The sequence below is a fragment of the Nonlabens antarcticus genome, assembly GCF_015356755.1.
GTDB classification, from domain to species: Bacteria; Bacteroidota; Bacteroidia; order Flavobacteriales; family Flavobacteriaceae; genus Nonlabens; species Nonlabens antarcticus.
Genome location: NZ_JADFCO010000066.1, coordinates 519,042 through 576,712 on the forward strand (window position 1 = coordinate 519,042; position 57,671 = coordinate 576,712).

Here is a 57,671-nt window from a genome sequence, read left to right on the forward strand (position 1 = left end):
ATATCCTCCTGGAGATCGCACTAGTCCATTAGAACGGTAATAATGATAGTATGAAGTGTTAGGAGCGATAGGAATAATTACTTCTAACCCTTCTACACCAGTGGTTGCTGCTGCCAGAGGTATGGTACCATTATAGGAAGTCCCTGTCATTCCTACCTTTCCAGTCGTCCAGTAGGCTTTCACGGTTTCATTTCCATCAGGCGATGTGTAACCGGTAGCACGACCATTTAACCAATCGATAACTGCTTTAGGCGCTAATGATTCATTCTGACCTCCAACAGTAGGGGAACCTTGAGATAATCCAGTTCCTGGAGAAGCGGAGTGTACGACTATAAAACCTCTGGGAACCCAGGTAGCATTTTGTGAGTTAGAAAGGATAGGTCTAGTTCCCGTTCTGACAACATCTGCATGCACTCTGTCTTTTGCAGCCTCTCCCAACTCGTGGTCCACATCCCAAAATCCACCTTCCACATCTGGAGCAACACCAGAATAGTAAGGACTGGACTCATAAATTACGGGTAGCTTTAAACCTTCCGTTTCCGTTTGTAAAGGTCTGGTAACATCTACATACATGCGATCTGGTTTCCCGTCACCGTCAGTGTCGAATTTGGTTTCAACCCAAAGATCTTCTCTAATCCATTTTTCAGGATCTTTAAATTCTTCTACAACTTGAGCTTCTCCATTTTCAAAAACGGGAACAATTTTAGATACCGTTTGTGCATTTGCTGAAAGCAGCGGAGCGATAAACAGAATTACTAGGAAACTGCAGCGGATTATTTTTTTCATATTTTTTTGCCATTTTAGAATTGACGTATGTTATCAAAAAGCTTGAAGCTCATGAATTTAGCCTGTTAAGCGTACTCTATAAATTAAGATGATGAAGATATTAAATTATTTGAGGATAGAACGATTCCAATTGAGAACACTTCTCCATACTGTGGACTTAGCAAGATGCCTTAATAGTTATAAAGAATAAGGAACTGAAATTTGCACCGTATCTAGAATCTTTACTAGGAAAGGTGGCATTCAAATTATTGAGCTATTGAATTAAAGAGTAACGATAGTGGAAAACTTAAGATTTTAATGCTATTATGAGTGTTTAAAAAACACTCTGAAGGTTGTGCCTTTTCCAACCTCGCTTTCTACTTCAATTTTACCGCCTATAGCCTCTACTTGATTCTTTGTCAGAAAAAGACCAATTCCTTTTGCATCCTCATTGCCATGAAAAGTTTTATACATTCCAAAAAGCTCATCGCCATACTTTTTAAGGTCAATTCCTTGACCATTATCGCTAACATTAAGTATGATGTACTTCTCAGTTTTTTCGCTGGAAATGTTTATGATACTATCTTGACCCATTGAGCCATACTTGATTCCGTTTGTTATGAGATTGAGCACTATACTATCGATATAGGCATCTAATCCCTGTATCGTGAAATCCTCATCAACATTATTAAAAATTTTTGTTTCAGCAGTTTTAGCAAAGTAAATATTATTGGCGATGCATTTTTCAACCGCATTTCTCAAATTTATAGGTTGAAGATCTTTATCAAAAACTGTAGCAGTGCTAACTATCTCATTGAGTTGTGAAATAGTTTCCTTTAAGTTATCAGAAGCCGTGTTCAAGTGTAAAAACAACTCGTTCTTCTCAAGTTCTGGATGTTCATCTGTTATTATGCTCAATAGCATTTCAATATTACCGGAATGGGATCTTAAATTATGGGATACAATGTGAGCGAAATTTGTAAGTCGCTCGTTTTGTTCTTTAGTTATTTTAATAACTTTAGTCAGCTCTATTTCTTTCTCCTTAAGAGACGTTATGTCCGTATGAGCGCCTAACATTCTTAAAGGCTTACCGTTATCATCTCTTATGGCCATTCCACGAGACTGTAACCATACCGTATGACCTTCTTTATGAGTATATCTAACGATTTGATCGTATCTGAATGCAGGATTTTCAAAATGTAGCTGGCACATTTCCATCGCAAGAATTAAATCATCTTGATTTATAATATCTTTCCAGGCCGCTGCTTTATGTGGCATTTGATCAGAATCGTATCCTAAAATCGTCCAGAATTTAGAATTCATCCACTCTTCTTCAATATTCTCAATATCCCAATACCACAATCCATCAAGTGCAAATTCTTGAATGAAATCAAATATTACGGAATCCTTTTTAATTAATTCGTAAAGCTCCTTTTTCAGGTAATTCATATCTATCTAACGGTCCTTTCTTGGGAAATTATATCAAAAATGGCCATAAATCGGTTTACCCGTACATTTTTTTAAAGTCGTAAAATTGAATTGTTAGTTATCAACAGGTTACGTATTGCTAGAGTAACCTTAATCGGATTTCTGAAAAGAGGGATTCTATTTATTCTGAAAATTAAGAACCCCTTATTGTTATACTTATAGCAGTTTCTAAAAGAACCTCACAAAACCATTAACGACCTAATGGCTGTAATAAAGGGACTAATTCAAAATCTGCAACACACCTTATCTAAAAGATGAATATTTAAGTGACAGCTATTATCTCAAGAATTAATCTTCCTTTTTATCTTTTGTAGGTTCACAAACTTTTTATTGATCTCAAACTAGCGCCTAAAATCCTGCAGTTTATTGCAGAAGGCTATTCTATTTAAAGTAAACGTATCATAATCAGAAGCTTTCTTCAATTACACCCCTAGGACTCAACGAGCTGTCAACCACGATTTGAAAATCAACAACTCCTATAATTAATTCTTCTTCAGTAATTACTTCAACCTTCCATAATCCTGGTTTTACATTTTTTTTGAACGTAAAGCCGCGATAACCAGCATCCCTGCCTCCAGTAATTTGGTACCCTATATCATCTACAACTTCCCATTCACTGGTTTGCGTATTATACCATTTCCAACGGTGAAATATAGATTTTTTAATATTCGTTGGCGCAAATATGGAAGTGAAGACAAATACTTTTTCACCGGGAACAGATATAAAATCGAATCGGTGTTTTCTCCAGAACACATACCATTGATTAGTTTCATAGGTAACAACGTAATGGCTATTTTCCTTATTAATATCATGCGCAACAATGCCACTATCCAGAGCCAGAGGTACGGGCGGTATGAGGTTGAAAAAATAAAATAAATTAATAGTTGTGTAAATTGTAAATATCAACCCAATCATCTTTCCTAGATGAATCTCTGCACGCGTACTGGGACTGATTCTATAAATAAAACGGATCAACGCTAGGGTAAGAGCCAGACTCACCAAACCCGAGAAAATAAATACATATGTATTTATTAATTTAATCAAAACGGGTGTGATAAACGTGAAGAACGTAAAGCTCACAAAAAAATATACGCTGAATTGGAAGTACTTATTAGATATTCTCTTTTTAAGAAACTCATTGGCAATGAGTAAAGCCACTAGAATTATAAAAAATGTTGCCGTTTTAGACAGTGAAACGCTTCTAAAGAAGTAAAGAACAAAGGCACTAGAAAGTCCGCCAAAGAAAAACTGAATGGCTAGAGGAAAATATTTCTCAATCCGTTCTAGAATTGTGTTTTTCCACTTGCCATCATCAGCGAGATTGTAGAGAAAAATGGTTATCGTTAATAGCGACATGTAAACGCATAATGCAATTATGTCATATAATCGATCAATGCGTCCTAGGGTTAGTGAATCAAGAATAAAACCACCTATAAAAAAAAGTAATGGAGCGTACTTTTGATTTTCCCGGTAAGTTCTCAGAATCTTATTGTTTCTAAACTTAACTAAGATTTTTTTCATAGGATTTTAGGAAGGCAGGAAAGTTAAAGTAAAAAACGATTATAGTGGGCAGAGCTTAGCTTAGATTTTAGGTCCAAATAATGCTTCGTATTTAGGTTTTTAATGCTATCGTTATTCAGCCCTTTTTAAATTCCATCAGTTCTAATTCCATGAAGTCCGAATTTGATAACTATCACGCTTTCGCGAAAGCGAACACATAAGAGAAGCAAAATTTATGAAATAGAAATTAAGTAACATTTGGTTGACCTGCAGCTTTAATCCATGCAAATAAAACTAGCCTATTGAGAACGCTACGGATGGATCGTGGCCAAGGGAAAAAGCAAAAAACGGTTTCCTGTTACGGTGTGCGATAAGCTCCTAGCGTAAGCAATTGCGGTTGCAAAAAGCTGGACTCATTTATGAGGAATCGTGTAGAAGTACATTGATCAGAAATTAAATAGACTTCCTTGTTTTTTCCCACGGTACTTTGTTGCCCATTCTAAATTCCTTTCCCCAATTTTCAGCGCTTACGTGACTTCATTAGATCTTTAGTTCCGCAATATTTTTTTTAATTCTGCAACTTGCTAAATTCTTGATATAGTTTTATTTAAATTTTTCTCTCCCGATTTCCATTCAGTAAACTTGCCAAAAAATCCGCAATAATTTTATTGGTTGTGAAAATGAGAGTTCGTAGACATTTTGAAAATGGCCCAAATTATTAGAACTCCAAAAAATGCAATATTCGCAATTCCGATAATAGTTCCTAATATAGTGTCAGTTGCATTCAGTATGTAAAATCCCAATAGAATGAATAAGACAGAAAGTCCAAATCCTATTATAATACTTTTCATTTTTTTCATATTTCCTATTTTGAGCACGTTTCTCAATGAATGTCAACGGACTTGTCTATGAAACGTAGTGCAGAAAATTCGCAATTCCGATTCAGCAATGACTCACACTATTTTATCTAAATTGTTTGCTTTTGTTTTATGAATGTTCTTATTCTCAATTTAAGTTAGCTCTAATTCAGATTTTCAATTAATATTTTAATTTTTCCCGTAAGAATATCAATATCTTCTGTTTTTCCAGTTAATTCAAATCTCAAATCATCCTGACGGTCAGATCCATTTAAAAGAATGGCAGCAATAGAAATATTTTGTTCAGGATCATTTTCCTTGAACATCTCTTCAATAGCTTTCCAGTCAAAGTTTTTTAACTCTTCTTTACTGTCTCCTTTAATTTCGAAACTTGTTATAGCAGTTTTATTATTTTTCTTAGTGGCACTAATTTGTGTAAATGCAATAAACGCTAACACTAATAAAGTTAACGTTCCGATTAGAATTTTTTTAGTTTTCATATAAAATGTTTTTTACAATTAAATCTAACAGCAAAGAAATAATGCGCGTGAGACGTTCCTTTACGTTTGGCTGTTACCTTGTCTTTATTAGTTTTGAATGATGAAGATATGCAATTGGATTGAATAATAACCTCGCGAGTAGCATATTGCCTCCAACGAACTTTTGCGAGAGGAAGGCACCATATGATGCGCTTTGCACGTTGTTCATTCCAGTTGGTGGAGCAAGCCAAAACCACTGCGGGTACAAACCAGTTCTTCGAACAGGGGTTTCACATATTTCCCGTTTCTGTCTGTGACGAGCTTTTGCGAGAGGAAGACACTAGAGTAGTTTGGGAGTCTTGGTATTTTGATGAGCTGACCGGATGATTGATAATTTATGAACCACCGTGACTTATTTTAGAAATGCACTAGTTTGAAGAGCCGATCAAAATAGCATAGCGGAGAACTATGGCAGCAGGCAATTGGCCAGAACGGATTTGTATATAGCTCGTAGCGACCTCGCAAAAGTGCTTAAAACATTGGGTTAAGCATCAATTGCCCTTTTGTTTTTATACGTTGTTATCAACTGGCTATTACTCCAATCTAAATCTGTTATACATATTCTCATATATCAAAAATGTCAAAGTTAATCTTTCAGTTTTACTCTGAAAATTAATCTCATTACCTAATTCTTTCAAGATTACCGTACTCGCATATGAATTAAGAAAGACTTTATCATAAATATTTAAATGTCTTTGATAATATATTTTATCCTTAAAAGAAGTAAGAAAACAAGATTGTAACAAATCCAACCTAAAATTCGTAGTCATCAAATTATTTTCTATAAATGAATTTTTTGAATTGAAATCCTTGAAATCTTGTTTAAAAAAATCTGTAATTTTCATTTTTGAAATTAGGGATAAATATTCCGTTCTATTCAACTCGGATAGAAGATTTTTGTCTTTTAAGTAAATTTCAAAGCTTTGTATTTTATCAAATACATCTGATTTTGATTCAATATCTGATTCTAAAGTGTTTAAAGAATAAGATAATCCTCTATCAGTTATATTTTGATTTAGGCAATTCTGATATGACTTTTCCGACTCAGTTTTTGAGCTTTTACAAGACACAAATAGGAGCGTTATTAATATTGCTATAATATATTTCAAATTTATCTCGATGTTTTTTAGCTTGTTGCTAACGGTTTTCTTTACTTTATCCTTTATTAATTAAGTAGTTATAACTTTACTAAGAAACAAGAGGAGAACTAAAACGGTTTTTGGAATAGCAGTTCCTTTATACGTATCAGTCCTCTTGCCTTTCTTAGGTTGCTTTAGGACCATTTGGAATACCAGGAATCACTTCCTATTGAAGGTAATAGTCATCGCAACATTTATTAATCTTTCCTAAATAATTAGGATCATTATTTAAAAATATGAAAAAATATGATGATGTTGTCGGTATTGATGTATCGAAATTAACAATAGATGCCCATATCCATAAAGGATCGATCCACCGGGTGTTTTCGAACACATCCAAAGGATATGCAGCACTGGTGAAATGGTTGGATAAGAATCTGGGGGAGCAGTGCTATTTCCTGTGTTTTGAGAATACCGGTCATTACTCTACAAATTTAAGTGTCTACCTATCACAAAACGATATGGATTATGTGGAGGAAAGCCCATTGGCCATTAAGAGATCAGCAGGGATTGTGAGAGGTAAAACGGATAGGTTGGACTCCGGAATGATCGCCAGATATGGGTGGTTACATCAGGAGGAACTGGTCTTGAGTACTCCCAAGGAAAAGGATATCCAAGAGATAGGTAGATTGTTATCATTGAGGGATCAATTGGTTAGAGATCGCACCGGAAAGATGAGCACTCTGAAGGAAGCACAATCACTGCTCAGCAGTCCTTCTACGGATAGTTGCTGCAAGATTGTAACAAAGACCATTGCGTACCTTACCAAGCAGATCGAGGCTCTTGAGGACCGGATTAAAACATTGATGAGAAGCGAGGAAGAGCTAAATGATAACTTCAATCTTCTAAATACGATAAAAGGTGTGGGGCTGATATTATCCAGCCAGCTTATCTATCATACGAACAACTTCCAACGCTTTGATAGTTGGCGGCAGTTCTCAAGTTATTGTGGGGTTGCACCATTTGCGCATAGCTCGGGAACCAGTATAAGACGCAGGAATAAGATACACCACATAGGGGACAGGAAAATGAAAACACTACTTACCATGGCCAGTGTCAGTGCGATACAATGCGACAGCGAACTCAAACATTACTATCAAAGAAGGTTGGCAGAAGGCAAGCCAAAACTAGTGGCGTTGAACAACGTAAGGAACAAGATCCTGGCCAGGGCTTTTTCCGTAATTAAAAGAGGTACACCATATGTTGAGCTACAGCGGTTTGCGGCTTAAAAATAATAGTATTTCTATTAGGATTTAACCTTGGAATACGTATATGAAAAGTTGCGTATTAATATGCACAAATTTTCGGTTTAAAATTTACTCTAGAAATATAAAAAAACCATTGAATTGAGCACTTACCAGCAATTTTTTATATACGTTGTTGCCATTAGTACTATTCCGCTGATAGCTCAATCGATAATCCTAAGGCGTTTGCAATTAAAGCGAAGTTAGATAATTGAATATCCTCTCCGTTTTCAATTCGAGAAATATATGGTCTTTTCTTTCCAACCTTTTCGGCAAGATTTTCTTGAGTCATATGTAATTCCTTTCTGCGGTTTTTAATGATTTCTCCAAAATAATAGGAAAAAGCATCTTCTCTAAATTCTTCACGTTCTTTAGAACCTTCTTTTCCGTAACGTTTGGCAATCAGTTCTTTTGCGTTTATTGACTTTCCCATAATTATTTTTCTTTTAGATAATACTCTAATATTTTTTCGGCTTGTTTAATTGCCTTTTTGTAATCTTTAGTTCCTTTTTTCTGAAATCCGCACAAACAAACAGCTTTAGTACATTCGGCAAAATTCAGATGGTCAATAGCAAAGATTACGATTCGATATTCATTTCCGGCTTTAATCCGCAATTCGTAAAATTGAGTGGATTGCAGTTTTTTCAGAAAGTTTGAGTTTACAACTTTAATTTCGCCAATAACTTCTACGAGTTGGAAGAATTTCAGCGAAACTCTGTCGTTTTGTTTGTCGATAAATTCCAAACATTCTTCTGTAATATCGATTTCCCTCATATTACAAATGTAACGAATTAGTTACAGTATTTTTTCATTCAGAATGATATTTTTTCGAAAGACGGATTTTTTTGTATTAATGGCAACTCGTTATATACACTCAAAACTACTCTTTATCCGGAAAATAAACTAGGATAAGGATAGGTTAGGTGCTTTTTTACCGTTAACAATTTGCTCTACAGCAACATCTAGTGGGTTGGTGATTTGTAACAAATCTTTACGTGCGATATGAGTGTAAAGCATGGTGGTCTCTGGCTTGCTATGGCCTAATAGTTCCTGAATATGGCGCAAACCCACACCGTTTTCTAACATATGTGTCGCATAACTGTGTCTTAGGGTGTGGGGCGTTACTTTCTTTATAATACCTGCATTTTTACAGGATTTCTTAAGAAAAGATCGGACGCTGCTGGAGCTATAAGTGGTCGCCTGCATACTTTCAATTACATAGTTCTTGGGTTGGTAGGTTTGCATGTTGTTGATACATAAAGGCTCCATACTTGATGCTATACTCACATACCTGTCCTTACGTCCCTTTCCATTTTTAACTAAAACCTGGCGTCTGTTTAAGTCTATAGCGTCCACTTTCATTTGCAGTAGCTCCTCTATTCTCAAACCACAGCTGTACAACATGGCGATAATAAAGCGATGCTTTAAATTTTTAGTCACTTGTAAAAGGGCGATAATGTCCTGCATGCTTAAAACCACCGGTTGGAACCTATCCTTTTTAGGACGTTTCAATAAGATGGCGCTTAACTCTAATTGTGGGTACAAGTCCATCAAATGCTTGAAGGCACTAATCATTTGACGGTGAGTGCTCACGCTGTAATCTAATTGTTTGACAGTATGCTCAATAAAACTTCGGTATGGAATGGATGTCGATTCATTAAGTGGTACCTTTTTTAAATAAAGCCCATAGGCCTTTATAAAACCACCATAAGTTGCTATTGTGCTTTTACTTTTACGTAATATGAGTAGGTGATTCTTATAAGCTGCTAAACACTTCTGATTTTCAGCGCTTAAGATCTGCTTTTTTTGTATTTAGTTAAATCTATGGAGTAGTCTAAGTTTTTAAAAGTGTGGTGCCATTTACGCAAGGTGGTAGATTCATCATCGACACACCAGCATTTTAAAGTAGAAGACCAGAAAGGCTCAGGCCCTTCCTTGAGCCGTGCACATATCTTTCTACTATAATCAAATATTATTTTTACGACAGGTTTTCGATCCACTGTAGTTGATACAAAATGAATGATCGTTGGTTTCATGTGCGACACGTTTAAAAGTGTCATGAAAATAATATAAATATTATATAACAGACCACTTCTTGTAAATAGTAAGAGGTCAGACTCTGGTAGGTAATTCCGCTTTCGCGAAAGCGAACTCCTTACAAACCAAATTCTATTCCCACTACAAAGGCTCCATAATTCCTCTCACTGGTAATGCTGTGTACATAATCAACTCTAAAAGGTCTAAAGCTTCCAAAACCGATGTTATCGATCCCAGCACTGACTTCATAATAGGGCTTGCGCTCTGTCATCAATGCTTTGGTACTAAAAATCAAGTCATAATTGAGCTGATTGATTCCTGGGATTTTACCTAGAATAAAACCTTTAAAATTGTGCTGTAGATGTACTTGCGCATAGGATTTATTAGTGCTGTAATCATAGTAATTCAACAAACCAAAACCATAAGGATTCAGTGCCTGAGTCTTGAAGCGCAACTGGTTCCCATTAAAATGCTGGCGGTCGATGAAGGAAATGCCGTTTGCACCGTCAAAGGTTCCCGCGTTAACCCAATAACTAGAGCGACCTATATTGCCCTGATCAAAATTCTGGTACACACTTGCACGGAATTGATGGTAGTTGTAATTATCACTGCTTGCGGCAAAACCGCCTTCATAAATCAGACTTATGGTGGGGTATTTCTCGTTAGTGATATTTTCCTTGCGATCAGGAAAACTGCGGTATTTCTGTCCAGGACGTATGGTGAGTGCAACACTGGTTTTTAACAATTCATGCTCGTTGATAAATGCCAGCCGCTGTTGATCCAGCAACAATGGGTTGTTGGGTGTGTATGATACGTCAGACTGTGTAAACCAGACTTGATCTGTTGTATTTTGTAAAGGCTGGCGCTTTTCATAACCTAGGGATCCTGATAGAAAAAACCCATTTGCTACTTCCTCAGAATATCCTATACGGCCATAATCGAGTTCATAGAACTTGGCAAAATTGCGCTCAAAGAACAAACTGGAAATAGTGTTTTCCAGGCTTGAAATAGGCTTGGTAGCGTTGATCTGATTGACTTGGGTCCCGCCAGAAATACTTATCGTCCTGCGGTTGATGCGATTAAATCGATAATTTGCATACGCGGTATAACGCAGGCGTTTATCATCAAATCCATAATTAAAGTTAATTCCCGTTCCCAGGGAACTGTTATAATCTTTATCAAAACCTTTACTATATCCTAAACCGGTACTGACGACAAACCCCTGAACGGTATTGAATCCCTCAAAATTTTCTAATCCTATAACTCCATTATACCTGATTACGGATTGTTCATTAGAATCCCTATAGGAATAACCCGTCAAAATCTTAAGCGGGTTGAACTTATTGTTTACCGCATCAACGCTGTCTTTATATTTAGGATCGTTGCGAACTGTAGAAATGCTGTCTTTTTTTACATACTCCTTAGTTTCTTCAACAGTTAATGGAACTGGTCGTATGGCTTTCCAGAACAGACTATCTTTCTTGTTTGCCTCCCTGTTGAATGCTAAAGTCTCTGCGCCAAAAGTCTTTTTGTTAAATTGAGGAGTGAAATTATAATTGGTATAATTTGCTATAAATCGACCGTTTCCCTTAAAGCCAAATAAGCCAAAAGAGAAAACAATATTTTGGGTGCGCTTGACCCATTCCTCACTAGCCGGCTCATAGGAAAAATCTTGCGTAAACGTCAATTCCTTAATTATCGGTACATTGATATTTTCTCCAGAGGTGGTCAGTTCTAATCCATAGATGGTCCATTGATCCTCCACGATGTAAATTATCCCATTGAAAGTGTTGTCTTTGGGACGTCGTGAAATGACTTCAATTTTATTGATCAAGAAATTATTGCTATCATAAAAGGTTCCTACGAGTTTGTATTTATAATAGCTAAAAGCATAATCTGCAATAGGGGAGATGATTCTATTATTAAGATCAATGTTATTATTGTAGAAATTGAAATTGGCTCCCTCCGCACTATTAACGCTAAACCCTTGATCATCGCCACTTACTTTACTGGCCGTGATAAATTCCTTGAAATTATCTGGCGCTTCATAGGAAATCTCACTGACGGTTTCAGATAGATAAACGATACCGCTGCGGGTGAGGGAATCCAGCGATCCTTCAATATCACCTATTTCTTGTCCTAAGAACTTTTCAGGTACATCTTCCATGCGCCACAAGCCGCGGGAATAGAAATCAGCCGTATAGCTAGCGGTTTTAAGTCGGTTTGCTTCCCTGTTTTTTATGGCTTCCCGTATGACGCGGTTTGCGGGATTCTCATTGCTTTTTATTACAATTTCAGCTAGAGAAGTAGTTTCTTCTTGAAGAACTGCATCTATTTTAAAAGGAAATGCAGTGATTTCCACTGCTTTTTCTATTGTTTTGTAACCCAAGCTTTGGAAGACAATGGTTTGAGGGCCAGTTTTTTTAAAATCAAGCGTGTACAAACCATCCACATTTGTCGATGTGCCGGTGTAGGTATTTTTAATAAAAATGGAAGCAAAAGGAATGGGTTCACCAGCGGCGTCTTTTACAGAACCAGTTATCTGGCCGAAAAGGAATAATGGAAAACAAACAAGAATTAGAAAGTAAATTGACTTCATAAAGAATATTGAGGTGGTTGATATTCAACTAGCAACGAAAGATAGGAAAGCACGGGCTTTTTCTCTTCAGTTATCTCAATAGACTCTATGGAGTTTAAAAAGTTTAGGCGTTGTAGGTTTTTTTAATCTGATCCAGACGCTTTTTGTTATCTCTATTTTTCATGGTTTCTCGTTTGTCAAATAGCTTTTTACCCTTGGCAAGTGAGATTTGTAATTTTGCAAAACCACGATCGTTAATGAACATAACCAGCGGTATTATCGTATTTCCAGAATTTGTGACACCCTTATACAAACTTTTCAATTCGCGCTTTTGCAGCAGCAACTTTCGAGCTGCTTTAGGGGCATGATTGAAATGAGTTGCGTGAGAATACTCTTGAACGGTCATATTAATGATCCACAATTCTCCATCTTTAAACTCACAAAATGCCTCTGCAATACTGGCTTTGCCCATCCTAATCGCCTTGATCTCAGTTCCTGAAAGCACTATACCGGCCGTATATTTATCCAGCAATTCATATTCAAACCTCGCCTTGCGGTTCTTAATTCTTATGTTATTCTTCAAATCCATGTAATAGCAAATATAATTTAACAGTCTCAGCCCATCGTTATATATTTGTGAAATGAAAAAGAAAGCAATTTATACCATCGTTTTAGTGAGTCTATTCATTGTTTCTTGCGGTGATCAAGGTCCGTCTGCTTCAGAGGTGATGGATAAAGCTATTGTGGCTCACGGTGCTGATCTAGCTGCAAATGCCCGTCTGGATTTCATGTTTCGCAAACTCAATTACAGTGTGGATAGAAATGCCGGTAGCTTTTCTTATGAGCGCAATTTCCCCCAGGCTGGAGCACAAGTTACAGATCGCTGGAATAACGATGGATTCACGCGCCACATTAATGATTCATTGATCGTTTTAAATGACTCTATCGCCAGTCGTTACAAGGCTTCTCTCAACTCTGTCGTTTATTTTGCCCAGCTCCCTTACAGTCTTGATGGGGAAGCCGTGAACCTTAAAATGATTGGAACGGATAGTATTAAGGGCAGTAATTATTATGAGATTGAGGTCACTTTTAAGGAAAATGGCGGCGGTGAGGATCATGAAGATGTGTTTTTATACTGGATCGACACGCAGGATTTCCTAATTGATTACATGGCTTATTCTTTTTGTGAGTTGGAATGTGGGTTCCGCTTTCGCGAAAGCATAAACCGCAGAAATCTAGAAGGAATTGTTGTACAGGACTACAATAATTATAAATCCAGCAAACAGGATCCTGAACTTAGCGATCTGGACGATGCGTTTGAAGCGGGAAAATTGCAATTGCTGAGTGAAATCAACACAGAATTCCCAGAAGTCACCTTGAATAAGTAGGTTTTACCGTGTTTTTTACAATTCAGTATCCTGATTCAACAGTTGGGTAGGATGGTTTCTTAAATTAATGGATGTTGCTGCATCTTTGGGTTGTTCTTTATTAAGAATTACATTTAAGAACCGAACCAGGCAACCCATGAAAATTAAACACGTTACAAAACTCATAGGAATCAGCGCCATAATAGCCGTTGTTATTTCTCTGATCAACTACTGGCTGGGAAATCATCTCAACTCTATTTATGATGTAGCTCAGGATTATGCAATCAATTTTATGTTTGCCTTTTGTTTGACACTGGTCAACGGGAGTTTCTTTTCTTTATTAACGACTTATATTTCCTGGTCTAAAAGACCATTAACTCGGTTGATTACAGGTGTTTTGGGATCTGTTATTATTACAATCATAACGCTTACTTTACTTATAGCTTTCACGCGCATCGTTCTGTTTGGGGTGTCGTGGGAAGCTTTTTTAAATTCCCAGAGACTATCCTGGTATCTATTTGGCGTTGGATTTACGTTAATTATTGCCCTAATCTTCCATACATTTTATTTTTACAAAGAGCTGCAGCAATCCAGACTTAAGGAACAAAAGGTCATTGCAACTTCTGCCACCGCTCAGTTTGATGCGCTTAAAAACCAACTGGATCCTCACTTCCTTTTTAACAGTCTCAATGTCCTGGTTTCATTAATTGAAGAAAATCCAGCAGCCGCCGTCAATTTTACAACATCATTATCTAAGGTATATAGATATATACTGGAACAACGAGGAAAACAATTAGTTGGGATTGAAGAAGAAATAGAGTTTGCACGTACATATATAGGACTGCTCAAAATGAGGTTTGAGGACAGTCTAACTATTGAAATACCACAACATGTTTCAAATACCACGCTACAGATCGTGCCTTTATCCCTACAGCTGCTTATCGAGAATGCGGTAAAGCATAATGTCATAAGTTCCAGCCAGCCCTTAAAACTATCTATTTATGAACGTGGCAGAATGCTGGTGGTAGAGAATAACCTGCAGGAAAAGCAAGTTTTAGGAACCAGTACCGGCGTTGGTCTCAATAACATTGCCTCCAGATATTCCTTGTTGACCTTCAACAAAATGACGATCGAGAAATCACGAGATAGCTTTAAGGTCAATTTACCGTTGTTGAATCTGGAGCAAAACCACCCGCTACCCACCAATGCCATTGCTACGGAAACCCAGATAGAGGATTTCAGGATTATGGAGGCCAGAGAGCGCGTCAAAAATATCAAACAATTCTATGATGAATTACTCCGCTTCATTATCATTCTTTTATTTCTTGGAATATTGAACTGGTTGACCACCAGTTTTCCCTGGGTGATATTCCCAGCTGTTGGGATGGGAATAGGTTTGTTTTTCCAATACATGAGAAATTTTGACAAAGAGTTTTTCTTGGGGAAGAAGTGGAACAAGAATAAACTAGATAAATTAATGAACGACCAAAACTTCTAATCATGAAAGCAACAGAAACCTATCAAGAAAAATATGCCAGAGCTAGAGCACGAGTGGATGAATTAAAGGGTTTTTACAATCACCTTATTATATACATCATTATCAATGCAGGAATTGCTGGACTTAATTACTATTCAAATCAATGGCAGTTCACATGGTTTTTATTTCCATTGCTGGGCTGGGGGATAGGTCTTGCCAGTCATGCGGTGCGCACATTTAGGTGGAATCCATTTACTAGTAAGGACTGGGAAGAACGCAAACTGCGCGAGATCATGGAACAAGAAGAGGCAATCGATCTTAATTAAAATATTATGAAGGTATTAATTGTTGAAGATGAAAAGCCCGCTGCCAGAAGATTGCATCGCATGCTGGAGCAACTGGAATTGCCGGTAGAACACACCGTTCATTCGGTTAAAGAAGCTGTCGAGCACCTTTCTAACAATACTCCTCCAGATCTTATTTTTCTCGACATCCAGCTAAGTGATGGTCTATCTTTTGAGATTTTTGATCATGTTAAAGTAGATAGCGCGATCATATTTACCACGGCCTATGATGAATATGCCCTCAAGGCATTTAAACTGAACAGCATTGATTATCTATTGAAGCCTATAGATGTTAAGGAGCTGGAAGTTGCCGTGAATCAATTTAAAGCTAGCTTTCGCGAAAGCGGAAACCCCATCCACAATAAGGCACAATTTCAGCCCATTGATCTACAACAAATCGCAAAACTGCTTAACGAGCCACAGAACGCTTACAAAAATAGGTTTACTGTAAAGGTGGGAGAGCATATCAAGCTGTTTGCCACTGATGAAATACAGCTATTCTATTCAGAAAATAAAGGAACCTATATTAATCTTCCCAACGGGAGAAACTATCTATTAGACTTAAATCTAGAAGCGGTAGAAGCAAGGTTAAATCCCAAAACATTTTTTAGGGTTTCACGTCAGGCGATAGTTCATATCAATGCAATCACGGACATTATATCCTATACCAATTCTAGATTGAAAGTGAAGATAAACTCATTTACAACCTTTGATCTTGTGGTAAGTAGAGAGCGTGTGAAAGATTTTAGACGATGGATTGAAGGTTAAATTCTTAAATTCAGTTAATTCTGGGGGTATTTAAATCTCTTTTAACATTCTATTTAAAACCGCGTTCTATATCTCTGCGTAAGTTGTGGTATAATCAATAAAAAAATACAAATGAAAAAAATTGCCCTATGGTCCAGTATCGCAGTATGTGCCGCAGCCGGTATCTTTATTGCAGCTGACCACCTTGATGCTCCAGCAGTAGGAATGACTACTTCAGACATCGCCGACTTTTATGCTTTTGAAGGTGCTAATGCAGCTTCCACAACTTTTGTTGTAACCCTTCCAGCTGGAACTTCCAGCGCTCAATTTGACGAGAACGTTTTAATTGAGATTAATATTGACAATACTGGCGCAGCAGATGGCGTCGTTGAGGATCTTGTTCTCCAGGCATTACGTCAAGGTGACGACATGTTTTTCTTTGGACCTTATAAGCCAGGTCAGACAGGATTGAACAGTACGATTGATACTGATGAATTTGCTGCCTCTGTAAAAATAGGTGAGTCAAAAACTATAGGTGGTGTGAGCTACTTTGCAGGACAACGTCAAGACGCTTTCTTCTTTGATTTTGAACAATTCAATACGGTAGTAGGAACTGCTCCAGCAGAGGGATTTGGTTCTACTGGAAATAATTTCTTCACACCATTAAATGTGAATGCAATTGTTATTGAGATTCCTAATACATTATTAGGAACTGCACCACCACACATCGTTGATCAACTGTTACAGACTACAACAGGTCTTCCAGCTGCTTACAACGTATGGGTAGAAACTAAGAAAAGAGGATAATTACTATCAATTCAAAAAATTAAACAGATGAAAATATTCAATATAAAATACGCAATAGCTTTAATAGCAGTTGCAGCATTTACAATCAGTTGTGATGATGATGATGTCACAGAAATTCCAGAAGCAAGTACTAACTTTACAGGAACTTTTGTTCAACAAGATCAAATGGGACGTCCAGGTATCAATACTGTATTTCCAACAACTGAAGCAGACGAGAACGAGTTTAACGTTACCATTCCATCAGACGGGATTGCGAGATGGCAGCCAACTTTTCAGGCTAAAGTCGAAGCCCTATACGATGCTTATGGAGCAACATACGAAAACAACATTATAGGTCTTGATTTACCTACATTGACAACAGCTTTGTCTTTAGATGTTCTTCAAGTAGCTCCTAATGGAAGTGGACCAACTACCTATTTTGGTGGTACAAGTAACTTCTTGACAGGTAGAGCTTTAAATGACGATGTGATTGATGTATCCTTAATCCTTCTTTTTGGAGGTCAGAGTGGAGCACGTTTTAACGGTGATGGTGGAACGCCCAACCTAGTTTCTGATAATGTAGGACTAGAGGCAGGAACAACTAGTGATAGTTTCCCTTACTTGACGGCACCTAAATTTTAGATAATATATATTTAACTTACAAGCCGATTCTAGAGATAGAATCGGCTTTGTTGTATTTAAAAATGAATGAACTATGAAAAAAATTCTGATAGTAATATGTGCTGCTGTAGTTCTTGTTTCTTGTAAACAGGAGTCGAAAGTTGAAGATCAAAACATCACACAGGTAGCAGATTATAAGAAGTATCTAGATTATGATGAAGCCGAAATTGTCGCTCAGCTCAAAAAAGAAGTGGAAGACATAAAGGCAGAAATAGAGGACGATACCACCAGAATAGGAATGAATGGGCGTATTTCCAGTAAACTGAATCAGCTTTTTGACCTCACCGGAGATGTTGATTTCTTGAATGAATCTGTTCGCTTGCGCGAAAGCATCACTAGAAACACATACATTAACACGGAAAACTCAAAAAGAGCCTTAGCTCAAGCTTATATCAAACAACACCGCTTTAAAACAGCAGACAGTTTGATGCGTAGTTTCACAGAGGAATATAGCAGTCCTGACAGTCAGTTGATTCAATTTGATATTGCTATGGAACTGGGAGATTATAAGAACGCAGAAACATTATTAGATAGCTTGCGTGATCCTAATGAGTACAGCTACTTGATTAGGGCGGCAAAGTGGAATGATCATATTGGGCAATTAGGTACTACGATTACCCTTATGGAACGTGCAAAAGAACTTGCAGAACAGAGCGGCAGTCAGGGAAAACAGCTTTGGAGTTATTCAAACATAGCCGATTACTATGGCCATAACGGTGATTTAGAAAAGTCCTATAAATTTTATTTAAAGACACTGGAACTTGACCCTAATAATACATATGCGCTCAAGGGTATTGCTTGGATTGCATATTCAAATGATAGAGATGTAGAAGAGGCTCGAACTATTTTAAAACGCATAAGTGAGCGTCATCCTACTCCAGATTATAATCTGGAACTGGCAGAATTAAACGAATATGAAGGTAAAGATTCAGACGCCAAAGCATTAAAAGCAGATTTCATGCAAAGAGTGGACAATCCAGCTTATGGCAATATGTATAATGCTTATAAAATTATTGAGCTCATAGATGCTGGAAACTCACAAGCAGCAGTAGATTTAGCTAGAATGGAAATAGAGAATCGTGCCACTCCAGAAACATATGATTTATTGGGATACGCACTTCTTTCTAACAATCAAGCTAAAGAAGCTTTGATGAATCACCAACAACACGTGATAGGTAAAACTTTTGAGCCGAAAGCCCAGTTCCATACCGCTTTGATATACAAAGCAAACGGAATGGATCCAGAGGCTGAAGCGTTAAAGAAAGAATTATTAGAAACCGAATATGAAATGGGACCAGTGGTGTTTAAAAATATACAAGATATTTAAAACCGCAACCTCAATGTATACGTAAGTATACTGATAGTTAGTTACTCTAGAATTGAGAAAGCTAGAGTAATTTTTTTGGTTGGTTAGTTTAGGAATGCCCGGTTCGAAAGAATCGGGCATTTTTTTATGATCATTTTTGAGAGGATTACATAGAGATATTGTGGGCAGGCGTAAGCCTTACTGAATTTTACAAAGTATAGAATACGTAAAAAGTAAGATAACAAAACAGCGCTCTGTTTTGGTTATATCCCGTGTCTAAAATGAGTCTATTTGACACGCTTAATCACATTAATGAGTCTACCTGACGCACCTAATTACTTTAAAGCTCACAGAGCTATTTGTCTATTGCAAACTTCACCATACATCCTTAAGAAGCTTTTCTGTTCAGGAAGAGAGTGAAGCTAATTGCAGTTCACTCAGTCACTGATAAATGGAAACCAGTAAGACTTTTATGAGGAGAATGGCGCAAAATTTATAAACTCGGATAGAACCTAATTAACGTCATCAAATAGGGTATTAGATACACCTTATTGTAAAAGAATGATTTGTATAGAAGTGTTTAGAAACCTCTGGGATTTAACTTAAAAAAAGCAAGATGAATAAAATGTAAAACATTCGATTCATCTTGCTTAGATTTTAATAAATAACAGAGGTTAATCACTCAATAGCACCTAATGTATATAAGCGTTCTAAAGTAGGAGTAGGGCTTCCACCAGCTTCCTCTAAAGTAATCCCAAATGCTTCTGTGTCGTTAGGGTTGGTAAACTCAATTAGATTTTTATTATCCACCGCAACAATCCCTAAATTTGTAGGAGTTAATGGATTGAGTGTCAATGACCACAATTGATAGGTCATATTTGCGGGAGCATCTGGCAGTCCAGTAATGTCTAAGTAGGTAATGTTTTGTTCCTTATTATGAAAAACAACAGCATTTGCAGTCCCGTGATCTCCTTGACCTGCAAGGTTTATTTTTAAAGTGTTCGGTTTTTTAATGAAAGCCAAAGCTTCTTTGTAATCTAGGTTTAGAGAATCAAGACTCTCTACTTCTACATTTAAAATTTGATTTTTTTGAACAATTGAAATCATTTCATCATTAAGTTCTGTATTCTGATAGAACATATAACTTGTTCCAAATAAAAGAACAATTGCTGCTGCCCAACCTAAATACTGGCTCCAGTGGTTATCTTCAGATTTAGCCTTTCCTTCTCTTATATAGCCTTTGATTGATTCATATATAGCTATTTCATCTGCAGCGGGTGCTATACCAGCTGCTAGTTTAAAATACGCACGTTCGATCGCTTCTACCTCTTCCTCCAATTCTGGATTTTCCCTCACCAGTTTGGCTATCGCCATATTTTCCTGACGTGTCAATGCGCCACAAACGTATGCTTCTAAATCTCCGCTATTTTTAGTGTCTTGTATATCCATTAGTTTACCATCATTTCACGCAAGCTATTTAAACATTTTCGATGTCTCGTTTTTAAGGTTCCAGAAGGCATGTCTAACTCTTCTGCGCCATCCTTGAATGTAAAACCTTTAAAAAATATGACATCAATAATCTTGATACACATAGGTTCTAACTTTTCCACCCATTGTTTAACAAACATCGTATTCGTTTGCTCATCAAGATCGCTCTTACTTACAATGATATCTACGAAATTATCAGAGCTTAAGTTTTTTAAACTGTTTTTATGTCGTTTACTGCGCAAATAATCGACAGATGCATTTCTTGCGATATTAAGAATCCAGGTAAAAAATCTACCAGAATTTGAATCGTAGGTATCCGCGTTCTTCCAAATTTTAATGAAGACATCCTGCAATATTTCCTGTGCAACATCCTCCTTTTTTACAATGGCAAAAATTACACCGTGAAGGGCTTTTTGATACCTCTCGTAAATACGAGTAAAAGCTACCTCGCTTCCTTCCTGCATGCGAGCGATTAATAAATCTGGTTGAGCGTTCATAGAGTTAGTTAAGAATTTTTAAAGATGCAAAAAAAAATCTACAAGTACGACTTGTAGATTTTATTCAATTCAGAAATTGGAAGTCTATTGTATAACTCCGCAAGCTTCTCTTTGTCCAGCAGCACCGCTAGGTTGAGAAGTAAAGTCATCTGCTTTTGCGTGTACAATCACTCCTTTTCCTACAATATTTTTAGCATCATCATCACAATCAATACACCATTTGTCTGTACTGAAAGTTATAGTAGCATTTCCATAGCTATCCGCTTCTAGGTTTCCTATGTCACCCATGTGGTTCATACCATCTTCCCAGTCACCATGTTCTTTGGAATTTGGGTTCCAGTGTCCACCAGCGCTTGTTGCATCATCTGCACTACAATCACCATTTTCATGTAAGTGAATTGCATGCGTACCTTCCTCAAGTCCTTTAAGATTTGCGACCATCTCAACGCTGCCTTCTTTTTGTGTAAATGAAATGGATCCAGTTACACTACTACCGCTTTTAGAAGCCATAGGAACTGTAATTTCTTTCATTTCCATATCATCATTCATGGTTTGAGAATCGTCCATGTCAGTCATGGTTTCATCCATGTTTTCACCATCCTTAGCGGTGTCTTTACAAGAAATACTTAGCGTTAAAGCTAGTGCCATCAAGGCGATATTTAATTTTTTCATCAGTTTTAGTTTTAGTTAATGAATTGTGAAGGTAAACAAGTGAATTCCGCTGACCAATTATTTCACAATTCTTTAGAACTAGAAGTTGCGTTCAATTTAAATATAGCTTCTGAAACTTGTTAGGATTTAAGTTGCCTATTTTTAAATTTTCCATAGCATTGATGGCAATATCTACCCTTTTTTGAGAATCTTTTACGAGGTAAATCATAAAAATAATATTTCGCTGCTTTCCTGGTAAGAGTTTTTCAAAGATGGTATAGGCATCGTAATCACTCATTAAAACAGCTTCTAACTCGTCAGTCATAGGAGCTTGGTATTTGCTTACATCTTCTGACATCTCAATATGTACTGAGTCACCTTCTTCTATACCGAGTAGTTTCTTATTTGCTTTGGAACACATTAAATACCTCAGCCCCTTTTTTTTAATCACACCAGCATAAAGAGTGATGTCTGAATCGTTAGCAGATACTTCCGCAACAACCCTTTTTACTTTTAACAGCTCTAATTGTTCCCCTATATCCTCTGGAATTAATAAAGCACCCATCCAGCCATCGTTATTCAACTCTGTTTCAAATGTGAATGTCATTTAAGAAGATGGGTGAGGATTTGCGTTTGAGAATGTAATGTGCGATGTACGGGACACTTATTAGCTATTTCCAGTAATTTAGTAATCTGTGCTGGTTCAAGATCAGCATTGAATTTTATATGTCTGGTAAACGTATCGATTTTTGATGTGTCATCATCACAATCCTCACAATCTGCGACATGTTGCTTATCGTAAGTTACATGACACTCCACATTTTCTACGCTCCATTTTTTACGTCTCGCATACATTTGTATTGTCATCACAGTACAAGAGGCAAGTCCACTGGAAACTAAATCATAGGGAGTAGGGCCGTAATCATTACCGCCATAACCAGTAGGCTCGTCTGCTGTAAAGTAGTGACGACCGGCTCTCATTTGAGTAGTGAAAACCTGATTTTCATCCAGGCTTGCTACCACAGGTTGATCTGAATTTAAACTTTTTTCTTCTGGTAAATTCAAATATTTAGAAGCCCATGTGGCAATTACAATACCTACATAATGACTATCCTTTTTATCGGAGAGCAAGTGATCTGCACCATCCAGACTTAAAAAACTTTTAGGATGGCGCGCTGCCATGTATAACTTTTCTGCATTATCAATGCTCACGATCTCATCTTGAGGTGAGTGGCAGATCATAATGGGCAGCCGTAAGTCCTTCAATGTAGTTGTGACCATTTGCTCATTCAAATCTGTGAGCAGCTGTTCTTTGATTTTGAAACTGCGCCCACTTAACTCTACCATAGCCTCGCCGTTTTTTATGATAGCTTCAACATGAGCACCGAAAAGGTTTTTCACATGCTTCGTATCACTAGGGGTTCCTATTGTTGCAATAGCCTTGATCGATTTCGCTTTCGCGGAAGCGTAAATAACAGCATCACCGCCTAAAGAATGGCCTACCGCAAGGGTAGGAGCTTTATAATTTTCTGTGAGATAGTCTATTGCTGCCAACAGGTCTTCCACATTGCCGGAGAAATTTGTGTCGCCAAAATCGCCTTCTGAATCACCCAAACCAGTAAAATCAAAACGTAAAACGCCATAACCGGCCGTTGTCAATGCTCTGGAAATGTTACGTGTGGCACTAAAATTCTTACTGCAAGTAAAACAATGAGCAAAAATAGCAAAGTTGTGCGGCTGCCGGTCTGCAGGTAGTTCTAGACGACCGCTGAGTTGATAGCCTTGCGAATTTTCAAACTCTATCTTTTCGTACTTCATATAATGTTAATCTTCCCAGATATCAATATCTGTCTTTTTCATTTGATTTTTATAGGACTCCCATTCGGTGCTCAACCATTGCATTGTATCTGCCATAGTTTGTTCTGCCATGGTTTCTGCCTGATTATAAAGTTGGGTTTCTGTAGCCGTTTGTGCTCCTTGACGGCTTGATATGTAACTTCTTGCCATTCCCAATCGCTGTGAAACAGTGGTCTCTTTATTACGCGTAATTCCTTGCCGGTCATCAATCGCTCCAAAGTAAAGTGCCTGTTGAGTTTCTATTTGTTTTACAATGGAATCGGTAGCTTTAATTTGCTCTTTAAATGCTTTCTTATCTTTCTCGGTAAGCATCTTTTTGAAGCTTTCTGCAGTCTTCTTATTTTTAGCTAGATCTTGAGTAACCTCATAAATGCGGTCTGCAAGATCTTCTATTTTTTTCATTGCATCGTATTTTGCCTTGCGATTTGCAGCAGTAACTTCTGAGATTCTAGGATCGTCAGAAACCACAATTTGATTTTGACTAGAGTATCCGGCATATTCTAAAACAGCTCTATAAGTTCCTGGAAGAACTTCAACACCAGCGTTCTCACGGTCTGATTCATCATAACGTCTGGATGGGTAATTCTTACCACTTTCTCTCATTCTCCAGCTCCATTCCTGAACCCCTTTTTTCTCAGGAGCTTTTGATTTTAGAGTTCTGATCAATCTATCCTTATCATAGATTTTAAGAAATACAGAATCTGTTGCTGTGGTATCTGCTTTTTTCAAAAGATCTTTATCAAAATAGTAACGGAACTGTGCATTACTGCTGCGGTTTTCTCCTTGATACATAGCATCAGCGCCAAAACGACTGCCAGTAGGTTGCTGGTTTCTTGTTTGATAAGCATTAGGTGATTCAAACAGTTTGATAGGCTGTTCAAACTTGGCTTTATTTCTAGCCATTTCCTGTAATGGTCTTATGTCATCCAAGACCCAAGCGGCACGACCAAAAGTACCAATAACAAGATCCTGTTCCCGCGGATGAATGACTAGATCTTTTACAGAAACTGTAGGAAATCCATTCGTGTATTTTGTCCAGTTATCTCCAGCATCAATGGACACATAAAGTCCATCGTCCGTTCCTAAAAACATCAAATTGTTTTCTTTAGGATCTTCTATAATACTCAAAGTATAACTCTGCACATCATCCTTATCTACAATCCTGTTCCAACTTTTACCATAGTTAGTGGTGCGGTATGCATAAGGCTCGTAATTGAACCTGCGGTAATCATTTGCAATAAGAAGGGCATGACCTTTTTTTGTCGTGCTGGCTTTGATTTGTGCAATCCAGCTGCCTTCAGGAAGTCCTTTCAGTCCCTTTGAAACCTCGTCCCAACTGTCACCGCCGTTTTTAGTAACATAAACTAAACCATCGTCAGAACCTGTGTAGATAACACCACGCTCTGCAGCACTAGGTTCAATTACTAATATAGTGGTATGGTTTTCAGCACCCGTGGCATCCAGGGTAAGCCCTCCAGATTCACCTTGTTTTTGCTTATCAGGGTCGTCAGTGGTCAAATCTGGGCTTATTACAGTCCAGGTTAAACCTTTGTCGGTAGATTTATGTACAAATTGACTTCCAAAGAATAATGTGCTGCTGTCAAAAGGATCCATTTGAATGGCAGAGTTCCAATTGAATCTCAAGTCAACACTTGGATCTGGGTGAGTAGGCTGGACGCTATAGTTATTTCCAGTTTCCCAGTCATACCGTTGAACCGATCCCTGCTGACTCATGGTGTATCCAAATCGATTGTTGTCAGGATCGGGAATTACATCAAATCCATCTCCAAAACTGATTTCTTGCCAGTAGCTGTTTCTAATTCCTTGATCGCGCCAGACGTAAGCAGGTCCGCGCCAGCTTCCATTATCTTGCATACCACCATAAACATTGTATGGAGTTTCCATATCTACATTGATGTGATAGAATTGAGCCACGGGAATGTTTCCTATGAACCTCCATGTTTTCCCACGATCTTGAGAAATATTGAGTCCTCCATCGTTTCCATCGATGATAAAATTACCATCTTGTGGATGAATATAAAAAGCATGATGATCTGGATGTATGCCATTATTAGCACCGTAAGCATTCATTAACTGGTCAAAATTGCGACCGCCATCATCAGAGACGTTTACATAAGTAAAGACAGAATAAACTCGGTTTTCATTTCCTGGATCAACGTAAATCTCAGAGTAATAAAAAGGTCGATTTCCTATGTCACTTTTATCATTGATCATTTTCCAGTTAAATCCGCCATCCGTGGATTTGTAGAGTGCATTTTTTTTGGCTTCCACCAAAGCGTAAACGGTATTAGGATTGCTGGGAGCAATGGCAACACCTATACGGCCTAGTTCGCCTTTAGGCAATCCTTCTTCTTCACCTATTTTTTTCCAATTGTCGCCTCCATCGTGCGTGATGTAGAGTCCAGAACCTTCACCGCCAGATTTAAAAAACCACGGGTCGCGCTTGTGTTCCCACATCGCGGCGATTAGTTTATTAGGGTTGCTAGCATCCATTATAAGATCTGCAGCTCCTGATTTATCATTGGTATAAAGAATCTTATTCCATGTCTTACCACCGTCAATAGTTTTAAAAACACCACGTTCTGGATGCTCACCCCATGGGGAACCTATAGCCGCAGCATAAACTACATCAGGATTTGTAGGATCGATTATTACTCGATGAATATGGCGGGTTTTTTCCAACCCCATAGACTTCCAGGATTTCCCACCATCTAGAGATTTGAAAATTCCATAACCACCATTTAATGAATTACGTGGGTTTCCTTCTCCTGTACCTACCCAGACAACACTAGGATTGGACTGTTGAACAGCTACTGCGCCTATGGAAGCGGTAAACTGATCATCAAAAATAGGTTCCCATACAGTTCCACCACTCACTGATTTCCATAAACCACCACTGGCGGTTCCTGCGTACATAATGTTAGGATCAGATTCAACTACATCTATACCAGTTACACGACCTGACATTCCGCCGGGCCCTATATTTCTAGGTTTCATCTCTTTAACCAGATCTAAATCTAGTTTTTGTGACAAAGCTGCTAACGGGAGAAATAATAATAGGAGTAAGGTAATTTTCTTCATGGACATTTATTAAGTTCCTAAAGATATGAATTGATTTTACTATTGAACCGCTCCCGGATGCCGAAGTTTGTGGAGGCTCTTTTTAAACGTTTAAAATCTCAAATTATGAAGAGGTGCAAGATTCACGTATCTCTTAAATGCAGTTCTTTAACATTTCAAATGCCTTTAAAGCAGAATTAACGGCGCCTTCCATATAACCCGGTAGAACAGCACTAGTCTCAGAGCCAGCCATTATTAAAGTATTGTTGTTTAAGCTCTTTCTCAAAATGAGATTCCCATTATTTTGATGCGGTACCAGTCGGTTCTCAGGAATTGAATTGACATAAATATCTTGATTCCATGCGTAATCCTCATAGGTAACGTAATCCAACACATCTTCACCAAAAATACTTTCCAACTGTTTGATGACTCTAGCTTCTCGATCTTCTGGATTTATATCATTCATGTGTGGGTGTAAAAAACCCATGAGCGCAAATCGATCTTTTGCTAGATTAGAATAATCATACATCTCTGCAATAGGACCCGCATTACTGAAAGTGGTAGCGGGTAAGCCTTTCTCCTCCCAAAACGCCGACTTAAACCCTATTCCAAACTTGATACTGTCTTCCATCCAGGTTTGGGTTTCTCGAGCCACATTCAAATAATCAACTGGTAGTTGTGGATCAAAGCTTATAGAGTTAGCAACAACAGCTGGTGGAATACAGCTAACCACGTAATCTGAAGTAAAAATACCCTGATCTGTCTTTATAGTATAAGTATGATTTACATACTCGATCGATTCTACAACTGTATTCAAATGAATCTGTTTTTTATCTAAGGTTGCTGCAATAGACAAAGCTAGGTTTGTGCTGCCGCCATTGATGCGATAGCTAACTTGTTGTTGAGGCGGCATTTGCATAATTTGAAAATCTGCAGAAGCGTGGGGTTGATACCATACTTTGTCACCCATTTCTTGAGGATAAATGGTGAGGTTTAATTGGTTTAGGAGTTGTTTTAAATTAGGATTGTAATCCCATAACCATGCTGCACCTAGGTCTATGGGAATATGATTTCCGGACAGTTTTGTATTCAACCGACCGCCTACACATTTTTTGGCTTCTAAGATTTGAAAATCAAAACCCTGCTGTTGTAACAAATAAGCCAGTGTCAATCCGGTAAGGCCAGCGCCTAAAATTGTAATTTTTGAATGCATAAAAAAGCCTTTGGTATATTCCAAAGGCTTCAAAGATAAGTTCCAGTAATTTTATTGTTGTGGAAGTTCAACATCATCTTTCCACATTTCATTACCTAAAGTCTTCATTGTATTGCTTCCCATAAACTCTCGGGAAGGTTTATTAGGTGGAGCTTGCTTTTTGATACTGCCGTTTACAGCGATCTCGTTCAAACATAAGCTAAGTAGTGGTTCTGATGGATCTCCCAGAACACCTAAATTTCCAAAGTCTTCGCGCTGTTCAATATCTGGAACTAAACCATCAAAATAATCTGTTTTTCCCACACTATTTAGACTTTTAAATACCAAAGGTTGCATAGCATAGCGGTGTGACGTATTTGCTCCAGATTTTTGAAAATCCTCACTGTCGTATAAAGTGATGCTCGCTTGAAACTTACCTGCAGTTTCACCACCTACTTGAACCACATCTATATAAGGATCTAGAGAATTTATTACAAGCTCACTAGCACTAGCACTATTTTGAGTTGTAATAATGTGAACCTTGGAAAGGTTCAAACGGTTCAAGGCGCTGCCACTCGAGGTGGTGTTTTGAAAGTAATTGATCAGTTGATCTGGATTGTTTTCCAGAAAGCTTTGCTGAATCTCAGGATTCCATTGCTCTGTAGAAAAAACGTCTGTTGTTGGATTTCCCGCAATTAAACTGCCCAACATGATTGCCGTATTCACAGAGCCACCACCATTATACCGCAGGTCTAGAACCAGTCTAGTAACCCCTTGGGCTTTAAAGTCTGCAAAAACGGCATTGAGATCTTCGTCAAACTGCCTGAGAAAACTGTTGTAGACTAGATAACCCACCTTTGTACTTCCTAGATCTATTACTTTACTTAGTAGAATGGGATTTTCTTGAGTCTGTGCTTTCGATAACGATATAGATGAACCATTATTTATAGGATCTCCACCATTAAAATCTGCTAAGCCTATAGTATAGGAATTTTGTGCCAACAGAGTTCTTACGTTAGATCGCGTCATTTGAATGCCATCAATTTGATTAAAGATTTGGCCACGCGAGACACCTTGACCTGATGCACTGGTGTTGGGAAGTACATATCTCACATACCCGAAAACCTTGCTAGCATCATTTGCATAACCCACCAAGCCGAATTCCAAACCGTTATTCAAACTCTGACCAGATAAAGCTTGTTCCAGTGCTACATAATCTGTGAAAATCACGCTAAAACGATCCGTTCTAGAGCGGTCAAAAATGAGCGATTCAAAGAAATCTTCTGGTCTATCAAACTGCGCATGGTAATTTACTAGGTCATTAACCGTAGAAAACCGTCCATCTGCTAGAACAGGAACGTCTGGTTTATATAGATAAAAAGCATTCATGCCTCGATAAATAAAATTTTTAATGGTGGCATCGCTGGCGATCTTATCATCATTATCTTCTGCACAACTTTGTAAAATAGGCGTTGTCGCGAGTAGTAGGAGTAAAATTTTCAAAATTCTCATAAGGAGTCTAAAGGATTTTAAGTTTTAAAAATAGGCAAAGCTGAGAGGAGTTGGTGATTTGTTTAGAAAATACATTTAAATTCTATTCATGTAAAATACAACAGTCTTAAAACAGTACATAAATCGTGCTAATCAACTATAAAATCGTTTTTTTTCGTCCATTTGTAACATTATGAGAATGATCTCGTCATTATTATAGAACAACGTTCATGAACCAACCCAATTTCATAGCGACATTCAAGGAAGTGCAAAAGAAAATGTACCTGTTGTCTCGCAGATTGTTGACTTCCCACGAGGAGGCAGCAGATGCAGTACAGGAAACGATGCTGAAGTTGTGGGAACGTAGGAATGGGCTGGATAATATCTCAAACAAAGAGGCTTATGCCATGCAAATGGTAAAAAATTATTCACTGGATCGTTTAAAGAGTAAACAAGCCAGTCATTTAAAAATTGTGCATAATAATTATGAATCCACAGAGCGCAATGCTCTGGATGAAATGGAGCGTAGGGGAGAAGTCAATTTAGTACAAAAGGCAATACAAGAATTACCTGAAAATTATAAGATGGTAATTGATTTAAGAGATATTCAAGGTTTTGATTTTGAAGCTATTGAACAGATTATGGAAATGAAATCGACTGCCGTACGAGTTGTTTTAAGTCGGGCACGCAAGATGCTCAAAAAAATTATAGAAGAACAGTTTAAAGCAGATTTGGCATGAACAAGCTACTTGAAAAATATTGGAAAGGCGACACCAGCCTTCAGGAAGAGCAACAGTTACAGAGCTATTTCAAAGGTGATAAAGTGAGTGCAGAGCATGAGGTGTACCGCAAGTTGTTTCACGGTTTTGAAATTGAAAGTAGCATAGAAATTGATAGCTATGACGCTTTCGCGAAAGTGAAATCGCAAGAATCATCCAATCATATCTTCAAAAAACGAACATGGACCAGCGTTGCCGTAGCCGCTAGTGTTGCAGTAATGGTAGCAGTAGGATCTGGCTATTACCAGCAAGATGCACAAGCAGATCTGGGAACTTATGAGACACCAGAAGAAGCATATAGCGCTACCGTTGAAGCACTGCAAATGGTGTCTTCAAAATTTAACAAAGGAAAAGAAAATTTAAAACCAGTCAATCAAATCGAAAAGCAAACCTTACAGGTTTTTAATATTAACCAACTTTAATTAAAAATAAAAAACATGAAAAATATAATGTATACTGTAATGTTCCTTGCAACGGCGATAGTGGCTAATGCACAGAACCTTGATGAGGTGGGAAATCTTTCCCATGTTTCTGAAACGCGTGTAACCGGAGCAATGTTCAAAATGATTTCTGGTATTGATATAGATGATCCAGATTTTGCAGAATTGATGAAAACAGTGGATAACTTGAAAGATCTGAGGGTTTATACAACAGATGATAAAGGTTCTGCTTTGAAAATGAAGACATTTGCTGATAGTTTTATTTCAAAAAATAAAATGGAACTATTAATGAGCGTTAAAGAAGATGGTCAGAAATTTACTTTTCACGTCAAAAAAGGAAATTCAGAAACTAAAATTAAAGAACTAGTGATGTTCATAGAAAATGCTGACATCAAAGAAACCGATGCTGTATTTTTAGTGATGTCAGGAGATCTTGATCTCAATCAAATCGCTAAAATCACACAGCAAATGAATATTCCTGGGCAAAAGCAAATCAAAGAAGCGACGCAGAAGTAATAATTTTACAACCAACTCAACATTTAAAACAACCATTATGAACAAGCTCATTTTAAAAGTTATAGCCCTTTCAATTACCGCCATGGCATTGCTTACCTCTTGCGATAATCAGGAAAGCTTACAGCAATATTTTGTAGGTCATCAAGAAACAGAAGGCTTCATAAGCACCTCAATACCAAAAACCATTACTGGAATTGATGAAAATCAGCTGAGTCCAGAGTCAGCAAAAGCTTACAGGTCTGTAGACAAGATCAACGTTCTTGCATTGCCTATGAATGATGAAAACCGAAGTGTATATGCCACTGAAGTTGCAAAACTTGATGAAATTCTCAATGATGAGAAGTACGAGCTATTGATGTCTCACAATGATGACAACATGAAAATCAAAATGATCTATGATGGAACCCAGGATGCCATTGATGAAATTATAGTTTATGGCAGATCAGAGAAATTGGGTTTTGGTATTGCGAGAGTTCTGGGAAAAGATATGAATGTAGGTTCTATAATGAGCATGATGCAGGAACTGGATACTAAAAATGTGGATGCTGCAGGTATAAAAGATATGCTTCAGGGATTCGGTATTCCAGTAGATACTAACAAGTCAACATCAGAATAAGTTATACTGTTCCCACTAAAAAAGGCCTCTAGATGTTAAAGACTAGAGGCCTTTTTTGTTTGGAAATAAACTCAATTTTTAAAGTCCAGGATACTTATATTTGCAGCCGCTAAAACACAAGTTATGAAAGCTGGAATTGTAGGTTTACCGAATGTTGGAAAATCCACTTTATTCAATTGTTTATCCAATGCTAAGGCACAGAGTGCGAACTTTCCGTTCTGTACTATTGAGCCTAATGTAGGTGTAGTGAATGTACCGGATCCTCGTTTGAAAAAATTAGAAGAACTGGTTAATCCAGAACGAGTAATTCCTGCTACCGTAGAGATTGTTGACATTGCAGGTCTTGTAAAAGGGGCTAGTAAAGGAGAAGGTCTAGGGAATCAGTTTTTGGGAAATATTCGTGAGACAGATGCGATCATTCACGTTTTACGTTGTTTTGAAAATGACAATATTGTTCATGTTGATGGAAGTGTAAATCCTATTAGAGACAAGGAAACGATCGATATTGAATTACAATTGAAGGACCTAGAAACAGTTGATAAAAAATTAGATAAAGTAAAGAAAGCGGCTCGCACAGGTAATAAAGACGCGATACGTGAAGACGAGGTGCTTTCTGCCATTAAGACGGCGCTGGAATCAGGAAAGTCCGTTAGAGCTATTTCCATAGATCAGAAATTAAGAGATGAGTTTGTAAAACCTCTACAATTTATTACAGACAAACCTGTATTGTATTTATGTAATGTCAATGACGATGCAGCTGTTACTGGAAACGCTTACGTTGAACAAGTAAGGGAATTGGTTAAAGATGAAAATGCAGAAGTTCTTGTACTTGCTGTAGGAACAGAAGCAGATATAACAGAGTTAGAAAGCTACGAAGAGCGCAAGGAGTTTTTGTCAGATATGGGTCTTGACGAGCCTGGAAGTGCAAAAATGATTAGATCTGCGTATAAACTATTGAATCAAGAAACTTATTTTACAGCGGGAGTTAAGGAAGTAAGAGCATGGACCATTAATGCTGGAGCAACCGGACCACAGGCAGCAGGAGTTATTCATACAGACTTTGAGAAAGGATTTATACGAGCAGAGGTTATTAAGTATGATACGTTTGTAGAATACGGATCAGAGCAAAAAGTAAAAGAAGCTGGTAAATTAAAAGTTGAAGGAAAAGAATACATTGTTCAAGATGGAGATATTATGCATTTCTTGTTCAACGTATAGACAAATTAGGTTTACCGAAAAAATTAAAACTTGAACGAAAGATTAAGAAGAGAGTTATAGGAAGAAACCTTGACGATTTGAAATAAAATCGGGATGTGGTGCAGTCTGGTAGCATGTCCCGCTGAGAGCGGGATGGTCATAGAACATGAAGCATTTTGTTTTCATACTTTGGAGTGATAGAATATCAAGATATTATTGTGGTGAGACCTCAAATATGGAGTCTAGGTTAGAAACCCACAATAACCTTGGAGCCAAGTACACTTCTAGAGGAATACCATGGAAGCTGGTAAAGAACATTGAAGTAGAAAGCAGATCAGAAGCTAGAAAACTTGAGCGAAAGATTAAGAAGAGAGGTATAGGAAGATACCTTGACGATTTGAAATAAAATCGGGATGTGGTGCAGTCTGGTAGCATGTCCCGCTTGCAGCGGGATGGTCGCAGTTTTTTAATAAATGAGTAGAAAGAATTAAGAGTATATATTAATCGGGATGTGGTGCAGTCTGGTAGCATGCACGGCTGGGGGCCGTGTGGTCGCAGGTTCAAATCCTGTCATCCCGACAGAAGCCATTATCATATGGCATCAAAAACCTTGTAAATCTATTGATTTACAAGGTTTTATAGTTTTATGACTATCATTCGATTTGATAGTATTAGATTTAATTCGGTTAACAGTTCGGTTAACACTTTGATATTTTAAAAAGTGTTAACCGAATGACCTTGTAGATATTGGTTGATTTGACATTCGTCACTTAAAGTTTAATCCTTTAAAGACGAACAACTATGAAATTTCAAAATACATTTACAATATTCTACTGAGTGACGAGCACACGCATTAAAAAGAATATATAATATTTCATTAAACATTTAGCTATTTATCCTCAGCTTTAAGGAGTCACCACAAAATAAAGTTCAGGTTTTTAAAATCGTTTAACAATTAATTCCATTTGTCAAAACAACGTATAATTCTCTCCTTTGCCGCGTCAGGCGCTCACCCATTTGGAGTCAGAGCTTGGAGCTTATGCAGCGTGCTAGTAAAAACCAAAAAGCCAATTTTAACTTGACTTTATAAACCCTACCTGTAAGCAGTTTCGAGATCTATAGACGTATCGTAGGAATTTACAACATTATACTAATCCTATCGATCTAAATGACCACTTCTACGTCCATTTCTTCTTTTCATTCTTTGCTTAACAGTATCGAAAGTAATAACCAACTCTCCCAAATAATAACTAACCCACAGTTTCAATATCTGCTGGAAAATCTGCGTCAGGTAGATGCTTTCTCACATTCTCTCAGTGATGGTATGGAAGAGAACACTTCTTATCGGGCGACTAGTTTACTGCGTAAACTGAAAACTGCTTATGCAATGCCGGCGGTGCAATTATTTTTATCGCTCAAGCAACTTGCTGATGAGATCGCACCTGATTCTTCGCAAAACTGGCAGCAAATGGCAGCTATGGCCAAGGAGCAACCAGATGGCCAACTCAGCATTTCTAAACTGCTTTTAAAATATTCCACTGATAACAAGGTAATGGAATTGCTGGATCGGTTGGAGACGGAAGACCCCCATGCTATTTATCCTACTTCTTCCTACCGCACGTCTTCAGGAACAGTGAACAGTACGGAAGATGGTAGTTATATTGAAGCCGTAATGACGACGTCCACCATGACGGAAATCAATATCACGGAAGGAGTTCTAGATCACGACAATCATATTTTATACAATTTATATCAGCCTTTGGGTCGTTGCGTTTGCTTACTGGACTCTAATGTGAGTGAACATTATGGAGAGGAAATCAAGGCTTATTTTGAATTTCATGATATCGATTTGGAACTGCTCGTTTACAGAGCCATGGAAGTCGATAAAGGAATACAGATGGTAGAACAACTTCTTGCCGACTTTAAGCGCGTGGGTGTTTCCCGACAAGAGCCTGTGTTGATTGTAGGTGGTGGTGTGATTGCAGATACCGGCGGCCTTGCTTGTTCCCTATACCATAGAAGTACTCCTTATGTGATGCTGGCGACGAGTATTGTTTCTGGAATTGATGCTGGACCATCGCCACGAACCTGTTGCGACGGTTTTGGTTTTAAAAATCTCTTTGGTGCCTACCATGCTCCTGTCCTTACATTAACAGATCGCACTTTCTTCAAAACATTGCGCAGTGGATGGATTCGGCATGGCGTTGCAGAAATCATTAAAATGGCCGTCGTTAAAGATGCGCAACTCTTTGATTTACTGGAAGAAACTGGTATTGAACTCGTATATTCTGGATTTGGAACAGTTACGGACGATGAAAAGTTAAGCGCTAACGGTCAGCGCATCCTGTCCCTCGCCATGCGCAGCTATGTAGAAGCAGAATATGGAAATCTTTATGAAACCCACCAGTGCCGTCCCCATGCCTACGGTCATACCTGGTCACCGGGTTATGAAATCCCTTCTGGAATGTTGCATGGACATGCTGTGGCAACGGGAATGGGTTTTGGCGCACAACTTAGCTTTTTGCAAGGCTGGATAACAGAAAGTGATCGGAATCGGATTTTGAAGTTGATTAGTAATTTTGAACTGAGTCTTTGGCACCCTATTCTTGACAATACAGATCTTGTCTATCAGGCACAGGTAAAAGTGACCGAAAAACGAGGAGGCAACCTTGTTGCACCTTTGCCTAAAGGAGAAATAGGAAAATGTGGTTATTTGAATGTGCTTACTAAAAACCAGCTAGCAAAAGCATTAAGTGATTATAAAGATATTTGTCAAGATTATCCGCGCAATGGTTATGGCATAGAACCACTTTGCGAGGACGTAGGCTTAGAAGATCCCTCCACCGTAGGTCACGGGATCAAGGCAGAACCGGTATTTTCCGAATAAACTGAGGCCTAAACCCTGATAATTATGGGAAACCGATGAGTCTCAATAGATATCAGAAATAAGTAATCTTTAAAACGAACGTTGTACAAAAAAATATGACTCTCACTGCAATAACGTGAACTGGGTTGAGATAAAACAAACTACGAACTAAACAACTAAACAATGACTCCAAAAATAGTATTTATAGGTTCCATAGGAACCGTAGCAGAAACTTCAGAAATTCAACGACAGGCCTACAACAAGGCTTTAAAAGAAAATGGTGTGGACTGGGAATGGAATGTTGAGGTTTATAAAAAATTACTTAAAAGTAGCGGTGGACAGGACAGACTAGCGATGCTATCTGAAGCTACCGGAAAAAACCTGACAGCTGACCATATCACAAAGATCCACGAACGTAAAACAGATATCGCTGGGAAAAAAATTATAGAAAAAAAGATCCAGCCCAGACCAGGAGTGGTAGAGCTGATTACGGCAGCCAGAAAAGAGGATGTAAAGGTAGTATGGGTTACCACTACAGGCCATGGGAATACCGACGCTATTCTTAAAGCGTTTGACGGTACGATCACTGCAGACCATTTTGATTATATATTTCACAGACAAGATGCAGAAAATGGAAAACCGTCGCCAGATATTTATCAAGTTGCCTTGAAACATTTTAACCTCAAACCATCAGAATGCATCGCGATCGAGGACTCGTTGAACTCTGCCTTGGCATCAAAAGGTGCCGGGATTTTCACCGTGGTCACGCCAGGCGATTATCATGATGAATACTTAAAGAATATTGCGGATGTTGTGGTTGATTCCCTTGATCAAACCGATTGGGAAACGCTTAAAACCTCATTTGATAACGCTTCAAAATAACTTTTAAAAATTTTTGACTCTTGAAAGAAAAGAATTCAGCTACGGCAAATCATCGTCCCGTAACCCCTCACACCATTCTCAGCAAGACCTTGTCCACGTTGCAGGAGAAGATGGAAGCGGCGGGATCGCAACCGGAATTATTGGATCTAGTACAGCAAAGTATAGATCTGATCAGTCCGCTGGATGACTATCTTCTGACTCAAACTTCCCCTGCGTCTGATGCCCTGAACGAGCTGGAAATGCATAGTAATAATGTAGATTGGGATTCCGCTTTCGCGAAAGCGGAAACAGGTCTACATTTAGAAAAAGAGATGTTGAGCGGTGCCGTTGAAGGACAATTTTTACAATTGCTGGCCGCCGTTTCCAACGCTAAAAATGTGCTAGAAATAGGGTCGTTTACGGGTTATGCATCCCTCGCCATAGCAGAGGCACTCCCTGCAGACGGCAAGCTCATCGCCTGTGAATTTGACCGCTTTACTGCTGACTTTGCACGGAAACAATTAAACAGATCTGAACATGGCCACAAGGTAGAAATACGGGTGGGAGATGCGCTGGAAACCATAGCAGATTTATCGCTGGAGAAGCAAATATTTGACTTCATTTTTATAGATGCAGACAAGCAAAATTACACTGCTTACTACGAAGGCGTGATGGATCAAGGATTGCTAAAAAAAGGAGGCATTGTCTGTGTAGACAATACATTGTACCAAGGCCAGGCCTATAAAAATGGAACGACCACTGCAAATGGTGACGCTGTAAAGGCGTTCAATAATACGGTTGCAAACGACTCCAGAGTACAACAGGTTTTGTTACCATTGCGCGACGGGTTAACCGTCATTAGAAGATTGTAATACATGGGGAAATTGCTAAGATCTGTGGCGGTATTGCTGGGATTGGGCATTTGCTCCATTCCGGCGTTTTTTGTAGTCGTTGTTGCTCAAATCCTGAGTTTATTTAGGTCAAAATCGCACATAACTCCTAGCGGTAGAACGGTTTTACTCACTGGAGGCAAAATGACCAAATGCCTGCAACTAGCCCGTATGTTTTATGCTAACGGTGACCGAGTCATCGTAGCAGAAACAAAAGCTTACAAATATTGCGGTACACGATTTTCAAATGCGGTGGATAAGTTCATTATCATTCCAGATATTGAAGGCAACGGTGCTGCATTTTGTCAAGCACTCGTCGATATTGCTCGTTCAGAAAAAGTTGATCTATTTGTTCCCGTTTCAAGCCCCAAGTCTGCGCTGTTTGAAGCGATGGCAAAGCATGATTTTCCCTACCATACAAAGGTTTTCCAGTTTGATGCAAACATTATCAAAAAACTGGACGATAAACATCAGTTCATTAAACAAGCTGCGGCTTTTGGTTTATCCGTTCCTGAATCTTATGTCATTGATTCTAAAGAAACTCTTTTATCCCATCAGTTTACGGAAGGTAAAAAGTACATTTTAAAGAAAATCGATTACGATCCAGTTTACAGATTGGATCTGCGCACGCTACCCCACAGCGGTTGGAAAGAACGGGTAACTGGATTGCCCATAAGTCCTGAAGATCCTTGGGTATTGCAGGAGTTTATCGAGGGACGAGAAGTCTGTACACATACAACAACGCAAAACGGAGCGATAAATCTTTATATTTGTTGTGACTCATCGCCGTTTCAAGTAAATTATAGAATGCTGGATCTGCCTAATGTGAAAATGTGGGTTACTTCCTTTGTAAGCCAACTGAATGCTACGGGTCAGATTTCGTTTGATTTTATTATTAAAAATGACGGTACCGTAATGCCCATAGAGTGTAATCCACGCACACATTCTGCCATCACGTTGTTCCACGATCAATTGTCAGCTGCTGCAGCTTACTATACTGTAGAAAAGCAGGAAGAGTTTCTTCCTGACGCTGCCGCAGGCCATACCTACTGGCATTATCATGAAATGCACAGAATCTTAAAGAGTACTAGTTTCAAAGAGTTCTCCTATTTATGGCAGCGTATCTGCTCTGGAAAAGAAGCTGTTTTTAAAGGATCAGATCCTTGGCCTTTTTTCTTAAATAATCATATCAGCATTCCGTATCAGTTGGTTAGTAATATGAGGAGTGGGAATACATGGACCGGTATTGATTTTAACATCGGTAAACTCATCACTCCTGGTGGTGATTGATTCAAAAATTTAAAATATGGTTGCCGTCCAATTGGTAGGATCTCCTACTTCAGAATTCTTCTATAATCTGTCCATGCTTTACGCAAGAGACGTCGTGACACCTCAAGGATTTGAGTTGGTTTTTGTCATTGCCCATCCAGATGACAGCTGGTCTGTAGTAAAATCAATCGATGAAGAAGCTGAAAAGCTGACATTAGATCAAATGCTGAAAAAAATACGTCATGCAGATCTCGTTGTGCCGCATCTATTTTGTGAGAAGGGGTTGACCGATATGCGCATATTTTTTGAAGATATTTTGGGGATTCCCATAGTGGGTTCTTCTGGACATACATTAAAACTTGCTCAAAACAAACACCTTACAAAATTGATCTGTGCTGATGCGGGTGTTCCAGTACCATCTGCGCAAAAGATTAGGATAACAGAAAACGATGAGTTTTCCAGAGAGGACCTCAAATATCCCATCATCGTAAAACCTAACAATGCAGACAATTCTGACGGAGTTTCATTAGTACGAAATGAAATAGAATTAGAAAAGGCACTTGAAAAAGCGGCAGAATTTGATATTGAAATCCTGATTGAAAACTTCATTCCTGGACGAGAACTGCGTGGTGCAATAGTAGAACTAGAGAGAGCTTTTACCATACTTCCGTTCATTGAATATGGAGTACACAAAGATCAGCCTATCAGAAACCCAGAGGATAAATTAAAATTTGACGGCGAGGGAAAATTATTGGACCAATCTGATAAGGAAAATATTCCAGCTGTTTGTCCGGCGCAAATCAATGAGGAGCTTAAGGCTAAATTGTCTAAACTGATGATAACCTGTCACAAAGCGCTGGGCTGTCGTGATTTTTCTATGTACGACTTTAGAGTCCATGAGGAAACTGGAGAACCTTACTTGCTAGAGGCAGGATTATTCTGGTCATTTAGTGAAAAGAGTATGATTTCAAATATGCTCGCTACAGATGGGAAGGATCTTTTACAAATAACAGAACAATTATGGAAGCAGGCCGTTTTGCGAGGTGAATAAGTAATCCAGCTTAAACATTCTTAAATATAACACAGTACTTTAAGCAAAATTAATTGTGTCTAATTCTACACTATGAACAACTCTACGAACCGTCGTAGAGAAATGAGTGAGGAACAGAATTTATCTCATAGGGAGTTAGCAGCACAATTGCACAAGTACCAAGCGCTATAATTAAACGAGCGTGGGGATCGACGCACCAAACGGGAGCAGGGTTACGCTTTCGCGAAAGCGTTAGATCAACAGCCTAAAGAATTTTGAAACTATAGCTCGTAGATTAGATCTATGATTTACACAAAGAAGATGATAATCCCGAGCTGATCTGGAACGTCGCCGAAGAGTAAATTAATTATAAGAAAAAGTAATGCGGCTAGCTATTGAAGTTATTTTTGGTAAGTAATTGATCAATCTTGGAAATAAATAGTGATCACATTAAAAAAAGCCTGGAATCATCACAAAGAAAGCTCAAAGTAATATTATAATCCATAGAGCTAACCACAACAATAAAGAACAACTAGCTGTAAAAAGTTAGGAGTCTGCAAACCAAATGCATTCTAGGATTGAGGCTTATGATTACAAGGTTTATATCCTCGGTTTTATTTTCTATAAAGCCTCTAAGAAAAACAACTGCCCATTACACACAAGCAATATTTTACGGAAGAAGCTATTCCAAAACATAATGAGAGCGATACGGATTTTATAAATTTTATAAAGAAGAGCGCCAGTTACTTTATCTCTTATTATGATAAATGCATTTAATTAGAGAGTGATAATCAACTTTGGAGATTGGTTTAATTTCCGTTACACAACAATTATCGGAACGATTAATCAATAATCTATGATTATTAACGCTTTAAATTCCCTTTAGAATTTCAAGCTAACTTTAAGGCCTTAATGGAAAGTAAATGAAATATTTAATTGCAGAGGATGAAGTTGTCCTACAACAGTCAATCGCCACTTATCTCAGTCAGGACGCAAATATTTGTGAAACCGCGTCAGATTATAATGAAGCTGCGGAAAAACTAGAGATGTATGAGTATGACATTGTAATACTGGACATTAACCTGGTTACTGGCAATGGTCTTGAACTTCTCAAGAAACTCAAAAAGCAGCATAAAAAATGCGGTGTCATTATAATTTCGGCAAATAGTTCATTGGACAACAAACTAGAAGGCCTTGATTTAGGGGCTGATGATTACATTACAAAACCTTTCCATCTAGCAGAACTTAATTCCAGAATCAAAGCCGTGTTGAGACGTGGACAATTTGGTGGTAATGACTCCATCACTTTTCAAGAAATACGCCTAGACACGCTGGCTCGTAGTGCTTATGTTAATGAGAAACCTATAACGCTTACGAGAAAGGAATATGATTTATTATTATTTTTTATAACAAATCAAGGACGTGTACTTTCCAAGGCTATTATTGCAGAACATCTGTGGGGAGATAACAGCGATCTATTGGATAATTTTGATTTTATTTATGTTCATATCAATAACCTAAGAAAAAAACTTACTATTGAAGGGGCAAAATATATACAGACCGCCTATGGCAGCGGCTATAAATTCATAGCAGATTAAAACTTCTACTACTAAAACACCACTTTTAAGAAAAGCATCCAAGACTTTTCTTATTACCAGTATCATTATTATGGTAATTTCTGGCGTCGTTTTGTACTCTTACACCAGATGGCTTCTAAATAATGAAATTGAAGAAGAACTTTATTCCAATAAGGACCGTGTAGAACATCTACTGGAAACCAGTCCAGAGATCATCGGAGTAGCACCAATTATGATGGCCGAAAAAGCAGCGGCTACGGAAGCTAATATACTTATCGACACCTTGATTTACGACCCGCTGCAGGATGAAGTTGAGTTGTTCAGGCAACTTTCAGGAACAAAAATCATCAATGGTCAAAATTATAAAATAACTGTTCGTGCCATGGTTATAGAAGCAGATGCCATTCTATACGGCATTGTATTTACTTTTATGACCATCATTTTTTTAGGGTTCATATTTCTTTATTTTTTCAACGAAAAACGAAATCAGAAATTGTGGAAACCCTTTTTTGTCAACTTGGGCAGGGTCAAGTTATTCTCTATCAAGTCTGACAAAACTTTGAAACTCATGCAGTCCGATATATTGGAATTTCATGAACTTAATCAAGAAATGGAGTCATTGACTAATAAAATACAGGTGGATTACCGCAACCTCAAACAATTTACGGAGGATGTTTCCCACGAGATGCAGACGCCGCTCGCCATCATGCAAGCAAAGATTGAGACCGTAATTAATGAATCAGACATCAATGAGAATCAGTTTGAAAGATTCTCGTCGTTGCAGGAAGATATCCAGCGATTAAAACAGCTCAATAAAAAACTGATATTACTGGCTAAGATTGATAATGATCAATTTACAGCCACAGAAGTAATATCCATCAATTCCATCTTAAAACAGTCTATTGAAAACTTTGAAGAACTTTCAGACGTATGTCTAGAAATGACCGAAAATGCAGTTTTTAATGTAAGAATGGACCGCACTCTTGCCATGGTATTGTGTAATAACCTGCTTTCAAATGCTATAAAGCACACTATCGGTTTACAACCAGTCGAGATAATCATCAATAAAAATTCCATCCAGATAATCAATAACGGGACAACTGGTTTGGACAGGCCAGAGCAACTATTCAATCGCTTTTATAAAGAAAGTAAAAAACCAGATTCAACAGGGCTTGGATTGTCAATAGTGAAGAAGGTTTGTGATTATTACAATTTCAATCCTTCATATCTTTTTCGCGAAAGCGAGCAGCAACATGTTTTCCAGGTAGATTTTAATTTGAAAGCTAATGTCTAACTCTTTTTTTTCCGGTTTTCCTTGAGAAATGGCTCGTAGGTTAATGCGCTCACGCCATCAATAATTCAGTTTGAATCAATAACGAACTACTTAAATTTATTTATATTGGTTTTCACCAATCAAGTTGAATGGAAAAGGCATTGTCTGCCAATTTTAACTACTGTATTTAAAAAGGTTGGATTTGTAATCCTAATGCCGGGAATATTTTTCAGTTGTCTAACGGCGCGATTTGATCAATTAAACAAAACTGATTCTATAAAAGAATTATCTACCTACAATACCGCAAGGGAAATTCAGTTCGCTTTCGCGAAAGCGAAATTATACCCAAACTATGTGTTAGGATCTTCTCGGAACACCCTCAAGAGATTAAGCATCAAAATACATAGAACGACCCAAACAAAACCAGCTATAAACCCAGCGGCAATATCTGATGGAAAGTGAACGCCCAAATATATACGGCTAATTCCAATGCTGATAATGAGTATGGAAAGAATAATAATTATTCCAGTTTTGATAAATAAATTCAATTTAAACGTGGAAATCAAATAGATTAAAAAACCGTAAAACGCCATAGCTGTCATTGCGTGCCCGCTGGGATAACTTAAAGTTTCAACAGCAACTAAGTGTTCTATGCTGGGTCTCGCTCTATTGATTACTTTTTTAAGAAGTAGGTTTGAACATAGCGTCAGCAATAATACTAATGCCAATTGAACCACATATTTCCAGTTCTTGAACACCAGATAGAAAATTACAGTGCAACTTATGAATACAACAAGATACCCCAAAGCATCGCCTATGTTAGTGACGGTTACAAAATAGGTGTCTAATGCTGGAGTCCTGTAACTTGCTACATAATTTGTGATATTTCTATCCAACCTAGCCAGAAGATCTGACTTAAGATTTTCAGTCAACTCTATGAAGAGTTTTGTGGCACCTGCCACGATTAAGAATGCTACAGCAGACGTAATTAGATAAGGTAGCTTGTTGTCGTATTTACTGTACTTCCTAGATAAAAAATGAATACATTTTTTGATGATGGATTTTAGTTCATTCTTCATAATGCCAAAAGTAAAATTTTATTTATGGGGAAAGATCTGGCAAAATTCTAAAGAGAATTTAAATAGGATTTGGAATTAGATATATAATCAGCCCAATCCAAGGAGTCTCTGTCTTCCTAATGTTTATTTCCAGTTTAATTTTTTCTTTAGATGACAATTATAGATTTATTAAAGAAAAACAATACTATCAAACAAGGGCTTTTAAACAACCACTACTTTTTGGGAAAATATGGTTTATTTGAATTGACCGTTAAAAATTGGTACGGATACCTAAATAAAAAGCCCATAAATGAAAGGATCATCTCTGTGGCTACTTGAAGTATGTGACCCACTCTATAGCAGGCATAACTTAACAGGCATTAAAACTTAAAGATTTCCTTAGAATCGGAAGGTAAATTTATTCTTTAAATAATAAAGATCCTCAAAATGAAAACTATCACAGTAAGCAAAGTCGCTCAAATCACGATTCTTTTTTGGATCATGAAAATTATTGCAACAACCTTGGGAGAAACTCTTGGAGATTTTATAGCCCAGACCTTAGGGTTAGGATATACCTTAGGGATTCTTATTACCCTTGCTTTTTTCATTATTGTTTTGCTTGTTCAGTTGTATGCAAAAAAATATGTACCGCTATATTTCTGGCTGGTTATAATTGCGACAACTACATTGGGGACTGAAATATCTGACTTTATGGATAGAAGTCTCGGATTGGGATATACGTATGGAAGCATAATTTTAGCAATCTGTTTACTTGCAACTCTTGCGATGTGGTATCGAAAGTATAAAAACCTTCAAGTGCAGCCAATCGTTGAAAAAAATAAAGAGCTACTTTTCTGGACAGCCGTTTTGTTCTCAAATAGTCTGGGAACAGCTTTTGGAGATTACTTAAGCGACGTTATTGGACTAAGTTACTTGATTGGAGCACTCATAACAGCTTCTATTATTACGGTAGTTATCCTTCTACATTATTTGACCAGGATTAATGAGATCGCGCTGTTCTGGATTGCCTTTGTATTTACCAGACCTTTTGGTGCAACCTTTGGCGATTTTCTCACAAAACCTATTAGTAATGGAGGTCTCGATTTAGGAACGTTACCGGCTTCCATTATTTCGCTTTCTATTATTGCCATACTTATTTACCTAGCACACAAACGACAGGAGAGAAAGAACATTCATCCAGTACTTTAGATTTCCTTAAAACCGTCTTTAGATTCCCATTTTACATTAGTAGTATAATTTTAAAACTATTAAAAAATGAAAAAGGTAATCATTGGAATCGCATTGGTATTTACCGCCATAGTTGAAATCGCATGTGCGACACCAAACAAAGACAAAGTTCCACAGGTAGTTAAAGAGACATTTATGAAAAAATTCCCAACAGCAAAAAAAGTGGATTGGGAAAAGGAATCAGAAACCGAATGGGAAGCAGAATTCAAAATGAATAAAATGGAATATTCCGCTAACTTTTTAGAGGATGGAACTTGGAAAGAGACAGAACATGAAATCGATATTTCTGAGGTTCCACAAGTAGTAATGGCATCCTTAAATTTTAATTTTTCTGGTTATGAAATTGAAGAGGCAGAAATTTCTGAGACATCCTCTGGATCCGTTTACGAATTTGAAATGGAAAAAGGAGAAAGCGAGTTAGAAGTTGCTATTGACGATAACGGTAAGGTAGTTAGGAAAGAAAATTTAGAGGAAGAAGATGAGGATTAGGTAAATAGTTAGTTTTTTAGATGATTAGTTAGGTTGGAATGCTCAGAGCTTTTAAGGTTTGGGCATTTTTACTTAAAACCCAGGCAATTTGCTCCTGAACTCCTTCTTCAAGACCTACACTAGGTCTGTATTCGAGAAGTCGCTGGGCTTTATCTATCACAGCTTTTGTACGCAATTGATCGCCGCTACGTGCTGGTTTTTGATTGAGTTCAATTTTTGTATTCATAAGTTTCTCTACGGTATTAATACCCTGCTGAGTTGTGTATTCTTTATCTGTTCCTAAATTTATGACTTGACCATCGCACACAGCCTCTTTTCCTATGATGCTGACAATACCATCGATAATATCTTTAATGTGTGTAAAACTGCGCTTATGCGCTTGACTACCATCAAATAAAGGGAATGACTTACCATTGATAGCACAATCTATCAATTGACTGAACATTTTATCAGGCCGTTCTCGAGATCCATAAACGGAGTATAACCTGAGAGAGCAAGCTGGAAATTTCCCCAGTCTAGAATGTGACATTATAATCTGCTCTGCAGCTAGTTTTGTGACTCCGTAGTTTGATATGGGTTTTGCCATTTGCTCCTCATCACAAAAAACGTCACTACCATAAATTGAAGAAGTGCCAATGTTGACAAAGAACTTCAACTTTAAAAACTGTCTGGCAAAATCGGCGAGGTTGTGTGTCGCTATAATGTTATTAGATAAGTAATCTTCAAAAGAAGACGTGCTGGCAATACCTGGTTGTGCAGCACAATGAAATATGAAATCGATATCTGTAGGCAACTTCATTTCCAAATGTTCGTTTCTCAAATCGCACTCCATAATATGAATTCCCATTCCATTAAGAACTCGAGCATTTTCACGTTTCAAGCTAACATCATAATAGCTGGAAAAATTATCCAGACCAATCACTTCATGATTCATTTTATGCAGTCTTTCAGCTAAATGAGATCCAATGAATCCAGCGATTCCAGTTACCAGTATTTTCATTTGCTATTATATGGGTTCTACATTTAGGGAAGTAATTAGTGGAAGTTTCCCTTTGTGTTTGACCGCATATTACATGATGATTCTTAAGAAAATTTAAAGTTTCAGTTTTTAGCTAATTTATAGGTAACTTAAAATTTGCTTTAGATTCTTCGATTAACATTGTCTGTTAAACCAATAGTACCCAATCATCAAATGACTCAATCGCTAACGATTATCGTTCCAGTTTATAACGAACAGGACAATCTCAAAAGAGTTGAAACCGAACTCCAAGATTATATCGACTATGCACAAATCCCTACATCTGTTCTTTTTGTCAATGATGGTTCTAAAGATGCGAGTCTTGAGATTATTAGACAGATCTGTTTAGATAAACCACATTTCTATTATATCAATTTTGATAAGAATTATGGGTTGAGTGCAGCTATAAAAGCTGGTTTTGATAATGTTACTACTACATTGGTAGGTTATATAGATTCAGATTTGCAAACGAGTCCTAAGGATTTTGACTTGCTTCTTAAACATATTGGAGAATTTGATCTAATAACTGGTGTGCGATCCAACAGGAAGGACAGCTTTGTAAAAAATATGTCCTCTATAATAGCTAATAGAATACGTCGCAGTTTTACCCACGATGGTATGGATGATACCGGTTGTCCCCTAAAAATTATCAAAACCGAATATGCACAGCGCATTCCCATGTTTAAGGGATTACACCGATTTTTACCTGCAATGATTTTACTGCAAAATGGTAAAGTAAAACAGGTTCCCGTTAGTCATTTTGAACGTATCGCGGGAACCGCAAATTTTGGGGTTTGGAATAGGTTGCTTGGCCCGCTGATGGATTGCTTCGCCTATTTGTGGATGAAGAAAAAATACATAAGCTATAAAGTAGCAGACAAAGAATGAGCGATTGGCTGGTCTATACCATAGGTTTTGCTGCCCAAATACTCTTTTCAGGACGCTCCATATTACAATGGATCATTTCTGAAAAGAACAAGCGCGTATTGACTCCAGTGCTATTCTGGCAACTCAGTCTTATTGCTTCATTTCTATTATTTATCTACGGGTATGCTAGGGATGATTTTGCGATTATGCTCGGTCAAATGTTGACCTATTTCATCTATATACGTAACATGCACTTGCAGGGACAATGGATCAAATTCCCCAAAATATTACGCTGGTTTCTTTACTTATTTCCATTTATAATTCTCTTCATAGGTTATAACAATAACGTGTATGATAGAGAGCTTTTATTCCAGAACGATGCCATTCCCACATGGTTGTTATTGTTGGGGATTATTGCCCAGGTCGTCTTTACATTGAGGTTTGTTTATCAATGGATATATTCTGAAAAACGGAAGGAATCCTCTCTACCCATGGGATTTTGGGTTCTGAGTCTAGTGGGTGCATTAATAATTCTTATTTATGCTATAATTCGTAAAGATCCCGTACTGTTAGCAGGTCATATTTTAGGCTCTTTTCTATATCTGCGCAATATTGTAATTCTTAAACGTCAACGATGAGAGCGTATATTGAAAAACATCCATATTTAACCATTATTATTTTATGGTTTTTTGTTTTTACTGCGCACTTGGGAACACTTTATCCCAACATTATGGAAGCGCGCAACTTTGTGACGGCGCGTGAGATGATAACAGACGGCAACTGGATCCTAACCACAATGGATGGTTTACCTCGCTATGAAAAACCGCCATTGCCTACATGGCTTACCGCAGCTTCGGCACAGGTTTTTGGGCTGGATAATATTGCAGCATTGAGATTGCCTGCTGCAATAGTTACTCTTGCACTGTTGTTTATGATGTACTCGCTTTCAAGGAGCATAGTGACGCAGAAGTTCATGCAGTGCGAAGTTGAAGTACGAGAGCTGACCAACGACAAACTCTATGCACTCATTACAACATTGATCTTGGGAACGTCATTCTATATCATATTTGCAGGCCGAAACGGGACTTGGGATATTTTCGCACATTCTTTCATGCTCATCGGTATCTACTTTCTGTTTCAATTGTTTGAGCTAAAATCAGCTAATTATAAAAACGCATTACTCGCAGGATTGTTCATAGGATTATCCTTTATGTCCAAAGGACCAGTTTCACACTATGCATTATTACTACCGTTCCTGATTGCCTACGGTTTCATTTATAAATTCAAGGGGTTCCATAAAAAATGGTTGCCCATAATTTTGATGATCGTTCTAATTGCAGCATTATCGTCATGGTGGGCGATCTACATCTATCAAATGGACACCGCAGAAGCCACCAGAATAGCCGAAAAGGAATCAAGCCGTTGGATAGGCTACGAACTCAAACCGTTCTATTATTACTGGAGCTTTTTCACGCAATCTGGAATATGGACGATACCGGCATTTATCTGTCTTTTATATCCATACCTTAAGTCTCGAGTTTCAAATCTCAAAGCTTATCAGTTTGCATTACTATGGACAGTTGCAGCGGTCGTACTACTATCTCTTATTCCCACTAAAAAATCACGTTATCTATTACCCGTATTGATTCCACTGGCGATGACGGTTGGTTTTTACATCCAATTTCTATTCAATAATTTTCATTCGTTGACTAGCAAATTAGAAAAGTGGCCGGTCTATTTTAATTATGGATTGATTGCGACTATCGGTATTGCGTTCCCATTGGGTGCATTTCTATATTTTGGGGATAACCTGGACGGTAATTACTTTTTTTATATTCTTTCTTCTATTGCTTTATTTGCAACTGGCGTCTTTATTTTCTATCAGTTGAGAAAAAAGAATTTTGCCCTAACATTCTATGGAACAGTAGCGTTTGTAATGTTGGTTATGAGTCTAGGTTTTCCTTTATCTGAGGCGCTATTGGGAAACCCAACTTACAATTCTATCTCCGTATTAAAAGAAAGTGAGACACCTGTTTATGTACTGAATGATCTTGCTCCAGAGATGGTTTGGGATTATGGAAAGGCCTCTATTAAAATCACTAAGGAAGAGTTGATCAATAGAGAAGCACTGCAGGAGATTGGTATATTGACATATCCATCCATAGAAAAAAACAGCCTTGACTTCTTAAAGGAAAAATATCGGGTGGAATGGAAGGAAACCTTCGACCTTAATCCGGTTGACAGCAGTAAAAATAGTTATAAGAATAGACTTAAAAATGACTATTATATAATTTCAAGAAAAAAGTAGTGCCTTTAGAATTGCTTCAGATTCTGTTTAAGTTTCAATTAGATTCTTAATTCACATTTGCAATTCTAAATTGTAATTGTGATCCTTAAGAACACCACAGATCGTTACTACCTTCTTTTCCTTTTGGTGGTATTTACTATTTTACTTCTAGGTTTGGGAAGCTATGGACTGGCAGAAACCAGCGAGGCTCGCTATGCAGAAATTAGTCGCGAGATGTTCGTCTATGGCGACTATCTCAATCCAGAATTGTTGGGAATCTTCCACTTTCACAAACCTCCTGTTGTTTATTACATCACGTCATTAGGATATCAAATTTTCGGCATCAATGAATTTGGAGCTCGGTTCTTTCTCCAGGTCGCTGTAGTAATACAATTAATGCTCGTCTACCGTATCACAGATACACTGTATAAAGACAAGAAACTAGCCTTTATGGCTGGATTGATCTATTTCTCGATGCCCATCGTGTTGATATCAAGCCGAAACCTAACCACAGATGCATTCGTGACAACATTTATTATCTCATCCATCTACTGTTGGCAGGTATATGCAACAAAAAATAAAACGCTATTTCTATATCTTTTTTATGGACTTGTAGGCATCGCATTATTGACTAAAGGCCCTGTTGCTCTATTATTTGTAGCAGTCTACATCATTTGTAGCAAGATTGTTCTAAAAAAGGGATGGAAAATAAATGTTCATCATATAATTGGTTTTTTGCTTTGCATAGCCATCGGCGCCAGTTGGTATGTGATGGTCATGATCGAGAATCCTAAATTGTGGGACTATTTCGTAGAAAAACAATTGCTTTCCAGAGTTAATTCTGACTCGTTCAATCGATCCAAACCATTTTGGTTTTATCTTCCAATAGTGCTGGGCTTGCTTTTACCATACTGGATTGCCTTACTACCTAAACTTAAATCCAATTTCAAATCTCTTTTAAATAAGAAACCAGAAACCAAGATTCTATTTTATTCCAGCATTATCCTGATAGGATTATTCTCGATTTTCAGCACCAAACTTATTATGTACATCCTACCTATCTTCTGGATGCCATCCATAGTCATAGCAGTAGAAATTAAGAAAGCCAAACAAAAAACGAGGGATCTTATAAATATCGTCTATGCCATTTTATTGGGCCTGCTGTTATTAGGGATCTATTTATGTTGGTTTTTAGAAATTATACATATCAATATATCTTATAAGGTTCTCTCCATCATTACTGGAGTTAGTATGGTATTCTTTATCATTTTCCAGTTAATTGAGAGAGAGAACACTTTTAAACCCGCAATATTGGCGGGTTCTTTTGGAGCTGCAATTATTATTATTTCTACAACGGTCATGGCTCATAATAGTTCCTTAACCAACTCTACCAGAGATATGGTACATTTCATAGATGGTATATCAAAGGATCAAGACAAGACTATTTTAGTCTACAATTACCTTTTGACATCCATTCCATTTTATACAGATGATATTGAAATAACCGTTGATTCAGGACACGATACGACACGCCGCGAGATCCAATTTGAGAACGATGAAACATGGGAAGAGCATCTGTGGGACATTAAAAAGGAAAGCACGATCTCTAGATTAAGTTCGCTTTCGCGGAAGCGGAACACCTATCTACTTATCCGTAATAAAAGTGAAAAGGATCCTCAAATAATCCCTATAGAAAACAATTTCAATAGCCACAAAAGTTATCCGAAATGGACGCTGTACTACAATAAATAGCAACTTTAGATTTCCTTTAGAATTGCTTTAAGTTTTAAAAAGATTGTACCTACATATTTGTCTACACTAAAAAAATACTAATAGATCAACATTTACTTTAATTTATACCAATAACTGAATGTTTATCCATTTTCAAAATCTGAAATCGTTCCTGATGGCGATTACAGTAATCTTTACTTTATTCTTTTCACAGTACGCTGGCGCACAAGACACGGCAATTACAAAGCCTGTTGTGGGGACAACCCAGAAAATAGGCGATGTAATATTATTTGCGCTGCCCGTGGCAACACTTGGAACGACCTTTATCATAGGCGATAATCAAGGCGCATGGCAGTTTACCAAAGGTTTTTTATTGACAGAAGCGGTAACTTATGGCTTGAAAGTAAGTGTAAATAAACAACGTCCAGATAGGAGCAACGACAACTCATTTCCATCGGGTCATACATCTGCCGTATTTCATAGCGCAGGATTTATCCATCGCCGTTACGGGTTAAAATATGCGCTACCAGCCTATGCGCTGGCAGGATTTACGGCAGCCAGTCGCATTGATTCAAAAAAGCATGACATACTGGATGTAGCTGCTGGAACGGTTATAGGACTGGGAAGCAGCCTACTATTCACAACAGAATACCAACAGGAACATATGGAATTGACCTACAGCAATTTTGAGGGAAGTCACATGGTTGGATTTAAATATAAGTTTTGATATGAAAATTCTACTTGTCTTTCTCGTATTATGTTTGATCTCATTAGGTAGCATTCATGCTCAAAAGGTCAACGACACACTTAAAAATAATACTGCCTTATGGAAACAGTTCATTGTTCCAGCAGGATTGACCGGCGGTGCATTATTATTGAACAATTCAAGGTTTGAGAAAGACTTGCAACTAAGATTGAATAGTAATGCAAATACCTCTATTGACGACTATACAAGGTTTGCTCCAGTCGCACAAATGTATATTACAGATATTGCTGGTGTTCAATCAAGAAGCCACTGGTTTGATCAAACCAAGAACCTTGGAATCTCCTTACTACTTATAGATCTGGTAACAACCCAGTTAAAAAAGAATATCGAGAAAGACAGGCCCAGCGGCGATAATTCAAATGCCTTTCCATCTGCCCATAGCGCATACGCTTTTACAACTGCCACTGTTTTATACCAGGAATTTAAAGATACCAGTCCTATACTTGCTTATAGCGGTTATGGCTTTGCTGTTGCTACGGCTGGTCTACGTGTAGCAAAAAATGCACATTTCGTTTCTGATGTTTTGTTGGGTGCTGGAATAGGTATGGGGATAGTTAAACTAGTTTATTTGCTAGATCATCTCTATGCTTGGAATCCATTTTTAAAAAATGACAACATAGTAATTGTACCATCGGTAGGAAATCAAACCTACGGTCTCGCTGGTATTATAAATTTTTAGGTAATGAATAAGGAACTCATAGATAAAGTTCGAGTATATTGTAAAGAAGTCATGGAATCAAGTAGGTGTAAAAAGCTACAATTCCACAACTGGCAACACACAAAGGATGTTGTAGAAAATTCAGAATTGATAGCTAGAAACGAAAAACTAACTGAGGAAATGGTTGAAGAATTGATCATATCTTCTTATTTCCATGATCTAGGAAATACGCAAGGATCAACAGATCATGAAAAACGTAGTTGTGAATATGCACAAGAATTTTTGACTGCTCAAGGATATTCCGACCAAAAAATCATGAATATTCTTTATAATATCAAGGCTACAACGATGCCTCAACATCCAGAGACCATTTCTGAAAAAGTGATTTGCGATGCAGATCTTGCGCATTTAGGAAAAGCAAATTTCTTAGATAAGAATAAAGCGTTGCGTTTAGAATGGGAACGCTACAGTAATGTTTTATTTACTGATGAGCAATGGATAGGAATGAATGTTTCTTTTTTGTCCCAGCATTCTTTTCATACAGACTTTGCCAAAGAGTATTATGGGACTCAAAAGATTGAAAATATAAAAGCCTTAAACATTTATAAATCCGTAGGATAGTGATGGTGTGATTTCATCAAAATACTGATCTTATTTAAAAAGTGACGTGAACCACTTCTTGTTAATATTGTGATAATTCCTTAATAATCAAGAACTGCTATTGCCGTATTCTCGTTTGTTAGGTCATATAACCATAAAACAACAAAGATGAAAATTCAAAGTATTTTAAAAGTATCTGCACTGTGCGCAGCAATCACTTTAGCTTCTTGTGGTCCTAAAAAAAATATGGACAACAATAAAATGGGGGATAAGGAAATGATGAAGGATGATGGTATGATGGAGAATGAGAAAACCGTGATGGTAGGAGGAGCAGCAATGTACCCTTCAAAGAATATTGTAGAAAATGCAGTTAATTCTAAAGATCACACAACATTAGTGGCTGCCGTAACCGCTGCTGGTTTAGTAGAAACTTTGCAAGGTGAAGGACCTTTCACAGTATTTGCGCCTACAAACGCAGCCTTTGATAAATTGCCAAAGGGAACAGTGGCGACATTAGTTATGCCAGAAAATAAGGCAAAGCTTCAATCGATATTGACATATCACGTTGTTGCCGGTAAATTTTCTGCTAAGAACATAATTGATGCTATTAATAAAAATAACGGGTCGTTCACCGTGGATACTGTAAATGGCGAGCAATTAACGGCCACTTTAAAAAACGGAAAAGTAATTTTGACAGATCAAAAGGGACAAACTTCCACAGTAACAATCGCAGATGTTAATCAATCTAACGGAGTGATTCACGTTGTTGATACCGTACTATTACCAGCTTAATTAATCAATTAAGTTTACATGTTAAAGCTACCTTCGGGTAGCTTTTTTTATGTCATTATTTTTATAAATAGTATAACAGGATCCAAAAGCAATCTCAATAATTCTTCATACTACTGCAGCATATAAGACAAGAAAAGAGAATAATTGCTATTCATATTTTAGTGTAAAGTATAGAATCTCGATTTTAAATAGAATTTTTAATTTCTATGTCATGGCAGATTTAGAATTTAATCGTCATTGGTATCGATAAGGTTGAAGCTGATTTTTAAATTTAACGAATATAAAAATCAGATTAGTAAAGCACTATTGATTGATAGTCATATCTCGGAGGTTCATTTGTTATTCAACTCACTAATCGTTTTAATACCTGGCCATATTTTATCTAAACTGATTTAAAGGGTAGCATTTAGACGTTTAAATTATGTTCGCTTTCGCGAAAGCGAACTTGAGATAGCACTAATAGATCTCATAATTATGAACAACACTTAAATTATAGGAATTCTTTATAAGTATTCAAGATGCTAGACTTTAATTTTAAAGAAGGTAAAATCTTGTAAATAAATAGAATAGAAATAATCACATTTATAAATAAACAATTATGGACTTAACGAATAATCTTGATAAACAATATATAGATGGAAAATGGTTGGTAGGTAATCATGAAGATATCATTGAAAATAATAATCCTTTTAATCAAGAGGTTTTACAGAAAATTCAAGGAGCTTCCACAGATGATGTAGATACTGCATACCAGGCTGCGGCCCAAGCGGCTAGCTCTTGGGCAAATTCCTTACCACAACGCCGATCTGAAGTTGTTAGCAAAGTAGGTAGGTTGATTTCTGAAAATAAAAAAGCAATCATAGAATGGCTTATTAAAGAAGCAGGAAGCACACATGTAAAAGCTGAAGTTGAAATTCAGATATGCCAGGCGATTATAAAAGAAGCTGCCTCTTTTCCATCACGCAGTCATGGATATATTATGAACTCCACAATTCCCGGAAAGGAAAATAGGGTTTATCGCAGGCCGTTAGGTGTAATGGGTATCATAAGTCCTTGGAATTTCCCGCTACATCTTTCCATGCGTTCTGTTGCAACTTCTATTGCATTAGGAAATACTATTGTTTTGAAACCTGCCTCACAAACTCCAGTGACTGGCGCTACATTAATTGCACGTTTGTTTGAAGAGGCTGGACTGCCTAAAGGGGTTCTTAATGTTGTTATAGGAAAAGGGTCGGAGATAGGTGATTATTTTGTGACCCACAAAACTCCTCAATTAATTTCTTTTACGGGATCAACACCCGTAGGTAAAAATATAGGGAAGCTTGCAGGAGAAGCTCTTAAAAAAGTGGCTCTTGAATTGGGTGGTAATAATGTGTTTATAGTAATGAGCGATGCAAATATCGATCAAGCTGTGGACGCTGCTTTGTTTGGGAAATTCATGCATCAAGGTCAGATTTGTATGTCCATAAATAGAATCGTGTTACAAGAGGATATTGCTGATGAATTCGTTGAAAAGTTTGTAAATAAGGCCAAAACCCTAAAAGCAGGTGATCCATCTGACAAAAAAGTTACCATAGGACCGTTGATCGATGTAGATCAAGTAGGACGCATCAAGGAAGATATTGATAAAAGTGTAAAAGCAGGTGCTAAAATCCTTTTAGACGGTAAGATTGAAGGTACTTTGATGCATCCTATAGTAATCGATCATGTAACCGATGACATGCCCATTGCTGCAAATGAAATCTTCGGTCCAGTTGCGGTGATGATTCGTTTCAAAAATGAGGAGGAAGCCTTAAAAATAGCAAATAGCAAAGATTTCGGACTCAGTGGCGCCTTGCATACTAGAGATATTGAGAAAGGAGTAGCGTTTGCGAGGAAGGTGGAAACCGGCATGATTCACATTAACGATCAAACCGTAAATGATGAGCCTAATGTACCTTTTGGCGGTGAAAAAGGATCAGGAATAGGGCGGTTCAACGGTGAGTTTATTCTAGAAGAATTTACAAGATTGCAATGGGTCTCTATTCAACATGAAGCACGGGATTATAAACCTTTCGCTTAAAGCGAAAAGAAATTGATTTCTTCATTGACGGATATTTTGAAGTTTAAAAAAGCCTATAAAATTTGTCATATGGGACTTAAATTTTGAATTATAACGAAGCTGAAGTCAATTCACAGAGTGTTGGACATATGCTTGGGATTAAAATAAAATCTTATTATTTAATTTCAAAAGCAAAGGTAATTGTCAACACTAATATTTCCAGCCTTTGTTATTAGATTACGGGATCAATAAGAATTAAACATAGAAAGGCCCAGATTTTAAAATCTGGGCCTTTCTAATTCCCTTAACTAGATTGATGAAATAATTAATAACAAGCTTAAGACCTATGAATATGGTATTGTTAATTTGAACTTAGCTCTAGTCCTTCCATATTATTAATGGCATTTTGAATTTTATTGCGATGTTTCTTCATAATATCTTTGGTAGACGTGGGTACATTCTCGGCGTCTAGGATTTCATCATATTCTTCAATAGCATTCTTTTCTCCGCGTATCGCTTCGGTTAAAACGCTTTTATCATTATTGCTGGAGAAAGTTGATTTGATATTCATCCACAAACGATGTGTATCGCCAGCTATACTAGTGCCTGCTTCTGGTTTTTCACCCATGCTCTTTAAGTCTGCGGCAAGTTGTTCTCCAAAATCCTTGCGTTCTACTACTTGACTTGCGAAAAAATCTCTCAGGTGTTTGTCTGACACCTGTTCTCTAGCAGCTTTGTAACCTGATACAGCGTCATTATTCTTTTCTAAAATCTCATTGAGCTTATTCCCTATATTATCTGTAAACTTCATGGTGTGGATCTTTATTGATTCTTTAGGACCAATTTATAAAGAGATCTAAGAACAGTTCGCATATTAGTAAAGATTTAGGCTGCTTGAAAAAATGATTTTCTAAATGAGTTGATCTGTTATTAATAAATAGAAGAGCTTATTTTATTGAAAATGAAATAATCTGGTCTTGAAATAAACACTTAAATTTTACCAATTAACAAAACTCAAGTTTAAAGGTATCGTAACTATCTTTATATTTAAAGAGATATGATTTAGAAGTATTCAAAACGATGACAATACCTTAAGTGAGTTATTTATTACAGCGCTGTTTATGGTTTCAAAATCAACAGCAAGCTGTGTAATCTTCTTAAATCCTGATATTCAGTAAATTCTACTGAATTCAAATTAACTATAATATTTAAACTATGAAAATTCAACCTTATTTATCATTTAACGGAAACTGTATGGAAGCTTTTAGCTTCTATAAAAAATTATTTTCTGGCCAACTTCAAAACAAAGAAACTTGGGAAAACAAATCTGTAGATATTCCAGGTAGTTACAGGGATAAAATTCAGCATGTAGAATTAAAAGCTTCTGGTGTGTTTTTTATGGGCTACGATGTGGCTCCCGACACGCCGCTTAATAAAGGAAATACAACTTGTATGAGTATTGACTTAGACAGTAGGGAAGAGGCAGATGATCTTTTCAGTTCCTTGTCAAAAGGTGGTACAACTCATGAGAATATGCAGGAATCCAGTTGGGGAGGATACTATGGTCGTTGTACAGATCAATATGACATAACTTGGATGATTAATGCTAAATAGCTAATTAAACATTTATAACCTTTAAAAGGTTTAATAGTAATTTATCCCAATGATGAAGTCGTTGGGATTTTTACTT

Annotated in this window: 54 protein-coding genes and 1 tRNA gene (1 of these 55 only partly in view); 34 read left to right on the top strand and 21 right to left on the bottom strand. The window is 37.4% G+C overall.

The genetic code is table 11. The features are described from left to right. The 4 genes from IQ282_RS13360 to IQ282_RS13375 all read right to left on the bottom strand — a co-directional run. Positions 1-786, bottom strand: the 5' end (the start) of a protein-coding gene (locus tag IQ282_RS13360) for a Xaa-Pro dipeptidyl-peptidase (protein WP_194852370.1). 1,056 nt of this gene lie to the left of the window's left edge; the window shows 786 of its 1,842 coding nt (coding positions 1-786); it begins with the start codon at positions 784-786; its stop codon lies off the left edge, out of view. Positions 787-1,089: 303 nt separating this feature from the next. Further along, positions 1,090-2,214: a sensor histidine kinase gene (locus tag IQ282_RS13365; RefSeq protein ID WP_194852371.1), complete on the bottom strand. Its 1,125-nt coding sequence runs from the start codon at positions 2,212-2,214 to the stop codon at positions 1,090-1,092. A gap of 444 nt (positions 2,215-2,658) precedes the next feature. After that, positions 2,659-3,774, bottom strand: a complete 1,116-nt coding sequence (locus tag IQ282_RS13370) for a DUF2914 domain-containing protein (RefSeq protein ID WP_194852372.1) — start codon at positions 3,772-3,774, stop codon at positions 2,659-2,661. 1,000 nt (positions 3,775-4,774) lie between these two features. After that, positions 4,775-5,110 (bottom strand): hypothetical protein, encoded by a 336-nt coding sequence (locus tag IQ282_RS13375; RefSeq protein WP_194852373.1) that lies wholly within the window; start codon positions 5,108-5,110, stop codon positions 4,775-4,777. A gap of 1,414 nt (positions 5,111-6,524) precedes the next feature. Here IQ282_RS13375 and IQ282_RS13380 point away from each other — a divergent pair. Then, the gene (locus tag IQ282_RS13380) at positions 6,525-7,517 is read left to right on the top strand and encodes an IS110 family RNA-guided transposase (RefSeq protein ID WP_194852374.1); all 993 of its coding nucleotides are present in this window, start codon (positions 6,525-6,527) and stop codon (positions 7,515-7,517) included. A gap of 163 nt (positions 7,518-7,680) precedes the next feature. Here the strand turns inward: IQ282_RS13380 and IQ282_RS13385 are convergent, their stop codons facing one another. From IQ282_RS13385 to smpB, 6 genes are all read right to left on the bottom strand, one after another. Further along, positions 7,681-7,965, bottom strand: coding sequence for a helix-turn-helix domain-containing protein (locus IQ282_RS13385; protein WP_194852375.1), 285 nt, complete (start codon positions 7,963-7,965; stop codon positions 7,681-7,683). Between the two features lie 2 nt (positions 7,966-7,967). Further along, positions 7,968-8,306, bottom strand: coding sequence for a type II toxin-antitoxin system RelE/ParE family toxin (locus IQ282_RS13390; RefSeq protein ID WP_194852376.1), 339 nt, complete (start codon positions 8,304-8,306; stop codon positions 7,968-7,970). A 129-nt stretch (positions 8,307-8,435) separates the two neighbouring features. Further along, positions 8,436-9,125: a tyrosine-type recombinase/integrase gene (locus IQ282_RS13395; RefSeq protein ID WP_194852377.1), complete on the bottom strand. Its 690-nt coding sequence runs from the start codon at positions 9,123-9,125 to the stop codon at positions 8,436-8,438. Between the two features lie 197 nt (positions 9,126-9,322). Next, entirely contained in the window at positions 9,323-9,592 is a 270-nt protein-coding gene (locus IQ282_RS13400) for a hypothetical protein (RefSeq protein ID WP_194852378.1), read from the bottom strand. Between the two features lie 95 nt (positions 9,593-9,687). Then, positions 9,688-12,168: a DUF5686 and carboxypeptidase regulatory-like domain-containing protein gene (locus tag IQ282_RS13405; protein ID WP_194852379.1), complete on the bottom strand. Its 2,481-nt coding sequence runs from the start codon at positions 12,166-12,168 to the stop codon at positions 9,688-9,690. Positions 12,169-12,271: 103 nt separating this feature from the next. Further along, positions 12,272-12,736, bottom strand: coding sequence for an SsrA-binding protein SmpB (smpB, locus tag IQ282_RS13410; protein WP_194852380.1), 465 nt, complete (start codon positions 12,734-12,736; stop codon positions 12,272-12,274). Positions 12,737-12,788: 52 nt separating this feature from the next. Here smpB and IQ282_RS13415 point away from each other — a divergent pair, with 52 nt between their 5' ends. The 7 genes from IQ282_RS13415 to IQ282_RS13445 all read left to right on the top strand — a co-directional run bounded on the left by IQ282_RS13415 (position 12,789) and on the right by IQ282_RS13445 (position 18,876). Continuing rightward, positions 12,789-13,535, top strand: a complete 747-nt coding sequence (locus IQ282_RS13415) for a DUF6503 family protein (RefSeq protein WP_194852381.1) — start codon at positions 12,789-12,791, stop codon at positions 13,533-13,535. Between the two features lie 136 nt (positions 13,536-13,671). Beyond that, complete coding sequence (locus IQ282_RS13420) at positions 13,672-15,012, top strand: histidine kinase (protein ID WP_194852382.1); 1,341 nt, start codon at positions 13,672-13,674, stop codon at positions 15,010-15,012. Positions 15,013-15,014: 2 nt separating this feature from the next. Further along, entirely contained in the window at positions 15,015-15,317 is a 303-nt protein-coding gene (locus tag IQ282_RS13425; RefSeq protein ID WP_194852383.1) for a 2TM domain-containing protein, read from the top strand. A gap of 6 nt (positions 15,318-15,323) precedes the next feature. Beyond that, complete coding sequence (locus tag IQ282_RS13430; protein WP_194852384.1) at positions 15,324-16,103, top strand: LytR/AlgR family response regulator transcription factor; 780 nt, start codon at positions 15,324-15,326, stop codon at positions 16,101-16,103. A 111-nt stretch (positions 16,104-16,214) separates the two neighbouring features. Then, a complete protein-coding gene (locus IQ282_RS13435) occupies positions 16,215-16,889 on the top strand; it encodes a DUF4331 family protein (protein WP_194852385.1) in 675 nt (224 codons plus the stop codon). A gap of 27 nt (positions 16,890-16,916) precedes the next feature. Further along, the gene (locus IQ282_RS13440; protein WP_194852386.1) at positions 16,917-17,510 is read left to right on the top strand and encodes a DUF4331 family protein; all 594 of its coding nucleotides are present in this window, start codon (positions 16,917-16,919) and stop codon (positions 17,508-17,510) included. A 73-nt stretch (positions 17,511-17,583) separates the two neighbouring features. Then, positions 17,584-18,876, top strand: coding sequence for a tetratricopeptide repeat protein (locus IQ282_RS13445; protein WP_194852387.1), 1,293 nt, complete (start codon positions 17,584-17,586; stop codon positions 18,874-18,876). Positions 18,877-19,533: 657 nt separating this feature from the next. Here IQ282_RS13445 and IQ282_RS13450 read toward each other — a convergent pair. The 8 genes from IQ282_RS13450 to IQ282_RS13485 form a co-directional block, all read right to left on the bottom strand. After that, a complete protein-coding gene (locus tag IQ282_RS13450) occupies positions 19,534-20,304 on the bottom strand; it encodes an anti-sigma factor (RefSeq protein ID WP_194852388.1) in 771 nt (256 codons plus the stop codon). After that, positions 20,304-20,840 carry an RNA polymerase sigma factor gene (locus IQ282_RS13455; RefSeq protein WP_194852389.1) on the bottom strand — a complete coding sequence of 179 codons (537 nt, stop codon included), beginning with the start codon at positions 20,838-20,840 and terminating at the stop codon, positions 20,304-20,306. Before IQ282_RS13455 ends, IQ282_RS13450 begins: the two co-directional genes overlap by 1 nt. Before the next feature lie 84 nt (positions 20,841-20,924). Continuing rightward, on the bottom strand, positions 20,925-21,512 hold the full coding sequence (locus IQ282_RS13460) for a superoxide dismutase family protein (protein ID WP_194852390.1): 588 nt from the start codon (positions 21,510-21,512) through the stop codon (positions 20,925-20,927). A 91-nt stretch (positions 21,513-21,603) separates the two neighbouring features. Continuing rightward, positions 21,604-22,098 (bottom strand): DUF1905 domain-containing protein, encoded by a 495-nt coding sequence (locus tag IQ282_RS13465; protein WP_194852391.1) that lies wholly within the window; start codon positions 22,096-22,098, stop codon positions 21,604-21,606. Beyond that, on the bottom strand, positions 22,095-23,309 hold the full coding sequence (locus IQ282_RS13470) for a bifunctional alpha/beta hydrolase/OsmC family protein (protein WP_194852392.1): 1,215 nt from the start codon (positions 23,307-23,309) through the stop codon (positions 22,095-22,097). Before IQ282_RS13470 ends, IQ282_RS13465 begins: the two co-directional genes overlap by 4 nt. Before the next feature lie 6 nt (positions 23,310-23,315). Beyond that, positions 23,316-26,450, bottom strand: coding sequence for a WD40/YVTN/BNR-like repeat-containing protein (locus tag IQ282_RS13475; RefSeq protein WP_194852393.1), 3,135 nt, complete (start codon positions 26,448-26,450; stop codon positions 23,316-23,318). A 133-nt stretch (positions 26,451-26,583) separates the two neighbouring features. After that, positions 26,584-27,642: a flavin monoamine oxidase family protein gene (locus IQ282_RS13480; RefSeq protein ID WP_194852394.1), complete on the bottom strand. Its 1,059-nt coding sequence runs from the start codon at positions 27,640-27,642 to the stop codon at positions 26,584-26,586. 51 nt (positions 27,643-27,693) lie between these two features. Beyond that, entirely contained in the window at positions 27,694-29,133 is a 1,440-nt protein-coding gene (locus IQ282_RS13485) for a S41 family peptidase (protein WP_194852395.1), read from the bottom strand. A 209-nt stretch (positions 29,134-29,342) separates the two neighbouring features. Here IQ282_RS13485 and IQ282_RS13490 point away from each other — a divergent pair, with 209 nt between their 5' ends. From IQ282_RS13490 to IQ282_RS13555, 14 genes are all read left to right on the top strand, one after another. After that, the gene (locus tag IQ282_RS13490; RefSeq protein WP_194852396.1) at positions 29,343-29,852 is read left to right on the top strand and encodes an RNA polymerase sigma factor; all 510 of its coding nucleotides are present in this window, start codon (positions 29,343-29,345) and stop codon (positions 29,850-29,852) included. Beyond that, the gene (locus tag IQ282_RS13495) at positions 29,849-30,313 is read left to right on the top strand and encodes a hypothetical protein (protein ID WP_194852397.1); all 465 of its coding nucleotides are present in this window, start codon (positions 29,849-29,851) and stop codon (positions 30,311-30,313) included. The genes IQ282_RS13490 and IQ282_RS13495 overlap by 4 nt, the downstream gene beginning before the upstream one ends. 15 nt (positions 30,314-30,328) lie before the next feature. Next, positions 30,329-30,847 (top strand): DUF4252 domain-containing protein, encoded by a 519-nt coding sequence (locus tag IQ282_RS13500; RefSeq protein WP_194852398.1) that lies wholly within the window; start codon positions 30,329-30,331, stop codon positions 30,845-30,847. A 37-nt stretch (positions 30,848-30,884) separates the two neighbouring features. Then, positions 30,885-31,463, top strand: a complete 579-nt coding sequence (locus tag IQ282_RS13505; protein ID WP_194852399.1) for a DUF4252 domain-containing protein — start codon at positions 30,885-30,887, stop codon at positions 31,461-31,463. A 123-nt stretch (positions 31,464-31,586) separates the two neighbouring features. Beyond that, positions 31,587-32,681, top strand: coding sequence for a redox-regulated ATPase YchF (ychF, locus tag IQ282_RS13510; RefSeq protein WP_194852400.1), 1,095 nt, complete (start codon positions 31,587-31,589; stop codon positions 32,679-32,681). Positions 32,682-32,826: 145 nt separating this feature from the next. Further along, positions 32,827-33,066 carry a GIY-YIG nuclease family protein gene (locus IQ282_RS13515; protein WP_194852401.1) on the top strand — a complete coding sequence of 80 codons (240 nt, stop codon included), beginning with the start codon at positions 32,827-32,829 and terminating at the stop codon, positions 33,064-33,066. A gap of 99 nt (positions 33,067-33,165) precedes the next feature. Beyond that, positions 33,166-33,239 (top strand) — tRNA-Pro (locus IQ282_RS13520). 589 nt (positions 33,240-33,828) lie between these two features. After that, entirely contained in the window at positions 33,829-35,547 is a 1,719-nt protein-coding gene (locus IQ282_RS13525; RefSeq protein WP_194852402.1) for a sedoheptulose 7-phosphate cyclase, read from the top strand. A 162-nt stretch (positions 35,548-35,709) separates the two neighbouring features. Then, on the top strand, positions 35,710-36,408 hold the full coding sequence (locus IQ282_RS13530; protein ID WP_194852403.1) for an HAD family hydrolase: 699 nt from the start codon (positions 35,710-35,712) through the stop codon (positions 36,406-36,408). A gap of 20 nt (positions 36,409-36,428) precedes the next feature. Continuing rightward, positions 36,429-37,259, top strand: a complete 831-nt coding sequence (locus IQ282_RS13535) for an O-methyltransferase (RefSeq protein ID WP_194852404.1) — start codon at positions 36,429-36,431, stop codon at positions 37,257-37,259. A 3-nt stretch (positions 37,260-37,262) separates the two neighbouring features. Next, positions 37,263-38,567, top strand: coding sequence for an ATP-grasp domain-containing protein (locus IQ282_RS13540; protein ID WP_194852405.1), 1,305 nt, complete (start codon positions 37,263-37,265; stop codon positions 38,565-38,567). A 16-nt stretch (positions 38,568-38,583) separates the two neighbouring features. Continuing rightward, positions 38,584-39,597 (top strand): D-alanine--D-alanine ligase family protein, encoded by a 1,014-nt coding sequence (locus IQ282_RS13545; protein ID WP_194852406.1) that lies wholly within the window; start codon positions 38,584-38,586, stop codon positions 39,595-39,597. Between the two features lie 902 nt (positions 39,598-40,499). Continuing rightward, entirely contained in the window at positions 40,500-41,174 is a 675-nt protein-coding gene (locus IQ282_RS13550) for a response regulator transcription factor (RefSeq protein ID WP_194852407.1), read from the top strand. After that, positions 41,170-42,447, top strand: a complete 1,278-nt coding sequence (locus tag IQ282_RS13555; RefSeq protein WP_449406810.1) for a sensor histidine kinase — start codon at positions 41,170-41,172, stop codon at positions 42,445-42,447. Before IQ282_RS13550 ends, IQ282_RS13555 begins: the two co-directional genes overlap by 5 nt. A gap of 329 nt (positions 42,448-42,776) precedes the next feature. Here the strand turns inward: IQ282_RS13555 and IQ282_RS13560 are convergent, their stop codons facing one another. After that, complete coding sequence (locus tag IQ282_RS13560; RefSeq protein WP_194852409.1) at positions 42,777-43,505, bottom strand: phosphatase PAP2 family protein; 729 nt, start codon at positions 43,503-43,505, stop codon at positions 42,777-42,779. A 426-nt stretch (positions 43,506-43,931) separates the two neighbouring features. Here IQ282_RS13560 and IQ282_RS13565 point away from each other — a divergent pair, with 426 nt between their 5' ends. Both IQ282_RS13565 and IQ282_RS13570 read left to right on the top strand, forming a co-directional pair. Continuing rightward, entirely contained in the window at positions 43,932-44,693 is a 762-nt protein-coding gene (locus IQ282_RS13565) for a COG4705 family protein (protein WP_194852410.1), read from the top strand. 66 nt (positions 44,694-44,759) lie between these two features. Then, entirely contained in the window at positions 44,760-45,221 is a 462-nt protein-coding gene (locus tag IQ282_RS13570; protein ID WP_194852411.1) for a PepSY-like domain-containing protein, read from the top strand. A 28-nt stretch (positions 45,222-45,249) separates the two neighbouring features. On the opposite strand, the gene IQ282_RS13575 is transcribed toward IQ282_RS13570, so the two are convergent. Further along, complete coding sequence (locus tag IQ282_RS13575) at positions 45,250-46,221, bottom strand: NAD-dependent epimerase/dehydratase family protein (protein WP_194852412.1); 972 nt, start codon at positions 46,219-46,221, stop codon at positions 45,250-45,252. 192 nt (positions 46,222-46,413) lie between these two features. Here IQ282_RS13575 and IQ282_RS13580 point away from each other — a divergent pair, with 192 nt between their 5' ends. The 9 genes from IQ282_RS13580 to IQ282_RS13620 all read left to right on the top strand — a co-directional run bounded on the left by IQ282_RS13580 (position 46,414) and on the right by IQ282_RS13620 (position 56,002). Next, positions 46,414-47,127 carry a glycosyltransferase gene (locus IQ282_RS13580; RefSeq protein WP_194852413.1) on the top strand — a complete coding sequence of 238 codons (714 nt, stop codon included), beginning with the start codon at positions 46,414-46,416 and terminating at the stop codon, positions 47,125-47,127. Beyond that, the gene (locus tag IQ282_RS13585; protein ID WP_194852414.1) at positions 47,124-47,744 is read left to right on the top strand and encodes a lipid-A-disaccharide synthase N-terminal domain-containing protein; all 621 of its coding nucleotides are present in this window, start codon (positions 47,124-47,126) and stop codon (positions 47,742-47,744) included. Before IQ282_RS13580 ends, IQ282_RS13585 begins: the two co-directional genes overlap by 4 nt. Beyond that, positions 47,741-49,414 carry an ArnT family glycosyltransferase gene (locus IQ282_RS13590; RefSeq protein ID WP_194852415.1) on the top strand — a complete coding sequence of 558 codons (1,674 nt, stop codon included), beginning with the start codon at positions 47,741-47,743 and terminating at the stop codon, positions 49,412-49,414. The genes IQ282_RS13585 and IQ282_RS13590 overlap by 4 nt, the downstream gene beginning before the upstream one ends. Positions 49,415-49,492: 78 nt before the next feature. Beyond that, positions 49,493-51,145, top strand: coding sequence for an ArnT family glycosyltransferase (locus IQ282_RS13595; protein ID WP_194852416.1), 1,653 nt, complete (start codon positions 49,493-49,495; stop codon positions 51,143-51,145). A gap of 154 nt (positions 51,146-51,299) precedes the next feature. Next, positions 51,300-51,851 carry a phosphatase PAP2 family protein gene (locus tag IQ282_RS13600; RefSeq protein WP_228547338.1) on the top strand — a complete coding sequence of 184 codons (552 nt, stop codon included), beginning with the start codon at positions 51,300-51,302 and terminating at the stop codon, positions 51,849-51,851. 1 nt (position 51,852) lies between these two features. Continuing rightward, complete coding sequence (locus tag IQ282_RS13605; protein WP_194852418.1) at positions 51,853-52,569, top strand: phosphatase PAP2 family protein; 717 nt, start codon at positions 51,853-51,855, stop codon at positions 52,567-52,569. A gap of 3 nt (positions 52,570-52,572) precedes the next feature. Beyond that, a complete protein-coding gene (locus tag IQ282_RS13610) occupies positions 52,573-53,169 on the top strand; it encodes an HD domain-containing protein (protein ID WP_194852419.1) in 597 nt (198 codons plus the stop codon). A 147-nt stretch (positions 53,170-53,316) separates the two neighbouring features. Next, positions 53,317-53,940, top strand: coding sequence for a fasciclin domain-containing protein (locus IQ282_RS13615; RefSeq protein ID WP_194852420.1), 624 nt, complete (start codon positions 53,317-53,319; stop codon positions 53,938-53,940). Between the two features lie 598 nt (positions 53,941-54,538). After that, positions 54,539-56,002 carry an aldehyde dehydrogenase family protein gene (locus tag IQ282_RS13620; protein ID WP_194852421.1) on the top strand — a complete coding sequence of 488 codons (1,464 nt, stop codon included), beginning with the start codon at positions 54,539-54,541 and terminating at the stop codon, positions 56,000-56,002. A 340-nt stretch (positions 56,003-56,342) separates the two neighbouring features. Here IQ282_RS13620 and IQ282_RS13625 read toward each other — a convergent pair whose 3' ends face one another. Then, positions 56,343-56,792, bottom strand: a complete 450-nt coding sequence (locus IQ282_RS13625) for a ferritin-like domain-containing protein (protein WP_194852422.1) — start codon at positions 56,790-56,792, stop codon at positions 56,343-56,345. A gap of 404 nt (positions 56,793-57,196) precedes the next feature. On the opposite strand from IQ282_RS13625, the gene IQ282_RS13630 reads away from it, so the two are divergent. Continuing rightward, positions 57,197-57,595 carry a VOC family protein gene (locus IQ282_RS13630; RefSeq protein WP_194852423.1) on the top strand — a complete coding sequence of 133 codons (399 nt, stop codon included), beginning with the start codon at positions 57,197-57,199 and terminating at the stop codon, positions 57,593-57,595. The last annotated feature ends 76 nt before the right edge of the window (positions 57,596-57,671 follow it).

Coding starts and splice junctions, on each gene's coding strand:
- IQ282_RS13365 (WP_194852371.1), bottom strand. CDS start 2,214: ATGAATTACCTGAAAAAGGAGCTTTACGAATTAATTAAAAAGGATTCC.
- IQ282_RS13370 (WP_194852372.1), bottom strand. CDS start 3,774: ATGAAAAAAATCTTAGTTAAGTTTAGAAACAATAAGATTCTGAGAACT.
- IQ282_RS13375 (WP_194852373.1), bottom strand. CDS start 5,110: ATGAAAACTAAAAAAATTCTAATCGGAACGTTAACTTTATTAGTGTTA.
- IQ282_RS13380 (WP_194852374.1), top strand. CDS start 6,525: ATGAAAAAATATGATGATGTTGTCGGTATTGATGTATCGAAATTAACA.
- IQ282_RS13385 (WP_194852375.1), bottom strand. CDS start 7,965: ATGGGAAAGTCAATAAACGCAAAAGAACTGATTGCCAAACGTTACGGA.
- IQ282_RS13390 (WP_194852376.1), bottom strand. CDS start 8,306: ATGAGGGAAATCGATATTACAGAAGAATGTTTGGAATTTATCGACAAA.
- IQ282_RS13400 (WP_194852378.1), bottom strand. CDS start 9,592: ATGACACTTTTAAACGTGTCGCACATGAAACCAACGATCATTCATTTT.
- IQ282_RS13405 (WP_194852379.1), bottom strand. CDS start 12,168: ATGAAGTCAATTTACTTTCTAATTCTTGTTTGTTTTCCATTATTCCTT.
- smpB (WP_194852380.1), bottom strand. CDS start 12,736: ATGGATTTGAAGAATAACATAAGAATTAAGAACCGCAAGGCGAGGTTT.
- IQ282_RS13415 (WP_194852381.1), top strand. CDS start 12,789: ATGAAAAAGAAAGCAATTTATACCATCGTTTTAGTGAGTCTATTCATT.
- IQ282_RS13420 (WP_194852382.1), top strand. CDS start 13,672: ATGAAAATTAAACACGTTACAAAACTCATAGGAATCAGCGCCATAATA.
- IQ282_RS13425 (WP_194852383.1), top strand. CDS start 15,015: ATGAAAGCAACAGAAACCTATCAAGAAAAATATGCCAGAGCTAGAGCA.
- IQ282_RS13430 (WP_194852384.1), top strand. CDS start 15,324: ATGAAGGTATTAATTGTTGAAGATGAAAAGCCCGCTGCCAGAAGATTG.
- IQ282_RS13435 (WP_194852385.1), top strand. CDS start 16,215: ATGAAAAAAATTGCCCTATGGTCCAGTATCGCAGTATGTGCCGCAGCC.
- IQ282_RS13440 (WP_194852386.1), top strand. CDS start 16,917: ATGAAAATATTCAATATAAAATACGCAATAGCTTTAATAGCAGTTGCA.
- IQ282_RS13445 (WP_194852387.1), top strand. CDS start 17,584: ATGAAAAAAATTCTGATAGTAATATGTGCTGCTGTAGTTCTTGTTTCT.
- IQ282_RS13450 (WP_194852388.1), bottom strand. CDS start 20,304: ATGGATATACAAGACACTAAAAATAGCGGAGATTTAGAAGCATACGTT.
- IQ282_RS13455 (WP_194852389.1), bottom strand. CDS start 20,840: ATGAACGCTCAACCAGATTTATTAATCGCTCGCATGCAGGAAGGAAGC.
- IQ282_RS13460 (WP_194852390.1), bottom strand. CDS start 21,512: ATGAAAAAATTAAATATCGCCTTGATGGCACTAGCTTTAACGCTAAGT.
- IQ282_RS13465 (WP_194852391.1), bottom strand. CDS start 22,098: ATGACATTCACATTTGAAACAGAGTTGAATAACGATGGCTGGATGGGT.
- IQ282_RS13470 (WP_194852392.1), bottom strand. CDS start 23,309: ATGAAGTACGAAAAGATAGAGTTTGAAAATTCGCAAGGCTATCAACTC.
- IQ282_RS13475 (WP_194852393.1), bottom strand. CDS start 26,450: ATGAAGAAAATTACCTTACTCCTATTATTATTTCTCCCGTTAGCAGCT.
- IQ282_RS13480 (WP_194852394.1), bottom strand. CDS start 27,642: ATGCATTCAAAAATTACAATTTTAGGCGCTGGCCTTACCGGATTGACA.
- IQ282_RS13485 (WP_194852395.1), bottom strand. CDS start 29,133: ATGAGAATTTTGAAAATTTTACTCCTACTACTCGCGACAACGCCTATT.
- IQ282_RS13490 (WP_194852396.1), top strand. CDS start 29,343: ATGAACCAACCCAATTTCATAGCGACATTCAAGGAAGTGCAAAAGAAA.
- IQ282_RS13495 (WP_194852397.1), top strand. CDS start 29,849: ATGAACAAGCTACTTGAAAAATATTGGAAAGGCGACACCAGCCTTCAG.
- IQ282_RS13500 (WP_194852398.1), top strand. CDS start 30,329: ATGAAAAATATAATGTATACTGTAATGTTCCTTGCAACGGCGATAGTG.
- IQ282_RS13505 (WP_194852399.1), top strand. CDS start 30,885: ATGAACAAGCTCATTTTAAAAGTTATAGCCCTTTCAATTACCGCCATG.
- ychF (WP_194852400.1), top strand. CDS start 31,587: ATGAAAGCTGGAATTGTAGGTTTACCGAATGTTGGAAAATCCACTTTA.
- IQ282_RS13515 (WP_194852401.1), top strand. CDS start 32,827: ATGAAGCATTTTGTTTTCATACTTTGGAGTGATAGAATATCAAGATAT.
- IQ282_RS13525 (WP_194852402.1), top strand. CDS start 33,829: ATGACCACTTCTACGTCCATTTCTTCTTTTCATTCTTTGCTTAACAGT.
- IQ282_RS13530 (WP_194852403.1), top strand. CDS start 35,710: ATGACTCCAAAAATAGTATTTATAGGTTCCATAGGAACCGTAGCAGAA.
- IQ282_RS13540 (WP_194852405.1), top strand. CDS start 37,263: ATGGGGAAATTGCTAAGATCTGTGGCGGTATTGCTGGGATTGGGCATT.
- IQ282_RS13545 (WP_194852406.1), top strand. CDS start 38,584: ATGGTTGCCGTCCAATTGGTAGGATCTCCTACTTCAGAATTCTTCTAT.
- IQ282_RS13550 (WP_194852407.1), top strand. CDS start 40,500: ATGAAATATTTAATTGCAGAGGATGAAGTTGTCCTACAACAGTCAATC.
- IQ282_RS13560 (WP_194852409.1), bottom strand. CDS start 43,505: ATGAAGAATGAACTAAAATCCATCATCAAAAAATGTATTCATTTTTTA.
- IQ282_RS13565 (WP_194852410.1), top strand. CDS start 43,932: ATGAAAACTATCACAGTAAGCAAAGTCGCTCAAATCACGATTCTTTTT.
- IQ282_RS13570 (WP_194852411.1), top strand. CDS start 44,760: ATGAAAAAGGTAATCATTGGAATCGCATTGGTATTTACCGCCATAGTT.
- IQ282_RS13575 (WP_194852412.1), bottom strand. CDS start 46,221: ATGAAAATACTGGTAACTGGAATCGCTGGATTCATTGGATCTCATTTA.
- IQ282_RS13580 (WP_194852413.1), top strand. CDS start 46,414: ATGACTCAATCGCTAACGATTATCGTTCCAGTTTATAACGAACAGGAC.
- IQ282_RS13585 (WP_194852414.1), top strand. CDS start 47,124: ATGAGCGATTGGCTGGTCTATACCATAGGTTTTGCTGCCCAAATACTC.
- IQ282_RS13590 (WP_194852415.1), top strand. CDS start 47,741: ATGAGAGCGTATATTGAAAAACATCCATATTTAACCATTATTATTTTA.
- IQ282_RS13600 (WP_228547338.1), top strand. CDS start 51,300: ATGGCGATTACAGTAATCTTTACTTTATTCTTTTCACAGTACGCTGGC.
- IQ282_RS13605 (WP_194852418.1), top strand. CDS start 51,853: ATGAAAATTCTACTTGTCTTTCTCGTATTATGTTTGATCTCATTAGGT.
- IQ282_RS13610 (WP_194852419.1), top strand. CDS start 52,573: ATGAATAAGGAACTCATAGATAAAGTTCGAGTATATTGTAAAGAAGTC.
- IQ282_RS13615 (WP_194852420.1), top strand. CDS start 53,317: ATGAAAATTCAAAGTATTTTAAAAGTATCTGCACTGTGCGCAGCAATC.
- IQ282_RS13620 (WP_194852421.1), top strand. CDS start 54,539: ATGGACTTAACGAATAATCTTGATAAACAATATATAGATGGAAAATGG.
- IQ282_RS13625 (WP_194852422.1), bottom strand. CDS start 56,792: ATGAAGTTTACAGATAATATAGGGAATAAGCTCAATGAGATTTTAGAA.
- IQ282_RS13630 (WP_194852423.1), top strand. CDS start 57,197: ATGAAAATTCAACCTTATTTATCATTTAACGGAAACTGTATGGAAGCT.